40 protein-coding genes, 1 tRNA gene and 1 pseudogene (1 of these 42 cut by a window edge) are annotated in these 47118 nt (G+C 30.7%); 26 read left to right on the top strand and 16 right to left on the bottom strand.

Features of this window, described 5'->3' with window-relative positions:
• The 4 genes from V8G56_RS16005 to V8G56_RS16020 form a co-directional block, all read right to left on the bottom strand.
• Positions 1-485 carry the 5' portion of a family 16 glycosylhydrolase gene (locus V8G56_RS16005; protein WP_395439471.1) on the bottom strand. 592 nt of this gene lie to the left of the window's left edge, so the window shows 485 of its 1077 coding nt (coding positions 1-485); the start codon lies at positions 483-485; its stop codon lies beyond the left edge, outside the window.
• A 128-nt stretch (positions 486-613) separates the two neighbouring features.
• On the bottom strand, positions 614-1810 hold the full coding sequence (locus tag V8G56_RS16010) for a DegT/DnrJ/EryC1/StrS family aminotransferase (protein ID WP_395439472.1): 1197 nt from the start codon (positions 1808-1810) through the stop codon (positions 614-616).
• 5 nt (positions 1811-1815) lie between these two features.
• Entirely contained in the window at positions 1816-2451 is a 636-nt protein-coding gene (locus V8G56_RS16015) for an NAD(P)H-dependent oxidoreductase (RefSeq protein WP_395439473.1), read from the bottom strand.
• An 11-nt stretch (positions 2452-2462) separates the two neighbouring features.
• Entirely contained in the window at positions 2463-3218 is a 756-nt protein-coding gene (locus tag V8G56_RS16020; protein WP_395439474.1) for a sulfite exporter TauE/SafE family protein, read from the bottom strand.
• Between the two features lie 103 nt (positions 3219-3321).
• Here V8G56_RS16020 and V8G56_RS16025 point away from each other — a divergent pair.
• From V8G56_RS16025 to V8G56_RS16055, 7 genes are all read left to right on the top strand, one after another.
• Positions 3322-3406 (top strand) — tRNA-Ser (locus V8G56_RS16025).
• A 260-nt stretch (positions 3407-3666) separates the two neighbouring features.
• Positions 3667-4890 carry a site-specific integrase gene (locus tag V8G56_RS16030; RefSeq protein ID WP_395439475.1) on the top strand — a complete coding sequence of 408 codons (1224 nt, stop codon included), beginning with the start codon at positions 3667-3669 and terminating at the stop codon, positions 4888-4890.
• A 106-nt stretch (positions 4891-4996) separates the two neighbouring features.
• Entirely contained in the window at positions 4997-5938 is a 942-nt protein-coding gene (locus tag V8G56_RS16035) for a hypothetical protein (protein WP_395439476.1), read from the top strand.
• 84 nt (positions 5939-6022) lie between these two features.
• Entirely contained in the window at positions 6023-6322 is a 300-nt protein-coding gene (locus V8G56_RS16040) for a helix-turn-helix domain-containing protein (RefSeq protein WP_395439477.1), read from the top strand.
• Between the two features lie 53 nt (positions 6323-6375).
• Positions 6376-6513 carry a hypothetical protein gene (locus V8G56_RS16045; RefSeq protein WP_395439478.1) on the top strand — a complete coding sequence of 46 codons (138 nt, stop codon included), beginning with the start codon at positions 6376-6378 and terminating at the stop codon, positions 6511-6513.
• A gap of 73 nt (positions 6514-6586) precedes the next feature.
• Positions 6587-6946 (top strand): hypothetical protein, encoded by a 360-nt coding sequence (locus V8G56_RS16050; RefSeq protein ID WP_395439479.1) that lies wholly within the window; start codon positions 6587-6589, stop codon positions 6944-6946.
• Positions 6943-7155, top strand: a complete 213-nt coding sequence (locus V8G56_RS16055; RefSeq protein WP_395439480.1) for a hypothetical protein — start codon at positions 6943-6945, stop codon at positions 7153-7155. Before V8G56_RS16050 ends, V8G56_RS16055 begins: the two co-directional genes overlap by 4 nt.
• 403 nt (positions 7156-7558) lie before the next feature.
• On the opposite strand, the gene V8G56_RS16060 is transcribed toward V8G56_RS16055, so the two are convergent.
• Positions 7559-8827 carry an McrC family protein gene (locus tag V8G56_RS16060; RefSeq protein ID WP_395439481.1) on the bottom strand — a complete coding sequence of 423 codons (1269 nt, stop codon included), beginning with the start codon at positions 8825-8827 and terminating at the stop codon, positions 7559-7561.
• Positions 8828-11866 (bottom strand): McrB family protein, encoded by a 3039-nt coding sequence (locus tag V8G56_RS16065; RefSeq protein ID WP_395439482.1) that lies wholly within the window; start codon positions 11864-11866, stop codon positions 8828-8830.
• A 172-nt stretch (positions 11867-12038) separates the two neighbouring features.
• Between V8G56_RS16065 and V8G56_RS16070 the strand changes: the two genes are divergently transcribed.
• The gene (locus V8G56_RS16070) at positions 12039-12659 is read left to right on the top strand and encodes a hypothetical protein (RefSeq protein WP_395439483.1); all 621 of its coding nucleotides are present in this window, start codon (positions 12039-12041) and stop codon (positions 12657-12659) included.
• A gap of 74 nt (positions 12660-12733) precedes the next feature.
• Here V8G56_RS16070 and V8G56_RS16075 read toward each other — a convergent pair whose 3' ends face one another.
• From V8G56_RS16075 to rnhA, 8 genes are all read right to left on the bottom strand, one after another.
• Positions 12734-13798, bottom strand: coding sequence for an SIR2 family protein (locus V8G56_RS16075; RefSeq protein ID WP_395439484.1), 1065 nt, complete (start codon positions 13796-13798; stop codon positions 12734-12736).
• A gap of 83 nt (positions 13799-13881) precedes the next feature.
• On the bottom strand, positions 13882-14799 hold the full coding sequence (locus V8G56_RS16080; protein WP_395439485.1) for an HNH endonuclease: 918 nt from the start codon (positions 14797-14799) through the stop codon (positions 13882-13884).
• A 36-nt stretch (positions 14800-14835) separates the two neighbouring features.
• On the bottom strand, positions 14836-16707 hold the full coding sequence (locus V8G56_RS16085) for an AAA family ATPase (RefSeq protein ID WP_395439486.1): 1872 nt from the start codon (positions 16705-16707) through the stop codon (positions 14836-14838).
• The gene (locus V8G56_RS16090; protein WP_395439487.1) at positions 16704-17975 is read right to left on the bottom strand and encodes a restriction endonuclease subunit S; all 1272 of its coding nucleotides are present in this window, start codon (positions 17973-17975) and stop codon (positions 16704-16706) included. The genes V8G56_RS16085 and V8G56_RS16090 overlap by 4 nt, the downstream gene beginning before the upstream one ends.
• Complete coding sequence (locus tag V8G56_RS16095; RefSeq protein ID WP_395439488.1) at positions 17968-19584, bottom strand: HsdM family class I SAM-dependent methyltransferase; 1617 nt, start codon at positions 19582-19584, stop codon at positions 17968-17970. Before V8G56_RS16095 ends, V8G56_RS16090 begins: the two co-directional genes overlap by 8 nt.
• 9 nt (positions 19585-19593) lie before the next feature.
• Positions 19594-22665, bottom strand: coding sequence for a type I restriction endonuclease subunit R (locus tag V8G56_RS16100; protein ID WP_395439489.1), 3072 nt, complete (start codon positions 22663-22665; stop codon positions 19594-19596).
• Positions 22666-22746: 81 nt separating this feature from the next.
• On the bottom strand, positions 22747-25119 hold the full coding sequence (locus V8G56_RS16105) for a UvrD-helicase domain-containing protein (RefSeq protein WP_395439490.1): 2373 nt from the start codon (positions 25117-25119) through the stop codon (positions 22747-22749).
• A gap of 315 nt (positions 25120-25434) precedes the next feature.
• The gene (rnhA, locus tag V8G56_RS16110; RefSeq protein ID WP_395439491.1) at positions 25435-26124 is read right to left on the bottom strand and encodes a ribonuclease HI; all 690 of its coding nucleotides are present in this window, start codon (positions 26122-26124) and stop codon (positions 25435-25437) included.
• 691 nt (positions 26125-26815) lie between these two features.
• On the opposite strand from rnhA, the gene V8G56_RS16115 reads away from it, so the two are divergent.
• The 4 genes from V8G56_RS16115 to V8G56_RS16130 all read left to right on the top strand — a co-directional run bounded on the left by V8G56_RS16115 (position 26816) and on the right by V8G56_RS16130 (position 32825).
• Positions 26816-30541 carry an nSTAND3 domain-containing NTPase gene (locus V8G56_RS16115; RefSeq protein ID WP_395439492.1) on the top strand — a complete coding sequence of 1242 codons (3726 nt, stop codon included), beginning with the start codon at positions 26816-26818 and terminating at the stop codon, positions 30539-30541.
• Between the two features lie 279 nt (positions 30542-30820).
• Entirely contained in the window at positions 30821-31732 is a 912-nt protein-coding gene (locus tag V8G56_RS16120) for a metallophosphoesterase (protein WP_395439493.1), read from the top strand.
• 75 nt (positions 31733-31807) lie between these two features.
• Positions 31808-32386 (top strand): hypothetical protein, encoded by a 579-nt coding sequence (locus V8G56_RS16125; protein WP_395439494.1) that lies wholly within the window; start codon positions 31808-31810, stop codon positions 32384-32386.
• Between the two features lie 97 nt (positions 32387-32483).
• A complete protein-coding gene (locus tag V8G56_RS16130; protein WP_395439495.1) occupies positions 32484-32825 on the top strand; it encodes a hypothetical protein in 342 nt (113 codons plus the stop codon).
• A gap of 481 nt (positions 32826-33306) precedes the next feature.
• Here V8G56_RS16130 and V8G56_RS16135 read toward each other — a convergent pair whose 3' ends face one another.
• Positions 33307-34392, bottom strand: a complete 1086-nt coding sequence (locus V8G56_RS16135) for a Fic family protein (RefSeq protein WP_395439496.1) — start codon at positions 34390-34392, stop codon at positions 33307-33309.
• Positions 34393-34662: 270 nt separating this feature from the next.
• Here V8G56_RS16135 and V8G56_RS16140 point away from each other — a divergent pair, with 270 nt between their 5' ends.
• From V8G56_RS16140 to V8G56_RS16195, 12 genes are all read left to right on the top strand, one after another.
• Positions 34663-34932 carry a hypothetical protein gene (locus V8G56_RS16140; RefSeq protein WP_395439497.1) on the top strand — a complete coding sequence of 90 codons (270 nt, stop codon included), beginning with the start codon at positions 34663-34665 and terminating at the stop codon, positions 34930-34932.
• 294 nt (positions 34933-35226) lie between these two features.
• Entirely contained in the window at positions 35227-35649 is a 423-nt protein-coding gene (locus V8G56_RS16145) for a hypothetical protein (RefSeq protein WP_395439498.1), read from the top strand.
• 195 nt (positions 35650-35844) lie between these two features.
• Positions 35845-37281 carry an amidohydrolase family protein gene (locus tag V8G56_RS16150; protein WP_395439499.1) on the top strand — a complete coding sequence of 479 codons (1437 nt, stop codon included), beginning with the start codon at positions 35845-35847 and terminating at the stop codon, positions 37279-37281.
• A 161-nt stretch (positions 37282-37442) separates the two neighbouring features.
• Positions 37443-38030, top strand: coding sequence for a hypothetical protein (locus V8G56_RS16155; RefSeq protein WP_395439500.1), 588 nt, complete (start codon positions 37443-37445; stop codon positions 38028-38030).
• 174 nt (positions 38031-38204) lie between these two features.
• Positions 38205-38711 carry a Crp/Fnr family transcriptional regulator gene (locus V8G56_RS16160; protein ID WP_395439501.1) on the top strand — a complete coding sequence of 169 codons (507 nt, stop codon included), beginning with the start codon at positions 38205-38207 and terminating at the stop codon, positions 38709-38711.
• Positions 38712-38763: 52 nt separating this feature from the next.
• Positions 38764-39318, top strand: coding sequence for a DinB family protein (locus V8G56_RS16165; protein ID WP_395439502.1), 555 nt, complete (start codon positions 38764-38766; stop codon positions 39316-39318).
• A 197-nt stretch (positions 39319-39515) separates the two neighbouring features.
• Complete coding sequence (locus V8G56_RS16170; RefSeq protein WP_395439503.1) at positions 39516-41204, top strand: serine hydrolase domain-containing protein; 1689 nt, start codon at positions 39516-39518, stop codon at positions 41202-41204.
• Between the two features lie 170 nt (positions 41205-41374).
• On the top strand, positions 41375-41890 hold the full coding sequence (locus tag V8G56_RS16175; RefSeq protein ID WP_395439504.1) for a GNAT family N-acetyltransferase: 516 nt from the start codon (positions 41375-41377) through the stop codon (positions 41888-41890).
• A 222-nt stretch (positions 41891-42112) separates the two neighbouring features.
• Positions 42113-42553 carry a DUF6326 family protein gene (locus V8G56_RS16180; protein WP_395439505.1) on the top strand — a complete coding sequence of 147 codons (441 nt, stop codon included), beginning with the start codon at positions 42113-42115 and terminating at the stop codon, positions 42551-42553.
• Positions 42554-42631: 78 nt separating this feature from the next.
• Positions 42632-43285, top strand: a complete 654-nt coding sequence (locus tag V8G56_RS16185) for a DUF4386 domain-containing protein (protein WP_395439506.1) — start codon at positions 42632-42634, stop codon at positions 43283-43285.
• 129 nt (positions 43286-43414) lie between these two features.
• The gene (locus tag V8G56_RS16190) at positions 43415-44233 is read left to right on the top strand and encodes a TolB-like translocation protein (protein ID WP_395439507.1); all 819 of its coding nucleotides are present in this window, start codon (positions 43415-43417) and stop codon (positions 44231-44233) included.
• A gap of 148 nt (positions 44234-44381) precedes the next feature.
• A complete protein-coding gene (locus V8G56_RS16195) occupies positions 44382-44900 on the top strand; it encodes a nuclear transport factor 2 family protein (protein WP_395439508.1) in 519 nt (172 codons plus the stop codon).
• Positions 44901-44953: 53 nt separating this feature from the next.
• Here the strand turns inward: V8G56_RS16195 and V8G56_RS16200 are convergent.
• A pseudogene (locus V8G56_RS16200) lies at positions 44954-45184 on the bottom strand (hypothetical protein); the annotation flags it as partial.
• 186 nt (positions 45185-45370) lie between these two features.
• Here V8G56_RS16200 and V8G56_RS16205 point away from each other — a divergent pair.
• Both V8G56_RS16205 and V8G56_RS16210 read left to right on the top strand, forming a co-directional pair.
• The gene (locus V8G56_RS16205; RefSeq protein ID WP_395439509.1) at positions 45371-45880 is read left to right on the top strand and encodes a flavodoxin family protein; all 510 of its coding nucleotides are present in this window, start codon (positions 45371-45373) and stop codon (positions 45878-45880) included.
• A gap of 153 nt (positions 45881-46033) precedes the next feature.
• Entirely contained in the window at positions 46034-47050 is a 1017-nt protein-coding gene (locus V8G56_RS16210; RefSeq protein WP_395439510.1) for a hypothetical protein, read from the top strand.
• The last annotated feature ends 68 nt before the right edge of the window (positions 47051-47118 follow it).

The following is a 47118-nucleotide window of genomic DNA, read 5'->3' on the forward strand; positions in this document are numbered from 1 at the left end:
ATTTCACCACAAGCAGGCCAAGGTGTAGTGCCAAATCCCTGTGTTTCCCAATAGGCTCCAGTTTCTGTAATGTTTTTTCCCAGTGCCCAGATAGCTGGCCAAGTTCCAACTCCTGAAGGTAATTTTGCTCTAACTACGACCTTACCATAAGTAAACGCAAATTTTGAATTTAATCTCGCCGAAGTATAAGGTAATAAAGGTGCACCTGCCGGTTGGTAATTTTCTTTTAAAGCAACAATATTTAAAAATCCGTTATCTACAAAAGAATTGGCTGTTCTAGCTGTATAATGTTGCTGTTCGCCATTAAACCAAACACCACCATTAGGCCCTATGGTTTGATGAAACCAGTTTGATGTATTGATTGCTCCAGTACCGTCAAAATCGTCTGACCAAACTAAATAATCATAAACAGGGTCCGTTTGCCCAAAAGAAAATTGACAATTTAAAAATAAAATTAAAAATAAATTAAGGTAGACATATTTCATAGTAAAAATTTAGTTTTCGAAAGTATTTATAAAAAAAATAAAATTTCAATTATTTACCACAACAAAAACCATACAAGGTTATTATTGATTTAACCCATGTACATAAAAACCCAATAATTAACTCAAAATCAATGCAATACTGACTTTATTATCTGTACCATTTTTTTAGCTCTATCTTGAACTTCTTTTTCTGTCCATGATAGTTTTATTAAACATGAGAGATTTCTACCAACAAAATGATCCGATTTTTCAAATGATTTTGTTTTAAGATATTCTAAGCCTTCCATAACTTCTTTAGAGATTGGGTATAAGGATTTTACCTCTTTTAAATGGTCCCATTTTCTAATGTAATGCCAATTATTATCAAAATAATGGAAACAACCGTCAACGCCATTACTTTTGAATTCACTGGAAACTTTTCGAGTCAATTCTAAATCTGGTAAATAAAAACTTAAAAATGAATAATTTTCTTCGCCGCCTTTTGGCACTGTTCTAAAAGTAATTTCAGGAATTACTGATAAGGCTTCTCTAATAATGGTGTAATTGTTTTTTTGAATGGCAATAAAATCATTTAATCGCTTTATTTGCGCCAATCCTACTGCAGCATTTAGCTCTGAAATCCTAAAGTTATAACCTAAAAAAGGATGGGTTTCCGCACCTCTGTCATTACCTATATGATCATGTCCGTGATCAGAATAATGATCAGCAAATTGCGCATATTTAGGATTATTCGTAATAATAGCGCCTCCTTCCCCACACGTAATTGTTTTTACATAATCAAACGAAAAACTACCTACATCTCCATAACTACCTAAAGGTTTACCATGATAGGTCCCTCCAATAGCCTGACAGGCATCTTCAATAAGGGCCAAATTATGTTTATCGCAAATAGACTTTAGCGCTTCCAAATTAGCCATACTACCGCACATATGTACGGGCATAATAGCCTTAGTTTTTGGTGTTATAGCCTTTTTGACAGCCTCAATATCCAAAGTTAGCGTGTCATCGATATCAACCAATACCGGAATAGCACCTAACATCATAATAGCCTCAAAACTAGCCACAAAAGTAAAACATGGCATAATGACCTCATCCCCTGCTCCAACACCAGCAACCGCTAAAGACATAGAAACTGCAGCCGTACCACTACTAAGTAATTGTGCATGATCAACCTGGAAATACTTTTGAAGTTCTATTTCTAATTCCTTTGCTTTCCAATGTCCTTTGCGCATACCATCAAAGCCATAGCGCATCAAAACACCATTATCCAATACATCTGTGACTTCCTTACGTTCTAATTCACCAAATAATTCAAATCCTGGCATAAGTTTTAATTTAATTCTATGATAGTTTTATTTATAGCTTTTCTAACTTTTTTAAAAGAGGCAAACATGTCGTCTTCTGCTCTATAACCCACTGGTAAAAGTAATAAAGATTTGAGTCCTCTGTCTTTCAAATTTAAAATTTCATCATATTTTAAAGAATTAAATCCTTCCATTGGACAGGAATCGATACCTTCAATCGCGCAAACCGTCATTAAGTTACCTAAAGCAATATAAGCTTGATTCATAGACCACTGCTGACGTTCTTCAACAGACTTTTCTCTCATACTTTTTAAAAGGTTATTTTTAAATGGGTCAAGAATAGTATCAGGTGTCTTACGAATTTCCTTAATGTTATTGAAATAGTCAGTTACATCTTTATCCTTAATATCATTCTGAATACAAATAACCAGTAAGTGAGAAGCTTCAAAAACCTGCCGTTGGTTATAAGCCGGTTCAATGAGTGATTTTTTTAATTCTTCATTAGAAATTACAAGCATACTTATTGTTTGTAATCCAAAGGAAGTTGCTGTTAAATTAAAAGCCTCTTTTAATATTTTAATCTTATCTTCTGACAATTTTTTGTTAGTATCAAATTTTTTGGTGGCATAGCGCCATTTTAAACTTTCTATTATTTTACTCATATATCATCCTTTTAAAAAAACCATAATTTAATTGCCATTCCTGAGACCATTATAATCAAAAATATTTTTACTATCTGATCTCCCTTATTCACAGACCATCTGCTGGTAAACCATCCACCGGCTGCCTGACCTGATGCCAAAGTTAACCCAGCCACCCAATCAAGTTTTAAATTGAATCCAAACATCAACAAAGCCGCACTTGTGTACACAAACATGACCAGTATTTTGATCACATTTGACTTAATCAATGTGAGATGATTTATAGACGATAAGGCTAACAAAATAAATATTCCTGTACCGGCCTGAATAAAACCACCATAAATCCCTATAAAGAAAAAAGCAATGATACTATATTTTAAATATTTACCTGTTATTCTATCTGCTAAATCATTAAAATTTTGTTTCGGTCTAAAGACCATAAATACAACAATAGTCATCATAACTACTGCTAAAATTTTATTAAACAGTTCCCCTTTGATGTCAATAGCAAGTTTAGCACCGATAACCGCTCCAATAGTAGCCGAAATAGATAAATAAATGGGGAAGACTGACTTATCAATAGCCTTTTTACTGTGGTAGCCAGCAATGTTAAAAATTGATTGAATAAAAATGGCTATCCTGTTGGTACCGTTAGCAACATTTGAGGGTAATCCTACAAAAATCAAAACAGGTAAGGTAAGTAGTGAACCACCACCACTCATAGTATTTATAATTCCGACTATAATGCCAACAACCACTAAAAGTACATAGTAATACCAATGTTCCATGTAGCAAAAGTACAGTCAAAAAATGAATAAAAAATAAGAAAATAAAAAAAAGAAAAAAGGTTTTTTAGATACAAAAAAGGTTTCTATATTTGCAACCGCAATCGGAGAAATGGCAGAGTGGTCGAATGCGGCAGTCTTGAAAACTGTTGAGGGTCACACCTCCGGGGGTTCGAATCCCTCTTTCTCCGCGAAAACGATGTTTCAAAAGAAACATAAAACTTCAAAAACCCTTTAAACATCAGTGTTTAAGGGGTTTTTTAGTTTTTGACCATTTTCAAAAAGCACTTAAAAGCGCATAGAACAGTTACCCTATAGGTTACCCTATTGCAATTTTAGGTTCGATTCCAAACTAGGGTAACTACTTTTTAATAATTCGCTGCGAATTCGCCGCTATCATTAGGCTATCGATATGTTTTTTAATTCATTAGTACTAATTAAAAAGGTAACTATGCTTAAAATTATTTACTTTATCAAAACGGAAAAATCAAACACGAATGGTGAGTGCCCTATTTATGCTAAAATTACATATCAAGGAAAAAGTATTACCATCAGTACTGGAAAATGTATTTCTAAAGAAAGGTGGGACTTCACAAATCACCTTAGAGGGTCATTAAAAATTCAAAAGGAAAAAGCAATCAAAGCCTCATTAGACTCTTTAGCCATGTTATTTGAAACTAAATTCAATTTATTACTTAAAAACGATTCTACTATTAATCTTAACGACATAAAAAGCGACATTCTTGGCAAAAAGAAGGTTAAGGCTAAAAGCAAAATTGGTATTATAGAAGTTTTTGAGATACATAATTTGGATTTTGAAAGGAAAGTGAAATATGGAGAACGCGCTGCTGCTTCTTTACAGAAATACAATCGCGCCAAAGACCTAATTAAACTATTTTTACGAAAAAAATATAAAATTGATAACATCAATGTAGACAACATTACAGGTGCCTTTGTACATAATCTTGAATCTTTTTTAAAATATGAAAGTGAGCATAAAGGAAAGATTGGTATTAAGAATAACTCAGTTGTAAAATATTTTAAAACCTTTAAAACCGTATGTAACTTTGGAATTAAACTAGATTTAATTGTAAAAAATCCGTTTTCAAAATATGAAGGAAAATTAAAGACAAAAGACGCAACATTTTTAACACAAGTGGAGTTGAATAAAATTGAAGAACGTGTATTTAAAATTGAAAGATTAGATAAGGTAAAAGATATATTTCTTTTTAGCTGTTATACTGGTTACGCTCCTATCGATGCAGAAAATTTAACCACTGACAATTTAATCAAAAATAATGACGGCGATTTATGGATTATTGCAGATAGAATAAAAACCGGTATCAGAGCCAATGTTCCTGTTTTGCCACCTGCACAAAGAATTATCGAAAAGTATAAGGATAAACAAGAAACATTAATTCCTAAAATGTCTAATCAAAAAATGAATGCTTATTTAAAAGAAATAGCAGATGTATGTGGCATTCCAAAAAACTTAACCTGGTATGTAGCAAGACACACCTTCGCTACTACAGTAACCTTAGGAAATGGTATTAGAATAGAAAATGTATCGGCTATGATGGGTCATTCTAATATTAAACAAACGCAACATTATGCAAAAGTTCTCGATACTAGCGTATTGGATGATATGCAAAAATTAAAATTTAAATATAAATAGCCTTTAAAATTTAACTGCAATTTTGTCTAAAAATTGCAGTTAAAATCTTAAAACTCTTGCTTTCTGTCGAAAGGATGTAATATATTTATGTATAAATTTAGAGATTATGAATTACGCATATCAAACACAGGCAGCTATAACTAAATTATTAGAATTTAAAATAGAATATAGTACAGTATATAAAAGTTATATTTTAAATGGCAAATGGACTGATGAATACCACGAATCCTTATATCATGAAGAAATAGAAGAAATTAAAAACCTTTTACACCTTACGTTAAAAAATGCGTTAAATCACGAAGAATATTTACAAGACCTTCTGGATCAAATGTGGAAAAGAGTCCAATGGTTAATGGACAATGAACATAATTCACCTAATTTTATTGATTTCTATTCTGAAAAAATTCTACAAAATGAGTTATCAAATAAAAAGTTGTCTGCCGATAAACTCACCTATGAAAAGTTTAAAAAAGGTGAATCGGAAGTAAGTGAAGAAAATTTAGATTTATTCAATTACCTGAGTTTCAATTCTGGAATACTAAATCAATACAAAAGTAGTGTGGATTTTGAAAAAGGGCTTTTGCTTAATGCTATAGACGTTTACAAACAAGCCATAAATGATTTGTATGATTACATTTATTCGATACATATGAATGCAGAGTATACGGATTTTAAAAACTTCGAATTTGAGGATTTAAAACCTGTAAATACATTAAATGAAAAGATGAAAACTTGTAATTTTAATCTTGAAAAAAAAAGTATAGCATATTTATTTAGAATACTGATAGAAGAAAATATAATCATTTTTAATGAATCTGATATTTTTAAAAACGAATTAGAAATGAAAAAATTTGTGCAATATCATTTTACTTATTTAGATGATCAAAAAAAACATGTTCCAATTAAAAATTTAAACAGAGAATATTCGGAAATGAAATCAAGACATCCAGAACATGTTGAGAAACAAATAAAGATTAATGATAATCTTTTGAATATACTAAATAAGAGGAAAAACGACCTTATTAATATCCAAAACAAAAACAGCTAAAGATTATTCGCTGCGAATTCGCTGATAAACTAAAATTATTTTAAAACAACTCTTTTACTTTGTGACATATTAAAACAGAAAAATATGTCTGATTATTCACATGAAATAGTAATCCCTTCACTAAAGGCAATAGAGAATTTATTGGAACCTATCATTTTAAAGTTAGACCATTTAACCTCTATGAAATCTGAAAATGCCTCAAATGCTAATTCAAACAAATATTACAGAAACTCCGATTTAAAAAATCTCTTTGGTCTTTCATCAAACACTATCATTAAATATAGAGAAACTGGAGTACTTCCTTACACAAAATTAGGAGAATTGTATTTATATGATGTGAAAGCAATTGATGAAATTCTTAAAGAAAACACAGTAAAATTTTAAGTTATGATAGACTCATACAAAAAAAAGAATATTAATACTAAAACACAAAAATCATGAAAGCATTATTATTAGAATTTATAAAAGACCATAACCAAGTTGAACAGTTTAAAACGTGGCTGATTGAACAAGGCATAGATACTGAAGGAGGTGTAGAAGCTTGGGTAGATAGTGAATTTAAGGACCTTTATTAAAAAAACCTAAATATGGGAAATGAAGCGAAGGTTATTATAAATATTTTAGAGACCATAAAATAAGTATGTAGTTATGGAAGATCAATATAAAATAGACCCTCTCACTAATGAGCGGTTTATACCTAAGAAAATTAATCAAAAATTTGCAACCGCAGCAAATAGAATAAAATACAATAACACAAAAGCGACCAAATTGAACCAGGAAAGGGCGTTTTTTGATAGACCTTGCAAAATAAGTCATAGAGAAATGAAATCTCTACATAAGCTTGACCCAGACAAAACTTACCACCACTATTTCCTCGAGGGCAGAGGAGTTGATTTTAGCGCATCTAATCATATTACTGACACCAAATATGGTAAACTCCCTGCATACTATAATTATGCTCTAAGAAAGATAGGTAATACAGATTTCTACCAAATTATAAAACTATGATTGATTTAAGAGACATTCAGGTAGTTGATAATACGTTTCATTTAAATAATACCATAAATGAAAACAATGCCCTTAAAAACAAGAATAAAAGGCTCTTTTGGCTAGTTGTAGTTACTTCTTCATTCATAATTGGATTGAGTTTATATCTCAGTAAACAACAAAAGGAGGACTCTAAAACAAGTACTTTAAATTCTTCACCTGACGAATAAAATTTAAAATAATTCAATTATTCTAAGCACTCCTATTACTTTACTAAATACCCTCTACCTATATTTTTATTTTTTAAAATAATTATATTTATTTTATTTTAGAAAATAATTTTTCTATTAAGAAGGCAGTAAAAAACTCAAAAAACTTCCCAAATTAAACCATTGTAAAGCGTATTAATGCGAATGTAATGCTGTAAAACGTCGGCAAAAAGTGGACTGATTTAAGTAATTTTATAGAGAGTGTTAACGTCTTATTCCAAGTCGTTCTTTTAATTGATGCATCATAAGGTTCAAACCTATAACAGACTTTGTAGGCCAGCGTTAAGTTATAGTGTTTCGGAAATATTTTGGTGAAATAATAGCGAAATGTAAATTTTTTATTTTTAGTTTTTTTAATATGTTCCTAACGAGAATCCATTTCAAGAAGCTCCAAAACCTTTCTGCCAATAGTTGAATCCAAAAGACCATTATCATCCAAAACTGTAATAAAACCCATTTTACACAGATGATTGATTTTATTATGATTGTGCAGCCCTAAATCTCCATCCCAATATTCAACATAATCGTCCGTTTGATACTCTTTAAATTTATTATTAATCATTTCTCCAGGATAAAGTAACAAAGCCTTTTTAGCGTCCCAAAAACGACAATACGTATACATCTGACGTAAGTCTCCAACAGATGCTAAACTTGTTGAGGGTTTTTTCCATTTGGTATCAATTATAAAGGTTTCATTACCTTTTCTCAACACAACGTCTGGTCTTAAACTATTGTGACTCCAAAATGATTTTGATTCTTGACCTGATACTTCAATGTTTAAATTTAGACAAGCTTTTTGCAATTGTTTTAGAATGTACTCTTCCCATAATTGGTTCATGTCAAATAATAAAGAGATCATTTTTTCTTTGCCACTTGAAATATCAGGTGAATAATTAAGTATTATTAAACGGGCCAATTCTAACCCGTATTTATAGCCATTAGATTTTCGGTCTAACTTTATACTGTCAATTTTTTGGACAGTGATATTGTCTTTTTCAACCACAGGAAAGTTTAGCATAATCCTTCTACTTAAATCGTATAGTCTTGTACCACGGGTAAATTGCTCTACTATGTCTAATGCTTTAAATAAAATTTGATGAATTAAATGATTGCTATCGTAAATTTGATGGGATGTATAAAATCGTTCTTTATGAACTAAATTATGTCTAATATTCCCTGCAAATTCCAACTTTCCTTTTAATGCTTTGGTGTTTTTAGTTTGCTTTCGATATTGCTTTATGAGACCTTTTCTTATTAATCCATCAATCTCTCTTAAATATAATTCAAAATAAACTTCAAGAAGATTTAAATTTTGTCTGCGAACATGGGCAGCTCCCATAGACTCGGCTTTTAACTTCCCACAAGCCTGAAGCATTTGTAATAACACGCCTTTCCACTTTTTGTCATCATCTTCTTTATCAGCTTTTGGGTTAATTTCTATGGTTAGACCATCTACTTGAATAATTCCAACATATTGATTGAATTTTATACCCTTTGCAATCGCTTCAAAATAAACCCCATCATGATATTCATTTAATTTTAATAACGCATCTAAATGAGTACGAGAAAATCCTTTTTCACCAATACATAATCGCTCATGCTCAAAAACCTCTATTTTATTATGGCTTATCAATTATTGTTCGTCAGTATTATATTTTTTAGCAAGTAGGAGTTCTAAAGCCTCCAAAATTGTATTTTCATCTACCCTCTTTAATTGAAAAGTTGGTGTTTTAAAGTCTCCTTGCCCTTCATAATCAAAAGATGCAAACTCCTTTTTATTATTATTTATTTTTTCAATAAAACCTTTACCTAAAACCAATCCAATTTTACCATAATCACCATAAAAATACTCTTGAAGTAGTGGGATTATTTTGTCATTAAAAGCGTCAGCCAAATCCTTTTCAGTATTTACATCTATAAAATAAGAATGCCCAATAGTATGGTCTCGATCTACCAATAATTCAATGCGGTCATTAATCGTTTTGAGTATCTCAGATAATTGAATGCCTCCTACATTTTCCTTTTCTATAACACTATAATCAGGCATCATTTCCACAAAGGTAAATCGGCGTCTTAATGCAGTGTCTAAAGCTTCCACACTTCTATCAGCAGTATTCATAGTGCCATAAATGTCTAGATTGGAAGGGACAGAGAATAATTCTTTTGAATATGGTAGTGTATTACTCATCCCGTTTTTAGCACCTTTTCTTTTATCTTTTTCAATAAGCGTTATTAACTCACCAAAAATTGCCGAAACATTGCCACGGTTTATCTCATCAATAAATATGGCATATTGATTCTCTGGGTCATTTAAGGCATCCTTGCAAATATCTTTAAAAACACCGTCTTCAATTTTGTATCCTAAATCTTCTGCAACTTCACCATTTTCTGGCATAATAGGTTTAATCCCTTCAATAAAATCCTCGTAACTGAATGATTGATGAAATGTAATAAAACGATAATGTTTGATTTCCTTATTCGCTTTAGGAACAAAATTTTCTACTGAATCTATTATATCGTGAATAGCAACATCCTGGTTCTTAACCTCATCCTCTAAAATTTCCCAATAAGAATCCTCCGTTTTTGAGAAAATCAAAGGAACTTGCTTGCTTTTCACATTAACAAACGCGCAGTCTTCAACGGTATGACTTTGCAATTGACCCCAAATGGTTGGCCTAACCGTTTTAGAATTTGATAATTTCTCCTTTTGTTTAACCCATGGATGTTCATATATATCGGCAACTTTAGCCTTACCTAATTGAATTAACGCTACGGCAATAACCTGCCACCATGAACATTCTTTAACAACATTCTCAAAATTTTTCTCTTTAGAAAGAGAGGTTTCCATAACCGTATATTTAGGAAAGTATTCTTTTTTTAATCTATAGGTTTTACCTGTTCCAGGAGGCCCATATAAAATTTGGTTTAAAACTGTTTTGTTATTGTTCATTGTTTCAGTTTTAAGGTATTGTTCTCTAAAATTTTTATCAAATACAGCTTGCTCAAATTCATAATTATTATGTTTTCTATAGCCCGTTTTATTAGTTCTTTTCAGTTCTTGATCGAATCCTCTAAAAATAGAATCCTTATCAGATTCTGAAAAATTTACATCATTAAGATATGTATAAAATGGGTATGGTGCATTTCCAGTAAATTCTTCACTATTTTCTCTTATTTTATTTATTGAAAGTACCCCAAATTTTCCTTTCTTATTAGACTTGAAAAGGTTCCAAGAATATCGTTGTCCAATAGTAAAACTTAAATTGTTATTAGTAGTACTAAATAATAACCTATCATCCCCTGCTTCTAAATTAAATTTATCTAAGGCTTCAAACAAGAATGAAAAGTAAGTTGTTAAATCTTCTTTTGAAAATTGTTTTAAGTAATCCTCAAAATCATTACTCTTATCTTTTTGAGAATCATTCCATATCCAAGCTTCATGGGACAATTGGTAGAACGGTTTGTCTGTTTTACTTCTTAGTTGGCTTAGAATATTTTCATATTCCGAAAATGTTTTGAATTTAGGATTAATCTCAAATACTTTCTTTAAATACGGTTTTGTAGGCCCATTAATTGGGAAGTATTTTTCTGGATTTATATAAAACAATATTTCACTTATTTTTGCATGAGCAACGCCTTTTATTTTTAAAATATCGTTAAATTGATCATAAGTCACTTCATTAGAAATAACATTATTAAAAAATGACCATAATCTTTTAATTTCATTATTTTTCCTCAAATATTTATACGGAAAAACCCATACTTTTTGAGGGTTAGTAGAAGGTATACCATAGTCATCCAAAGGGATTGTTAAGTTTAAGTTTTTTGCTAAACTTTGTAGAATTCCAAGACGTTGTACAAAATATTTATTGATGTAACAAAAAAATGTGAACGGGTCAATTTCCTCTAACGGTATTATATTTTCTTCAGGATCTTGATCATTGAACAAATCGCATCCAGCTTTTTTTAATACATTAATCAAACCTATTTGATCGTTTTCTTTATCTTTTAAATATTCAACGAGCTCTTTATAGGTTTTAACCCAAGAGTATAAAGATTTGTTAGTGCTATCATAGTCTATATATGTTTCTTCTAAAAATTTTATGAAATTATTCTTACCCATAACGGCTTTTGGAATACCGTTGCTGTGTTGGTTATCATATTCTACAAATTCAACGTTTTTTCTCCTTTCTTTCGTGCTAAAAACAAATAATATTTCTCGTATTTTTTGATCCACTTTAGATAGGTCCATTTCAAAGAAATTTTGCTCTGGAAAGAAAGAATTTATTTCATTGAGACGTTCTATGACAGAATTTGTAGAATTCCCTAAATAGTAGTTATAAGATTCTGGTGCATTTTTTAATAACCAACTTGCAAACTCTTGTTTTACATTTTCCATATTACTTGATTGAGTTGTTATTTTTTTATCTATATCAAATCCCAAACTTTCTAATAACTGAAAGGCACGAGTCCCTTCACCTCCATCAAACGTATTAGGGTCAAGTTCTGTGCCATTAGCATATCTGTTGGCTATAGAAATAACAAGCTTGGGAGGATAAGTTTTACCCTCATACAAAATATCATAAGTTGAAGAATGCCTCCCTTTTCTTATACCATTTTCATCTATTTCGTTAAGCGCTTTGAGAATGTGTTCTTTTTTTATTTGGTCCATAACATTAATTAGGATAATTTTAAAGGTCTATCAGTAGCCTGATTAAACAGATAAAACTTATAATAGTTATTAAATTTAACTCGTTATAGCACAATATTTTATGACTTTAGTCATTGAAACAAAATTTCAATATAATTAAATCAATATTTATAATTTTTATAACTAAATAGTGATGCCTTACCAAAATAAAGTGGACCCTTGGGGACAAATAAATGCAGTAAAATCTAGAGGAATGTTTCTTGGTAATAGAGGTATGCTTCATAATACAAGTAAAGAGATAGTATCTGTTCACAAAATAAAAGGTTGGGTTACTTGCCTATTAGAATTTAAAGGGAGAAAGAGAGAAATTATGGCGCCTAATACATATACAGAATTATTCTTTCTTGATGAGGCCACAGCCTTCTCTGCTGGCCACAGACCTTGTGCCGAATGTAGAAGAGAAAGATATAATGAGTTTAAAGAAAAATGGTTAAGCGCTAACAGTCACCTTTTGGAAGGTAATAAACCAACCATTGCTAATATAGATAAGGTTATACACCAAGAAAGACTTCATAAAAAGGAGAAGATAACCTATAGCACCAATTTTGGAGCACTACCAGACGGGACCATGATAAGACGAGATTCTAATGCTTATTTAATCTGGAAAAACAAATTATATCTTTGGACATTTTCAGGCTATTCCCTGGCAGACATAAAAATAGAAAAGAACGATGTGGTTAAGGTTTTAACACCTAAATCTTATGTTAAAATGTTCTCTAATAATTTTGTGCCTATTATTCATGATAGTATTTGATATATTATCAATTTATTGAATGGCTTGAAGGATGTGCTGTTTATTGATCTTTTTATATATCATAAAAATTATTATTACTTTGTATCGGGTGTTTTAAAACTGATAAACTCATCATAAAACTCATTATAAGTATTGCAAGGTATCGGTTTCGGATTCACTTTAAATGACTTTAAAACATCTCCAATAGCCTTTGTGCGTTTAGCCATATTCATTTTTTGAATGAGCTTTTTAAAAGCATCTTGATCATTTATATTTATATTATAATTATCAGGCATATCTGGGTAATAATAATTAATAGTATTATTTATTTGAACAGCATCACTATTTCCATTATGTTCTTCATTAGACCTGATAAGCATAGCACGCCTATTTAATAACCACCACAAATGATTTTCACTAAAATCAAAACCAAAACCAATAATATCTAAATTGTGAGTAAAAAATGCATCGGTCCAAAAAGTGCCTGTTGTCTTATTTTTAATTCTAGAGATAACACTTTGATTATCGGCTATTCGTTTTCCTTTTTTGCCATTTATGTTTTCTTGAATTTGTTCTAAATACTCTGAATAATGTTCATAGCCAATCATGATAGATTCTTCAGGGTATTGTTTTGAATTTGGACTGATATTTCTTGAACTTTCTAGCTCACCATGTATATGCCAAATATTACTTTTTGTTTTCTCAAAATCGCCATAATTCCTTTTTAGACTAAATTTTCTTTCTTGCTTATTTTGGGCATAAGTTTTAGATTTCTTTAGTTTAAAATCATCTGCAATACTTAATTCTAAAGCATAATCATAGTTAGTGGTGAGAATGTCATCATAATTAAGATTACAAATTTTTGTATGATACTCATTAAACCCATTCTTACCGAATAGTTGATTATCAATAATGCGTCTAATGGTTTGCTTAAGATTTTTCAGTTTAGACTCTAAAGAACTACTTCCATCTTTTTGATGTAACATTTCTTCAAAACCAATAGGAAAGGGTTTAAATTCATTATCAATATCAACTTCAATATCATATTGGTCCTTAATATCATTTAATAATGCTCCCCAAGAGACCGCCTGTGAATGGTCTAACAGATTAATACCATTACCAACTAAAAGTCCATTTTTTTTTTGAAAACTATTTATCATATTATTAAATGTAATGTCTTTCTTTTATTTCGGCTCTTGTCATATGTAAATCTTATTCTAAATGTATTCATTTGCGGTTATCATTATAATATCATTCCTAGTTCTTCCAAAATATCACGTTTCATTTTGCTTAAGGGTCTTCTATCAAACTTATCTTCTCGGCTATATGTACCAAAGGCAAGCCTATAAATTTCTTCATCTGAAATATTAACCAATAAAATTTTATTCCTTAACATTTCTAAGTAGTCAGCAGAATAAACATCCCTAATCCTTCTCAATTCAATAATTTCATCTTCATGCATTTTGTATATATCCTCTAATTTAAATGCTTTCGTAGAAACATCGGAAAAGTTGTTTTCAGTTATAAGCTTAAAATTGAAACTGGAATAATCAGAGTTGTCATAGCTAAATTTATACAACAATGTTTCATCACGCTTGTTTGACTTATGATAAGGGTGAAAATGCGTGTTTAATTCAAAAGGGGTTGAACTTTTTCCTCCATTGCATACATTACAACTTGGAACTAAATTATAAAACGATAAACTGAGTAATGGAAATTTACTTTTAGGAAACCAATGATCAAAAGTTGGTCTAGTAATTTTAGTAGGTTGAGTAACAGTTTTGGTGCACATTCTATTACAATATGGGCAAGTAGGTATGTCTAAATTTGCAGACAAATTATACGCGTTGTAAAAAAAATATGTGCTTTTTTTATTGAAATCACAAAACATATCGTAATCGAATAGCTTTTTTATAGAAGCAATTTCTTTTTTAGTTTTGAATTTATCTTTAATAGAATCAAGCGCTTCTGGTGTTCCTATAAGTACTTTTTTTAAATTCTCTTCAACATTTAAAAATCTTTTTACTTGACTATTAATACCACAAACAAATTGAACAACTTTTACAGAGGCATGAGGTTTAGGCTCCTTAAAACTTTTACCATTAAGCTTCTTCTTAATGACATATCTTAAATATTTATAATGCAATTCTTTTGCATCCATAATTTTTTTCTGAGAGATATCGATGTAGTGCATCCCTTATTTATCTAAATTCATTCTTTTTTTTCTCAAATATTCAATTTCATCATCAATAAGCTTTTTGTTAAAATCATTATTATCATCCAGTTCTGATATCATTTCCGAGAGTTTAAGCTTGATGATTCTTTCATCTATAATATTAATCATGTTTTTATAATATTCAAGTTTAGAGGAAAATCCATCATTTCTTTTAATATTCTGATTCTTATTCGAATTAATCCAATTAATAATTTCATTAATTTTTGTTTTAGCAAAGTCTCCAATAAGTCCATCTTTCACAAAAAAAGAATCAGCTAATAAATTTGTAATATTTGCACCAAAAGTCCTTTTTAATTCTTTTTGATCTTCGTTTAAAACATAAGTTAACTTTGTTTCTGGGTGTTTATCTAAAAAGACAACATTGTTTTTTGGTATATCTGATAATGATAAAGGGTCATGACTTGTAAACAATATTTGAATTTTTTTCTTAGTAAAAAGAAATGAAAAAAGTTCTAAAATAGATTTAACAAACTTTTTTCTCCATTGTGGATGAAAACCTAAATCTGCCTCGTCTAATAATATTAAATAATTATCATTATGTCCTTCCCTTCTAGAATACCTATTGTAGTCTTCTAATATATTTTGATCTACTTTAAATTGATAATCATAAAGTGAAGAAAATAAGTCATACATGTTTTTTTCACCTGAACTAATATTTTTGTCTGGGCGGAATGTTAATAATATTTTTCTATCTAAATTGAAATCATCTTTAAAGGAAATAATAAATTCTTCGTATGCATTAAGAATTTCTAAGGCTACATCAAGAGACACGTTAAGCTCAGTCCAATTTTCAATTTCAAAAGAGCTGTCTGGTATATTTACCAAGAGTACTTCAATTAGTTTTTTTATTTTATCAGCTGGAAATAATATTTTTTCACTATCCTTAGAAAATTGTATAAAAGCATTATCCAAAAACCAATAAAATGCATCTTTAAACCCTAATATTTCACTAAACTCTTGGCTTTCTACCGTTAAACTATTATTGATATAGCCTTCATTTAAGTATTTGTTACCAGACACTTCGAGAATATTTTGAACTTTATCAATTACTCGTTCAATTATTTCTAATTCCAACTTTATTTTACTACCAAAATATTTAGGTCTATCTTTACCCCTGACTTCAGGGTTAATTTCTCTTAATTGGTCAAATTTCCTTATTTCTTCTTCATCTTTTATTGCCTTAAAACGATCAAAAAATGGCCTAAATCTATAAGATGTATCATGTACTCTAGGACCTACAAAATTAATTTTGATATTGATTTTGTTAAATACAGGTAAAGAAATTTCACTTAAAAAAGGTTCTACACCATTTAATTGTCTAAACTTAATCCATCTTTTTAAATTTTCTGAATTATGAAGTTCCAATTGAGAAGACAATGCAACAGTTTCATATTCAGTATCTTCTAACATTAACTCATATTTTGAAATATCTTTAAAATTGCCATTTACATAATCTTGATTTTGAATATTCAAAAAAGGTGTATAATAAATTATATCATTGATTTTCTCCGTATTCTTAACAATTTTAAACTCGTCACCGTCAGGATATTCATAAATAAAATAACAAAACGAATTATTTCTAAAAACATTAAGAATTGAAGACTTACCTGTTCCATTTGCTCCGACTAATGCAGAAACTAAATATAAATTATCACCCCAAAACCCTTCTAAAAAAGCAGAATTAGAAATTTTTTCTTTTAGACTTATATCATCTCCATATTCTTCAAAAACGTATCTATATTTGCCTCCTAAATTTAGAGTGTAACCACTATGGTCTGAACCAAAAACATAAGGTAAAACCCCAGAAGTTATATATATTGCCGCTAACCTCATCCCTTCCCATATTTGTCCCCATCCTCCGCAACCATACCCAACTCTTTTTCTGCTTCACCAACCGTAACCTGCCCATTCATTAACATGGGTAACAACCAATCTCTTAACTCCATGAGCTTTTGGTTTTCCTTTTGTTTTAAGACTACTTGTTCTAAAATTGTTTTTAATTTTAAGTCTAATTGCTTAATCAATTCTAAAGGAGGAATAACAATTCTACTTTGTTTAAGATGTTCTTGTGTAATGTGTCCCATTGTAGTTTTACGCAACTCTGCCATCATTTTAAAATGTTGTAAATAATTGAGTAATTCAAAATAATAATAGCTTTTTGGATACTTTTTAGACGTAACTTTAAAAATATGTTGATTTAATCCGCCGGTACCTCCAGACCATATTTTGACATCTAATGTTGCTGACCAAGAAAAAAGTATATCTCCATCATAAACAATCACTTTTTCAGGAATATTAACGCTAACAAATTCTGAGTTTTCATTAAAACCAGTTCCCATTTCACGGATCTTAATGACTCTAAATGAATCTTCATTTTCATTTGGTCTAAATTTTTGGCAAGCTATCCCATTAACAAAGGTTGCAATATCTAATAATGTTTTTACTACCCAACCCTCAGGAATCTTTCTTTTTAGCTCCTTATTATAATCCATTTTACCACCCGACAATTTATAGGGTTTTCCTTTTCTATCAGGGAAATCAAACTGAACAAACCAATAATCGTAAAGCGTTTTTGCCATCGCTTCTAACTCTTGGTTGATTTTGTTATTGACTTCTATTTTAGTGTCTAAATCGGAAAGGACTTTGGCTATTTGTTTTTGAATTGAAAGTTCTGGCAGTTGGATTGGAAACTTTTTCAACATGACAACATCTACTCCAGTTTGTCCTCCAGTCCTTGGTGATAAAGCATTTATATAGTCAAATAAATGTTCTTGACATAAAAAATAATATAGATAATCATTGACTATATCTTTTTTAGGCACAGCTTTCATTAATGCAACATTATAAGCTCCTTCAATACCTCTTAAAATTTGAAAAATAGGAGGCCCATATCTTCCAATCATTATGTCTTTTTTGCTGCAAAATTTACGCGTGCTATCTTTCGGTATATAAGTAATAAAATTATCGGTTTTATAATCTCTTATTTGAATTAATCGAATAAAGCCTTTGTGTTTAATAGGTGAAAAATATTTCTTTGCAGGCTGACTACCCCCAATAAAATCACAAACTTGACCCAATGTTGTTTTTAAGGTTTTATTCATATTTCAAACCTTTTAAATTCTCTATAATATCTTCTTCTAAACTTTTTGAATCAATAAATAAAGATTTTAATTCAGCTTCAAAATTGTTCATTTTAGCAGTAAACTCTTCCGCTGAAATATCTATATATTCAATTTTAACTTCAAAATATTGTCCTGCACTGAAACTGTAATTTTTAGCTTTAATTTCATCATAGCTTACAACAACAGACAAATCTTCTTTAGCTTCTTTTTTGGTAAAGGTATTTATGATTTTGATTTCTTCTTCTTCAGTTAATACCGTCTTTTGATTTTTCCCTTCTTTGACTATGGTTCCTAAATTAGAGGCGTCAAGTAGCACTACATTTTCTTTGTTAGCCGCGTCTAAAAATACAATAGATACATTGGTACCGGTGGTGGCAAAAATATTAGAAGGCATGCTTACCACGCCAGCCAGCATTTTACTGTCCACTATTTTTTGGCGTATTTTCTTTTCAATACCAGACTGCGCGGTAATAAATCCTGTAGGGACTACAATGGCTGCTTTACCAACTCCTTCTTTAAGCGAATAGATTATATGTTGTAAAAACAAGGTATAAATAGCCATGCTTTCCTTTTTCTTTTTTGGTACATTGGGTATGCCTGCAAAAAACCGGGCTTTATTTTCTTTTTTATTAAGCGTATCAACATCGTCTTCAAAATTTAATTTAAAGGGAGGATTACTCACTATATAATCAAAATGTCTTAGTTTATTATCTTGTTTGTGGTAAGGGTCCGTCATGGTGTTTCCTTGTATCACATTCTCAATACTATGTACCAAATTATTCAACACCAAATTTAAACGCAAAAGGTTAGACGACTTTTGAGAAATGTCTTGTGAATACACGGTACACTTATCTGGACCAATAGCGTGTGCTAAATTCATCAACAAGGTTCCAGAGCCTGCGCTTGGGTCGTAAATAGTTACGTTGCTTGTTGGTTCTGGCACTAAAATATTAGCAATAATTTTAGATACTGCATGAGGGGTGTAATACTCAGCATATTTACCGCCTGCATCACTATTATAATCTTTAATTAAGTATTCAAAAATTGTTGAGAAAAAGTCAAATCCTTCTCCCATAATGTTTTCAAAATTAAAGAGCGTAAGTTTGTTAAACAGGGCTTTGGCGAAGGCATCACGTTTACTACTTACATATTCAGTAAGACGCTCAAAGAGTTGTATTTTTTGCCCATCTTCAGTCTTTACAGCAAATAAATCGTTATTGCTTACTGCTATATCAATAAGCGTATCATCTACACGTTTTGCAAAATCAGGTTCTTCCTGTCTGTTAAACAAATACCCAATCAATTGATGTGGTTTTAAAAAGGCTGTAGACTCACCCAACTGAAATTTTAAGAGTTGGTATTCGCTCTCCTTCATTTTGGCGATGTCGGCTTCCCAATTGTTGCTTGTTGTTAATTCTGGTTTTAGTTTTTTAACTTCATAAGCGAACTTATCGTTCAAAAACTTATATAAAAATACTTGGCTTATAATTTTAAATTCGTTGCCATCATTCCCTAAACCATAACTGGCACAAACAGCTTTAAGCTCGTCTATTAAGGTTTTGGTTTGTATTACAAAATTGTCATTCATAGTTTTTTATTATGCGGTTTTTCCGTGGTATTCATTTAGGTATTCTTCTACTATCATGTTGCGAATAAACTCGATGGTATCTACATCCATGGGCGTATCGAGTGTTTTATTAAACTCGATAAACACCAGTTTAGCAACGATACGCGCAAAATAACTTTCGTTATTTAGACTGTCATTTCTATCTAGTACAGCAATATCAGTTTGTGATTTAATGTTTTGTAAGGCCTCTATAATAGCTGTTTTTAATTTTGAAGGTTTGCCTGCTTCTATCAAACGTTTTTGCACACGTGCATATTTGGCATCGCCTTCGTATTTATCTTTCAATAACGCATTGCGTCTGTTCAATTCTTTGATTTTTTCGTGAATACTTTTTAAGGAGGTGATATTGGTTTGCATTTCATCTTGCGTTACCTCATTTAAATTTTTATCGTCAAACAAACGACGCAATTCTTCATATAAACTAATCCATTCAGGGTCTTTGGTGTCAAAATTATTACCCAAAGCTTCTCTGGTTTTTTTAAGGATGTCTTTAAGTTCGCCAGCAAGCACCAATTCATTCTCACCGATTTTTCGGAATCCAAATACAATATCTTCCAATGCCATATTGAGCAGATTCCCAACGTCTTCATTTTGCTGTAAAGCATCCTTAGCATTAATTAAAGCTAAATGATTTACGGCTTCAATTCGTAACTCCCCTAATTTTCTGAAATCCATCTTTTCCAAAAGCTCATACTCACCAAGCAAACGAATGATATTATATAAAGCGCGAGCATCTTCTAAGGCCTTTTTAATTTTCAGCATCTCGCCATGGTCGCTTATTTGGGAGATTTGAGAGGAGAAGTTTTCTGCATTTTTTAAATCATAATCCGCAAGGGTTTCCTTAATTTCACGAATGGAAGCTTCCATTTCTTCACGTGTCATGAATAAGTTAGAATAGCTTTCCATTTCATCTCCTAAAAGTTCTTGCAACTCGTCAAAATAGGCTTTGTTAGTTTTATCAAACTCTTTAGAGATGTCTGCAAAATCTACAACATGTCCATATTTATAACTCTTATATTTACGATTAACACGTGTTAGGGCTTGCAATAAATTATGTGCTTTAATAACTCGCCCTAGATAGATTTTCTTTAAACGTTTCGCATCAAAACCGGTAAGTAGCATATTATAAACAAACAAAAAGTCAATCTTTCCTGCTTTGAAATCATCACGCCATTGTGTTAAGTCATCTTTACTTCCTGAATCGTACAAAATAAGTGCTGCTTTTTTAACGCGATAGTCTTCTTTACGTAATTCACTATATTTTGTATTGGGTTCAGCAGCCATCAAGATTGACCCATCTGATTCAGGGTCGGCATAAACACGATTAAAAATGGCGTACATTTCTTCGGCTTGTTCACTACTGTCGCAAATAACCATACCACCAACACTTGGGTCATTATTTCGTTGTCTAAACTGCTGAAAGTCGTTAACAATATACTTTAGCATAGGTGCTACAAAGGATGGATGAGCATAAACATACTTTTTATCTGCTTCACCTTTCATAATATCTATACTATCCAATGCTTTTTTAAGCAGAATTTTATATTCGGTCTCTATTTCCTCACGAATCAGTTTTAAGGTATAGCCATCAGCAATAGATTTGTTATAATAGTACTTATGAATATAATTGCCAAATAAGTCTTTAGACTTCAAGCTTTCGCCTATTAATGGTGTACCCGTTAATCCAATTTTAATGGCATTCCTATCAGACTGTTCCAAATTAGCTAAAAAACTACCTTCTGGATTATAACTACGATGAACTTCATCTAAAAAATAAACGCGTTGAATATTGATATTGTAATCGGTTGTAGTAATAACATCTGAGTCATTTTCAAACTTTTGAATGTTTACTACCGTAATTTCTCTTTGACCTCTGTCATTATTAACTGCTGTGGTTTTCTTCAAATCTGCTACAAACGCTTCCCTAGTTTTTACGGTGTGTACTTTTAAGCCACGAGCCGTAAACTCATCGCGTGCTTGGCTTAACAAATCCAAACGGTCTACAATGAAATAAAACTTTGGTATGATATGTTGCTTTTGGAAATAATCCGTCAAAAAATGCGTATTGTAATAAGCTAAGGCTGTTTTACCACTTCCTTGCGTATGCCAAATAATCCCTTTACGAATCCCTTCATCCAATTTAGTCTCAATAGCTTTAGTAGCAAACAATTGTGGATAACGCATTATATGCTTTTCTAAACCATTAATTTCTTTTACATATGCCAAAGCATATTGCAACATAAACTTTAAGCGCTCTTTACTTAATAAAGAGGTTAAAATACGATTGGTAGCTGAATTAGGATTTTTGTTAGTAGCATATTCAACACTATTTTTTATAGATTGATAATTGGTGTCTTTGAGTAAAAAATCCTCGACTTTAAAGTCTAATGGTTTCAGCTCTTTGGATAGATTAAAGCCAATTTCTTCTCTAAAATAATTGAATACGGGTTTTTGATAAGATGGAGACGCATAAAAGGCACCTTGCCAAGGCTCAATCTCATTGTCATCATACTCCATATTATTAGAAAAAATCATGAACTGAGTAATATTCACAAACTTTCTAAATTTTTTATTTTGAAAACGAGATTCTATACGGTTTCGTTCGGCAATAACCCCATCACGATTATTTGGTTTTTTAACTTCAATAAACACCAATGGCATACCATTAATTAGACAAATAACATCTGGTCTGAAATTATCTTCTCCATTTTGATAAGGTAATTCAGTAACCATATGAAAATCGTTATTATCAAAGTTTTCAAAATCAATAAGCCTAATGCCTGAACGATTGGTGAGCATTTCAAAAAAGACTTTACCTAAATCTTCATTTTCAAGTGCCAGATCAATTTCCTGATAGAGTCGATTAATGTCCGCTTCTGAAATACCTTTATTAATTTTTGCTATGGATTTTTTAAAAATATCTTTAAAAATATTGGTTTCTAAATCCCAATCGGCTTCTTTTAAAGATAAGTACGTATAGCCCAACTGGGTTAGGTGAAGTATTGCTGGTAATTTTACTCTGGAGTCTTCGTTAAAGGCCATATTATATTATTTCAATGTACTCTATGATGTTAAATTCTTACTACCATTCTGCCTTTTACAAATTTTAAGCTAAGCAAAAATTTATAACAATTCAGCTAATGATTCAGGGTAAACAATCCATTTATCACCGTTTTTACCCTCATTATATTTAATCCCAATTTTTTCTCCTTCCGCAGTAATAGTATACTTATCGAGAATGTATTTCTTTGAAGTCATTTTGGCAATAACTTCATTATAGGATTTACCTTTAATTTTTCCTAAGTTAGATGCAGAAAGTAATTTTTGATCTAAAGTTACTTTTTCTTTACTTAATTTAGAACCACATTTAGAACAATAGTTATCTGTTTCATTTACTGTATTACCACAATCACATTGATATATTTTAAAAACTTCTGAATCAACACTTTTTGGTTCACGTTTGTACTTTCTTGGAATCTCATTTATAAATCTTGAAGGATTATCTTTTTGAGTCATTAAAAATAGGTGATCCTTTGCTCTTGTTAAAGCTACATAAAACAAACGTCTTTCCTCCTCTAGTAATAAATCATGCTTTGTCTCCTTAATAGTTTGGAAAATAATATCAGACAGCCAAACATCTGGAAAACCTCCTTTACCATCAGTTAAACCAATGATAAAAACCGCTTTTGACTCTAATCCTTTTGAGGAATGAATTGTTTTAGAACTCACAAATAATCCTGATTTTTTAAAGGCCTCAAAATATGCCTTATACATATTACTTCTTCTATATAAAAAGAGGATATCTTCTTTATTAAATCCTTGATCTATTAACTTTTTGACTTGAACAATAGCATAATCAATATTTTGTTCTTCTGTTTCCCCTTCAAATACATGAATAGCACTATTTCCCTCTTTAAAAGCTTCAATATGCTTGTCTACCCTAAATTTATTATGTTTTATTAATTCATTACTTGCTCCAACAATGTTAGGCGTGCTGCGATAGTTAACATCAAGTTTTATAATATTGGAATTTGGATAATGCTGTTCGAAATTAACTATATAATCAACGTTTGAACCTCTAAAACCATAAATACTTTGCCAATCGTCTCCTACACAAAATAACTGTGTATCTTCTTTTAAAAGAAGGGTTAATAGATCGACTTGCAAACTGTTTACATCTTGAAATTCATCCACTAGAACGTATTTAAATCGCTTTCTAATAGTATCAAGCAACGTATTATTTTTCTTTAACAAGTCAATTGTTCCTAATATTAAATCATTGAAGTCTTGATAGGATTTATTGACACAATATTCATTGTATTTTTCAATTAGTATTTCAGCAAATTCATAAAATTTTCTTACTCTTTCATGAGCGCTTTTCTTACCCTTATTTGCAACACTGCTAAGATCAAAATTCTCTACTTTGATCATATCCATTGTGGTTAACACTTGCTTTCTGAAGTCATTTACTTCCTTATGGTAGTACTTGAACTCTTCTTCATAATTTAAGCTAGAATCATATTTATAATCCAAAGGGAGACGGCCTTTTATAGATTTTTCCAGAATTAGATTAAAGAATGCCGTATCTTTTGTTTGTGATTCATAAGTTTTAACAAGCACTTTGCCACCTTCCAATAATTCCTTTTCCTTCGCCGCCATTGGAGCACTTAAATTACTGATATGCTCTAAATAAACATTGGCTTCAGGAATAAAGAAATCTGGCTTAAAATCAAATTTCTTAATATTTACAATAGGCTCATAAATAAATTTGATGTTGTGACGATATAACCAATCTGCAATATATTGTTCCGATTTTGAACGAACTTTTGTTCCGTTTAAACTTGTGTAATTCGTTGGATAATCCTTACCTTTTTTACTTGGAGTAAAATCAATTCTATCTACCAGATAATCCAATAAATATTTTTTAAAATCAATTAAAAAATTCTTGTCTTCACAACATTCAATAAGAATCCTCCCCAAAACGTCCCCTCTCGTTTCCTTAGCCGTTAAAGAATTTAAATCTTCATCTGCGGACTTTGAATCTAGAATTAATCTGAAACTGTTGTCATTGAAATTATTCAAAGTTCCTTTCGTTCCCCAGTCTTTCATTATTTTATAACAAAGACTATGAAATGTGCTTATCGACACATTTTTAACCCATTTATACTTTTTTAAATAAGTATATCGATCTTGTGTAATTTGATCAACTTTTCTCTTGGTTTTAAATAACGCCTCATAATCACCAGAAAAATCTGCTGCCATAATGAGCCGATCTATCATTTCATTAGTTGCATTTTTTGTAAAAGTGATGGCTAAAATTTCAGAAGTTTTGACTTTTTTGTCCTTAATTAGATATTCTAATTTTTGAATAAGGGTTTTTGTTTTTCCAGAACCAGCACCAGCGAGTACTAAAAGCCTTTTTTCTTCAGACATCACCGCTTCAAGTTGTTTTTGATTAAGACTTGTTAAATCGGTGTTTGTTGTAATTTGTTTCATTAATTTATTTTCTCAGTAAAGAAGGGTTTCCTCATAATTGATGCTAAAAATACTTGTTATTAGGAAAACATTTTATGACTTAAGTCACCTATCTCATTACTTTCAAATATATAATTTTTCATACAAAAGCATTTACGGTTTTACCTTAATTAGAGTAAAAGTTTGTTAAAAAGTGGAGTTTTATAATACTCAAGAAGTTAAAGGTGTATTTTAAATAGTTATTTTTTTAGTTATTAATTTATTATCGTTTGCTCTATTATCGTTTCCTCTAAAAAATCACTACCCAATGTAAACAAAACTATAATATTAATGACATTACTTCGTCACTTCTCTTTTTGCTTCTTCAACCATATACATGGTTTTGCATGTGGGACAAAGTAGATAATACTCATAATAATAGGTTTGATTTTGTTTTATTTTTTTGTTTTTTGGAGTTTTCTTAATTACTGAAGTATTACATTTTCTACATAAATCACCTTCCTTCACAATTTTCTGTTCTTGGTAGTACTCAATATTTTCTAAATACTCTAAGTAGCCTTCATCCTCGATTTTATGTTCTGAGTTAATGCCTTGATTAGCTAAAACATCACATTGTTCATTTTCAATATGTCCGTCATGTCCTTTTACCCATTTAAATGTAACTTCATGTTTGTCAATAAAATCCAATAATCTTTCCCATAAATCCCTATTAAGCACTAAATTACCTTTTTTGCGAATCCAATTGTTCCTTTCCCAATTTACTGCCCAACCTTTTACTATGCCATCAACAACATATTTGGAATCTGAGTACACTGTAACCTTTGCTTTGGTTTTTATTTTTTCTAGACCAAAAATCACCGCCATCAACTCCATTCGGTTATTTGTAGTTAATTCATAGCCTTGAGAAAACTCTTTTGTTCTTCCTTTATAAGAAAGTATAACACCAAAACCCCCTTTCCCTGGGTTCGGTTCAGCTCCCCCATCAGAAAACAATTCAATATTTGGTATTTCTTCCCATTTCTGCATATTAATTCAGACTAATAATTTATATAATTTAAAAAGTTAAATTTATTTAATTATGATGCTTAAATGAAACTATTGTTTAAAAAAATCTTGAACTACCTTCCCCCTCAGATTCGAACCTTATTCAAAAATACGTTCATTTACTGAATTTCCGAATCTTCAAAATAATTACCCGAAATAATAGAGAAACAAAATAAGAAATTGTATTACTAAAACATGAACACTCTTTTCTCCTATTGTTTTGACCAGAGATTTTTTTAGTATTTTAAGATTAATTTTGACAGTATCATATGATAAATATTGCGTTTTGAAAGAAAAAAACTTATTTAAATAAACTAAAGAAGAACCGTAAGGAATACCGCACAAATCTTTCCTAAATAGAAGTTACATTTATTGAACTATTCGAAAATACATACAAATGTGACTGTTGTCATAAAATACGTTCAAACAGAAAACTATATTTGAGTATCTTTATTGATGAAATAGATACGCTTGGTGAATATACCCACCCATATTTGAAGGATATATTCACCTTTTAGTGTATATATAGTGTGGGTATATATACTAGTAAATATATCTACTTGTTGTACACAAGCTATGGAAACCAGCCGCACAAACAGCACATTTGGTTTTCCCACTACTAAAGCCAACGTTTAAAAACCAAAAGAGCTGTTTTTAGCCAACACGCAATGAGATGAGCAGACTACAAGAAATCGAAAAGGAATTAACTTCAATAAACGATGCCGTTTTCCAAGAATTATGTGACAGCTTTTTAAGTATTAGAAATAAAAACTACTCTGCCTTTTCAAGGACTGGAAGTCAAAGTGGAAAACAAAAAACTACAGTAGGAACACCAGATTCTTTTTTACTTCTACCAAATGGACAATATATTTTTGTTGAGCACTCAACAAATATAACTTCTGGACTTTCAAAACTAAAAGACGATATAAATAAATGTATTGATGTAACTAAGACTGGTATTGAGTTAAATAAAATTTCTGAAATAATTTTATGTATTAACTTTAGTCTAAAGGCAGATGAAGTTGAGGAATTAAAAAATCTTCTATCTGGTACTTATATCCAACTTACTGTTTATACTCTAGATTCATTAGCTGTAGAACTTCATCTTCACCATCGAGATTTAACTCATCAATATCTAGGCTTACCTTTAGACACAGGACAGATTGTATCCATTAAACAATTCATAAAAGAATACAATAGTGCCTCTAAAGGTATTTCAACACCATTAGACAATACGTTTTTACATAGAGAAAAAGAACTTACTGAACTATGTAATTCCTTGAATGAATCAGATATTATAATTCTTACTGGTGCACCTGGAGTAGGAAAAACAAAATTAGCATTAGAATCTATTTATAATTTTCTTAAAGAGAACCTAGATTATAATGCTTACTGCATTTCTTATAAAAATCACACATTACTAAATGACCTTTATCAATACTTCAAAGAAGACGAAAACTATATTTTATTTGTTGATGACGCAAACAGGATAGATGCATTCAATCAAATAATCGGTTTTTACAAAACACCAAGAAAAGGTAAACTAAAAATCATAATAACTGTTCGTGATTATGCATTCCAAGAGATTGGATTATTATGTCAAGAATTTTCACCTCAAAGGGTTGATGTATACAAATTAAATGATGAGCAAATAAAAGATATTATTGAAGCTAAACCTTTTGAGATATTAAACCCTGAATATCAAAGAGTAATTATTCAAATTTCAGATGGTAATCCAAGGTTGGCTATTATGACTTCCTTATTAGCTAAAGCCGAACAAAATATTTACGTGCTTTCTGATGTTTCCGATTTATTTGAAAAGTATTTTTCCACATTTATAAAAGATGAAGGAGAATTTGCTACCGATTTAAACATTAAGATTCTCGGTATTATTGCATTTTTCTATACTATACCTTACAAGGACAGGGCTGTAACTGAATCTATTTTAGCAAATTTCAATATAGAATACGATGAATTCATTGATGCTATTGATATACTTGATAAACTAGAACTTGTTGAAATTCAGTTTGAACACATTAAAATACCTGAACAGAATATTTCAACTTACTTTTTCTACAAAGCATTCATAAAAGATGATTTACTTTCTTTCGAGGTTCTACTAAGTAATTATTTTGAGTCCAATAATTATCGTTTTAATGATTGTGTAATTCCTGCCAATAACACATTTGGCCCTGAGAATGTAATGGAAAAATTAAAGCCAAAACTTCAGGATTATTGGAAAACGATTAAAGGAGAGCATAAAAAAGCTTTAAAACTACTAGCAACTTTCTGGTACTATCTTCAGGACGAATCTCTAGCATATGTCTATGAATTTATTGAAGGCCTCGAGAAAGAAGAGACTGAAGATTACACTGTAACTTATAAGAATAATCAATTTGCATACGACAAGAACGATATAATTGAACTTTTAGGTGAGTTTTTTAGATTTCCATCAAATTTAAAAGATGCGATACAACTCTCTTTCGAATATGTCAGAAAACAACCAAAACATCTACCTGAATTAATTCATAAAGTTAGAGAGAAATTAAGTTTTGATGTTGAAGACGAAAAATATCGATTTGAAAGACAGAATGTACTATTTGACTGTCTAATTGAAGGTCTAAACTCAAACGATAAATTGTATTCAATTGCTTTTTTCGAGCTTTCAAAAAGCTTTATAGCTTTTAAATATCATCAAATTAAGGGAGGAAGAAATAATTCTATTACTTGGTATGATTATCCAATTCCAGCATCTCATTCCGTTAAAAATTTTAGAGAAAAAATATGGAATTCTTTGTTTAGCAATTTTGATGATTATCCAAAAGAATCATTTAATGTTTTATTAAGTCACCCAAGTGGCAGAAGAGACATAACCAAGGATTTATTAGAGTTTGATGTTAATTTTATTGTTGAAATAATTCAAAAAAAATTAAATAATGAATCGTTTGAGCATTGTAGATATGTACAAAGACAAATCAAAGATTTACAAAGTAATTCAATTGACTTACCAATATTCTCATCTCTAAAAGAGCAGTTTATAAATGATATGTATAAAACATTTCTCTTAATAGATTGGAACAGAATTAGAGATAAAGAGATGTTTGAGTTTGATGATTTCAGAGAATACGATAGGTTGAAAGAAAATGAAATTAGGAAATCTTTCATATTCAGCTCTATTGACGAGTTTAAAGGATTCTATAAAAGCTTCATTTATCTAAGTAATGTCAGCGATAATAATTGGAACTATAATAAATCATATGACTGTATTATTGACGAAAACCTTAATAAAAATTTTGAATTAGGTTTAGAAATGCTAATTGAAACTGTAAAAAAAGATAATGAGATTGGTTATTTACCGTGGGCTGTTTTTCGCAATCAATTAAATGATTCTGAGAAGGCATCAAAAATATGGAAATTAATTTCGGACTATAGTTTCAAATCAAAATTTCAATGGCAAATGTCATATTTCAATTATTTATCAACTTCTTTAATTGATGATGAAAAAGTGAAGAACTTATTAGAGACGGTTGAAAACATTGATGAGCGCTATACAATTCATTTTGATATGCTTCAAAAATATTTGGAAAAAGAGCCAAACTTATTCCAATCAATATTAAAGTTAGTACTTAAAAAAAATGAGGACGAGGAGTTCGATATATTGTTATGGATGGATTTGTTTGATACTCATTTCGATAATCTGGGTGACGATTTAGATTTAGTTAAGAAAAGCTATATACAACAAGATAAACTTCAAACATCATTTGATTATGAACAAAAAGGTCTCTTAAAAATTCTCAAACTAGATTCAAACTTCCTTGTCGAATATATTGATAGCCTCTTTACTGAATCTAGTAATAGAATTTCTTCAGATAGAAAAAATCTACAGGTTATTTGGGAATTAAAAGATGCTGAAGAGCTATTAGTTAAGATATTTGATTTAATAATTGAAAAAGATACTTACTATGGTATACTAGAACATTTTTGTAATGCATTCTTCTGGAATTTAGTAGAGCCTCATAAATCAAGAGCAAACAATTTTATTGAAAAGTATGTAATTGACAATAACAAAGACACTAAGAAAATAGAAATTATTGTTGATATTATTAGGCACTCTTGTCAAGATATGTTTGAAAAAGTTCTTTTACTTTATATATCTCTAAATCAAAATGTAGAAGACTTTAGACATCTTGCGTGGAGAGGAAATGGAACGAGTGGCTCAGGTGATGTAATACTTTCCGATATTGAGGCTGCTGATTGGAGACGAATACTTTCGATTGTCGAAAAATCAGACTTAGGCATTAAACTAATTCCAATAAAAAAATATTTAAATGACCGAATTGAATGGTGTTTAAAAAGTGGTGATAGAGAAAGACAAAGAAGATTTTTATCGAGATACTAATAGCCACCGCTTAAAGCCATACACATTTGCAATTCGCTACAGCCAAAACACAAGCCAAAAATTGCAAAAGAGTATGTCTTTACCAACGCTGGATGACAATCGGAAAGGAAAAAAGCCAGTGTACAACAACGTATATAAAAAATAGCGGTTTAATCGCTTAATCGAAAGAAAATGAATAAATTAAAGATCTATTAAAATCCGAAAAGTTAGTGCTACAAATCCGCTACTTTTCATATACAAGACCGTTATGTGATATAATAAAAAGGCGACTTATAATTTATGATAGACCTCATTGGAGACATTCACGGGCACGCTGACAAACTTGAAGAATTACTTGTTAAGTTAGGCTATAAAAAAAGTAATGGAGCTTATTCGCATCCTAACAGGAAAGTATTATTTGTTGGCGACTACATTGACAGAGGACCGAAAATTAGGGAAACACTTTACATTGTTAAGTCGATGGTTGAGAGTGAAAATGCAATTGCGTTAATGGGAAATCATGAATACAATGCACTATGTTTCCATTTCCAAGAAACCGAAGGCGGACACCTTAGAAAACATTTGATTAAAAATATCATTCAACATTACGAAACACTCAAACAATTTCAGAATAGACAAAGGGAATATGAAGAGTATTTGGATTGGTTCAAAACATTGCCTCTTTATTTCGAAACGGACACATTTAAAGCTGTTCACGCCTGTTGGGACAACGATAACATCGAATTTCTAAAAAAGACCTTAGTCAACGACAGATTGACTGATGACCTCATTTATGAATCAGTAAAGAAAGGAACAGAACTGAATGAGGCAATTGAACAAACGCTTAAAGGCAAAGAAATGCAAATGCCTGAGGGACTTTTTTTTATAGATAAAGACGGAACCAGAAGAACTGAAATACGAATAAAATGGTGGGAAGACCCTTCAAAAATGACATACAAGTCAATAAGCGTTGAACCCATTGAAAAATTACCTGAAGAACCGATTAAATTATCCGAATTAAAATCCCCTGACTTTTATCGTGGTGATGACAAGATAGTATTTTTCGGGCATTATTGGCTAAAAGGTGAGCCATCACTATACAAAGACAATATCTGCTGCCTAGACTATAGCATTGCAAAAGGCGGAAAACTTGTTGCATACCGATTTAACGGGGAAAAGATTTTAGATAGAAGAAACTTAAAATATGTTTAAAAAAATTACATCACATAACAATGTTAATAGCGCATTAAAACGAGCCATATACTAACCGTTATATAGCATATAAAAATGGATCTAGGACCAATTGAAATTACTAGAAAAACAGGAGAAGAGAAATTTAAGTCAAAAAGTGATTTAAATAAAATTAGTTTATTGGAATTCTGGCAATGGTCAACATCTGATTTACTAGCAAATACAACAAGAGGATATCTTGCTGAATTCATAGTTGCTAACGATCTAGGAGTTAACAAAACTCTTCGAACTGATTGGAAGTCTTATGATTTAACCTCAAAAAAAGGGTTAAAAATAGAGATCAAAACTTCAGCTTATATTCAAACATGGGAACAATCTAAAATTTCGAAAATAATATATAGTATTAATCCCAGTAAAAATTATGACCCTATAAAAAACAGATTTGACGGAAAACCTTTTAGGGATAGTGATTATTATATTTTCTGCTTACTTCATCATACAGACCAGAAAACAATTAATCCTTTAGACCTTGACCAATGGGCATTTTATGTACTAGAAACTAGAATTCTTGAAGAAAAACTTCCAAAACAGAAAACAATAACTTTGAGTAGTCTTCTGAAACTTAATCCTGTTAAATGTAAATATGGTCAGATAAATAAAATAATTGAACCCTGAAAAAAAACGCTATATAACATACTATCAGAAATAAGATAATCTTTTTGCTTTTTTTTAAATTAACAGTTAACTTTAATAGTAATTAAATCAGGTATACTTGAGGTATACTCCAAGTATACCCATAATAAATTTAAATATAATGGAAAATAGGCATAACAATCGTACGATAACTATATGTGCAAAAGTAACCCCAAATGAAAAAATACGATATTCTAAAATTGCCGAATCACATGGCATAAGCTTTTCCGAATGGATAGCAAGTATTTTAAATATATATCAGGATGGATATGGTGAATTAAAAATTAATCCTGTTCGTGAAAATGAACTATTAAATGAAATAAGCAATCTGAAACAAAAAATAATACAATTGCAGGCTATATTAGATTTTAAAAATTCAATAATTGAAAATGGTAAAAAAGGATTTAACAGGTCCTTTTAGTAAACTGACGTATTAATGAGGCAAAATTGTTTTAAAAAAAGAAAATAGCACTCAAAAAAATTATTTTATAAAATAATTTTTATTTTTTATTACATACGTCAAAACCGTCCCCGGAAACGTCCCCGGTTAAACAAAAAAGCATCCCAATTTTCGGTAAAGAAAAAAGGAAAGCTTTCCATCGGCTTAACTACTTAAACCCCTGATATACTACTACATATATCAGACAACACAACGTCTTAAGTTTAAAAAAAAAGCCCTAATTTCTTAGAGCATTTTTGCAACTTTGCGGTCTGGACGGGACATGAGAATCTAATCAATAAAATGAAATATAAAAACATAAATAAAAAAGTAGTTACCCTTTTAGTTACCCTAAGCTGACTTAAAAACGTAAACCCTTGATTTTACTAGAGGAAACGGACTAGGTTCCGGAGTGTGGGGGGGCCTCAAATCTTTGTTTGTTTCATTTCATTAACCAAGACAATTAAAATGCTTCTAAAACAGACATTAATCTATGATTGAGATATAGTTTTTCTTTACCCACTTTTTCAGAAATTAAAAAGCCAGCTTTCTCTAAATCATTTAAATAGTTACCAACCGTTTTTGGTGTGCCTAATTTAGCATCAATTAAAAACTGTCTTTTTGTGTAAGGCAATCTAAACAGTATTTCAACTAATTCTTTAGTATATACTTTTGGTAACGTTTCTTTAATTTCTGCAGCCACTTGCTCCATTAAGTTATTTACATCCTTTAAACGTTGTAATCCTTTGTTGGCAGTATACTCTACCATTTCAAGCATATAGATTATCCACGCTTCCCAATCTTCATTTTCGGTAACCTCACGTAGTTTGGTATAATAGTCTGCTTTGTTTTTTATTATATATTCACTTAAATAAATAGCTGGTGTATCTAATAGTTTTTCAAGTTTTAAGTATAATAACAGCAAAATACGTCCTGTTCTACCATTACCATCACTAAAAGGATGTATCGCTTCAAATTGGTAGTGCATTAACGCCATTTTAATCAAAGGGTCTATAGCATCTTTACCATTTATAAAAGTTTCGAGATTAGCCAACTTTTCTCTTATAACAGCTTCACCAGTCGGTGGTGTATAAATAGTTTCGTCTTTTGCGTTTTTTAAAGCAGTTCCAGGAGTAGTTCTAATGCCTGCTGTATTCTTTTTAATGCTTTGTACTATTTCAACACAAAGATTGATTGTTATAAAAGGACGTTTTTCAATAAGTTGTAAACCATTCCAAAGTGCTTCTTTATAACTTATAACTTCTTTTGTTGCTGGGTTATCAAACTTTTTATCGGCAACAATAGACTTGTACAAATCGTCATTAGTTGTTATTATATTCTCTATTTCAGAACTTGCTTTTGCTTCCTGTAAATGAATTGTATCTAAAAATAAGGTAGGGTTAGGTAAATTAGTGAGCATACCATTAAGTTGTGCTAATGCTCTACTAGCATCAATAGTCTTTCGTAATACTTTAGTGGTTTCTAATGTTACCTTTGGTGGTAATAGTGGTAAGCTATTATAGGGTATATTTCTATTAAAATCTGTCATTTTGAACAAGGGTAATAATTACTTGCGTTATACAAACGAGGGTAAATATACTAAATATTTACCTTTGTTTATACTATAAGGATAAAACTTACGCTCGTTAATTTTAACCTTTTAACCCAAATAACCTCCGTTTTAGATAAATGTAAACTCTTTTATAAAGCAAGTGTTACGGTAACCCATAGTATATTTCAATTAATTAGCCATTTCTCTAATTCATAATTACTACAATCATAGGCAAGGACTAAAGGACATATTCAATAATTTTGACATATGGTTTTCTCAAATTATTATAAAGGTGTTTTAAGTTCTCAAGGCGTTCCTCATTTAAATGTTGAACAACATAGGCGTTTATTAAATATTCTGGCTTTAGAACAGGAGTTAAAAACAATTACTGGCTTAAAAGAAAAGATTAAAAGTTCAGACGACTTATACAAACTCTATGTAAAAGGTAATAGATTAGAAAAGCAATTAAAAGACCTTTACCAAACCTCATCCCCAAAAGAAATATTATTTGATATGATTGAAAAGTCAAAGAATTAGTATATTTAATTTTTTAATTAGAATAAAAAAAACGGTACAATACATTTCCGAATTTTCTTAATAATTGAAAAGGTGTATATACCCCGCCAATATGGGTGGGTATAGCTACTAGTAAACATATCCACTCGTTGTGGGCAATATAAGAGTGACATTCGGCTGACAACAAATTAAGAGTAATCAAAAAATAATGAGAAAGTTGCGCTTATCACTTGAATTTAACTAACGAAAAAATTATTTTATCAAAATATTCGGTAGTTACTTATTTTTACAATACAATAAATTAATCTTTTTATTATGGGACTAGATATTAAACCACCAACTTCCTTTTGGCTAGTAGCCATTTTTGCCCTTTTGTGGAATATAATTGAAATTTACTTTAGTTCTTATGAAATTGATTTTCTACAAAAATATTTAACTACCGAGGAATTCGAGAAAATTCAGTCAATTCCTTTTTGGTATATGGTTGTATTTATAGTTGCTTTATTTTCTGAGATGCTAGGTAGTTTCATGCTTTTTATGAGAAAAAAAATTGCTACTAAATTTTTTGGAATATCATTAATTACTTTGCTTTTTATAGAATTTTATTGGCTATTTGTATTTGACATTAAAAAAACCTCAATTGTATTTTACGCTATTATTCCTATTTTAGTTATTGCGATAGCAACATTTCTATATTTCTATAGTAAAAGAGCCACTAAAAAGGGTTGGATTAAATAGACAAGGTCATTCGAATTTATATTAAAAGAAATAAAGCGAGAATAAACTGCCCACAACACAATATATAAAAAATTGCTTGTAAGCGCTTAATGCATTGGCTTTTTCATATATTTAAGGTCAGTGCTAAACGGAAAAATTTGCGCTTATTTACACGCAACTTTCCATATCCATGAACGTTAGCGGTAATTAGATAAAATGAAAATACTAAAACGACTTTTAAAAATTGTATTCGCTCTTATTGGAGTGCTTGTCCTAATTGGAATCATTACACTTTGGGTTGATACAATTGGGACAAATTACTTAAAGGTTAATAAGAACGAACCAACATCCATTAATTCTTATCTGATTACTCATGTCAATGTAATTCCAATGAACCGAGACACTGTTTTAGTAGATAAAATGGTGTATATAAAAGAGGGTATAATTGAAAAGATTGCAGACACTATTGAGGTCAGAGGAATTCAAATTTTTGACGCTGAGAACAAGTATCTAACACCAGGCCTTATTGATATGCATGTTCATGTTTGGGATAGGTATGAACTTGGGCTATATCTTTCAAATGGTGTTACAGCAGTTCGAAATTTATGGGGTATGCCTATGCATTTAAGAATTAAAGAAGATGTAAACAATGACGAAATTATTTCACCAATATTTTTTACAACAGGACCTAAACTCACAGGTCCAGAATTTATCGGAGATGATAATTTACAACTAACAAGTCCTAACGAAGCCAAAGAAAAAGTAATTTCATACAAAAAAAGAGGGTATGATTTTATTAAAACCTACTATGGTTTAACTGAAGATATTTTCGATGCTGTCATTGAACAAGCAATTATTTCTGATATGGATATTGTTGCACATCCTTCACAAAAAGTACCATATTCATATCATTTTAATCCTCAGATAAAATCAATAGAACATGCAGAGGACATTATTCAACAACCTTTAAATTACAACTTATCAGATACGCTAAAGCTAAAAGAGGTAATTAACGATTTCTCTATATCAAAACATAGTTCTTTTAGTCCAACTTTAACCGTTTACAACAACATCTATCAAATGCTTATTGATGATAATATTTTAGAATCAGAGCAGCTACAATTCATGAGTCCTCTTATTAAAAAGGTTGATAGTAAAGCGCAGTTTGACAGATGGCACAACACTAAATTAAGAGATTCTTCCATTGTTAAGGCTATAAAGGATCAGCATGATTTGCATATAAAAATCATTAAAAAATCACATAAAGAAGGTATTACTTTTATTTGCGGAACAGATGCTGGAATAGGCGTAACTCTTCCTGGTTTTTCAATTCATCAAGAACTTGCATTCTATAAAGAAGCTGGACTTTCCAATTATGAAGTGCTTAAAACAGCTACAATAAATGCTTCAAAAACTCATTCGATTATGAACAATATGGGAACGATTGAAGTTGGCAAAATTGCAAATCTCTTATTAGTGGATGAAAATCCGCTAGTTGAATTGTCGTCACTTGAGAATCCGATTTACGTTTTTGTAAAGGGGCGAAAATTGAACAGAGAGACTTTGAATTCATATAATGAAAAAGCAAAGAACCGTAAGAATCTAATAGCTTCTGCTCTTAGGTATTTGGAAAACTTAATAATTGAAAAATAAACTACCGCTAACACCACCTATACGCAATGCCCTTCGGGACACTGCGCATAGCCAAACCGTTGTGTATCAGAAAAATGACCGAAAGAGAAGTAAATATCTATCGAATTAATTCATTTTACTCGAATTATCCAAGCAATCATTTTGACTCAATTGTAAGGAAAATGACAGAGCAAATTGAAATGGAAAAAACTGAATTGAGTAAAAGACGAAATGAGGATATTAAAAAGCGCTTTTTGACTGAAATGCAAATCTATCTTTTACAAAAGGAATTATTTGCTTTATCTCAAATGAGGATTATTTATAAGTATATGCAATTTGAAATCCACCTTAAAAAGTTGATTTCTGTAGCTTATGGTGTTCCAGAAAATGGATTATATAATTGGGATAAATTGATTTCGTTTTTTAAATCAAAAAATATTGACTTAAAGAAATTAAATAACTATTCGGACGTACATAACATTCTTGAACTGAACAATTCCATAAAACACTCTGAAGAATTACTTAATGACCGAACAAAAAATATTCCTGAATTTCAAAACAGAAAATCAGTCAATGTTAGGTTAATTAACGAATTTTACGAAAGAACAACGGATTCACCCAAGGAATTTATTTGGGAAATAACCAAAAAAATCCAAAAGGATTTATATGATTTTAGTAACGAGAGAATTGAGTCTATGGCTAAAGAATTGGATAAAAGAATGGATAAAGTGACCAAGGAAAAATTTATCGAAAAATTAAAGAATAACTAAACACAACACCGTGTAAAAAACATTGCTTATTTTAGTTTAACCGTTTGGTCGTTGCTTTGTTTGCTAGCTTCTGATTTTCCTTCGGAAAATCCTCGCACACAAAACCGCACTATTCTTATACGTAACCGTTAGCTGCAAGTTAATATGAATCCTATTTCAAATTTAATTGATAGAATGAATAACGAAAATCTTTGGGATAAAGAGATAGAATTAGAGCGCAATGAATATTTAAAAGTAAAAGGTAGCATTGATACTAATATATATTTAGTGATAAATGGAAGCTTGAGAATATTTGTAATTGATGAGTATGAAGAACACACAATTAGGTTTGGATATAAAGACAATATTATAGCTTCATTAGATTCATTCTTAAATGAACAACCTTCCGACTTCTATATTCAAGCTTTAAAGAAAACAACGGTAAAATCTATCGATAAAAAAAAGTATATCTCTTTTATCGAGTCATCATTAGAGAATAAGAAAATATGGCTTACTATTTTAGAAAATTTTGTCTTACAACAAATGGAGAGAGAAAGAGATATTCTAACATCTTCGCCTATTGAGCGGTACAAGAGAGTTTTAAAGAGAAGCCCTCAACTATTTCAAGAAATACCAAATAAATATATTGCATCATATTTAAGAATGACACCTGAAACTCTTTCAAGAATTAAGAAATCTTAATTTCAATCAAGATTTTAATTGAAAGATATCTTGAAATTTGTAAAAAAAAATTATGGTATCAACATCAGAAAAATTACTACAGAACTTATTAGAACTTACTCGAGAGAATTTAAATACCGTAGAGAATTTTAAAAACCAATCTACCGACTATTTAAATTGGAAACAAACCCCCGAAAGCTGGAACGTATTGGAATGTATTGAACATTTGAATAGATATGGCGATTTTTATATTCCAGAAATAACTAATAAGATAAAGACCTCTAAACATAAAAGTTCAGAAGTATTTAAAAGTAATTGGCTGGGAAATTATTTTAGCAAATCGGTTTCATACAATGAGGATTTAAATAAAATGAAAACGTTTAAAACTATGAATCCATTAAATTCAAAACTAAATATTAAAACACTCGAAAAATTTATAAATCAACAACATCAAATAATTGAACTGTTAGATAAGTCAAAAAATGTTAATCTTGATAAAACCAAAACGGCTATTTCAATTTCAAAATTAATTAAATTAAGATTAGGGGACACATTTAGAGTATTAATATATCATAACGAAAGGCATATCAGACAAGCAGAAAAAACATTTAAAAAAGCCAGCAGGTAACACCACCTATAAAAGCATTGCGACTGACCTTTTGCTTCCGCCAAGGTCGTAGCTGCTGCACATAGTTCAGCCAAATTTGTTATCTTAGCTAACGCAACGCTTTATAGCTGAAACGTTGTGTGTAATTTTGAATAAAAACTTGTAACATAATGGAAACCAATTAGACGTATTCATCAATCAATCAATCAATCAATCAAATGAATTATTCTATTAAAACCCTTATTTGGGTATTCTTAATTATTTCTACATTAAACTCTTATTCTCAAAAAGCTAATAAAGGGTTCTTTAACAAATCTCAAATAGAAAATAAAATTGACTCTTTATTCAGTAAATATGAAAAAGAACCAGGTATTTCTATTGGAATTTTAGTTGGTGACTCTTTGGTTGTTCAAAAACAATATGGACTTGCAAATTTGGAATATCATATTCCCATAACCAACAAAACTTCTTTCCACGTGGCTTCCGTTTCAAAGCAATTTACAGCTCTAGCTGTTTTAATGTTGGAAAGCGAAGGGAAATTATCATTAGACGATGATATAAAAAAATATATCTCGGAAATGAAAATAGAAAACACAAAAATATCTATTCGAAATCTTCTTCATCACACAAGTGGTATAAGAGATCAGTGGAATTTATTAAGACTTGCTGGTTGGCGCTTAGATGATGTTATAACGAATGAACAAGTGTTAAATCTGATTTATAATCAGAAAAATTTAAATTTTTTACCAAATGAAGAATTTATGTATAGCAACTCTGGATATACCTTGTTGGCTGAAATTGTTTCAAGAGTTTCCAATATGTCTTTTGCTGAATTTACCCAAAAAAGAATATTTGATCCATTGGGTATGAACCATACTTTTTTTGTTGACAAAGTAGGTATGGTAATACCCCATAAAGCCCTTTCATATTGCAAACTCGACAATGAATACGTTGAAGACATATTCAATAACGTAAGTGTAGGCGCAACAAACCTATCTACCACTATAGAGGATTTAAGTAAATGGGCGCTTAATTTTAACCAACCTAAAGTAGGAACACAAGCTGTTTTTGAAAAAATGAATACCTCAGGCGTCCTAAATAATGGAGATAAAACAGGTTATGGTTATGGACAATTCATTGATACATATAAGGGTGTTCCCAGAATATCCCATAGCGGTTTAGACGCTAGTTATCAGGCGTATATAGGAAGGCTTCCGGAAAATAATATGAGTCTTTTAATCGCTTGTAATAACTCTTCTATAAACGGAGGCAGAATGGTTAAGCAACTAACCGAAATCTGTTTAAAAAATATTTTAAAGAAAATCGCAAAAGTCGCTTCTCAAAAAAGCGTTGAACGCAAAACGTCCATTACATTAAGTAGCTCAATTCTTAAAACTTTTGAAGGCCATTACTGGAATAAAAAAGACAGGTACTCAAGAGAAATAATACTTCAAAACGACACTCTTTATTACGCAAGAGAAGATGGCAGTAAAACTGCTTTAATACCAGTTGGACATTCTGATTTTGAAATGCTTGGCGATGAATATATTGCCGTCTCATTTCAACAAAATAAAATACTATTAATATTTGATGATGGTTATACCATTGAATTTCAAAAGTATGTACCTGAAGGCTCTAATTTATCGACTTTAAAAGATTATTGTGGAACATTTTATTCTCAAGAACTGAAAACGTATTATACATTTAGCATTGACAAGGACATATTGCTGGCTAACCATCAAAGACTTGGGAATATAAACTTAAAAGCAATAATGAAAGATTTTTTTATTGGGAAAGGTTCATTTAGAGATGTTTATTTTAAGAGAGATGCATTTGGAAAGGTTATAGGATTTAATGTTTCGGCTAGTAGGGCAAAAAATATTTCATTCAAAAAAATAATGGACTAAAAACCACACACAATATTGTATAAAAATAATGCTTAATTTAGTCCTTAATCAAAGGTTAGTGCTGTTTTGTTACATCTGATTTTCTACGGAAAATCCTCGCACACAAAACCGCACTATTCTTATACATAAACGTTAGCGGTCAGCTTGAAAAACGACTGACATTAAAATAAGTGAAAGAAATTGAATTTCTAGAAACGGAAAGAACTATAATGCGTAAACTGACAAAAGAAGACGCAAACGATTTCTATACATTAAATCTTGACGCAGAAATATTGAAATTTACGGGAGATAAACCATTTGAAGATTTACAATCCGCAAAAGACTTTTTGACTAATTATGATCAATACGAAAAGTATGGAGTTGGACGACTTGCAGTAATTGACAAAAAAAATTCAAAATTCTTGGGTTGGTGTGGGCTTAAATTTAATAAAGACAAAAATGAATACGATATAGGTTTTCGATTTCATAAAATGTACTGGAATAAAGGACTTGCGACCGAAACTTCAAAAAAATGTATTGATTTTGGTTTTAATGAACTTAAAATTGAAAAAATAGTTGGTCGAGCAATGAAAGAAAATATTGGCTCAATCAAAGTTCTTGAGAAAATAGGTATGGTATTTAAAGAAAAATTTGATTTTGAAGGACAAGAAGGAGCTATTTACGAACTGACAAAAAAGATTGAATAAAAATAAGCCGAACCGTTAACAACTGCTATAATTCAGCGTGGCCTATGCCCTATTTTGAAAAATATGTAAAATTAACCAAGCTGATTTCTCTGCGGACAAATCCTGTAGATTTATTCACGCCGAAATCATAGCCAAACCGTTGGCATTAATTATCAGTCAGCCGGTAACAATGTGCTCTATTAATCGTCATAGCTCAAAACCAATTAATCAATTCAAACAAAAATGAATATAAAAAGGACCAGCTCTAAATCATTGACCAATTACAGTATTAATATAAAAATTAAACTAGCTGCCCTTTGGACATCATTGATGTTTCTATACATATACGCTGACTTTTTTCAGCTTATGACACCTAAAAAATTAGAGAGGATGATGAATCTTGAAACTCCTATGGGGCCGACATCTCCTCAAATTTTGGTCATTTTTTCTGTTATTTTAATTATTCCTGCCTTGATGATATTTCTTTCTATTTTTCTAAAACCACAAATAAATAAATGGTTGAACATAATTATTGCATTGATTTATACGAGTATGTCAATTCTAATCATAGTTTCAACTATCGGGGATAATTGGCATACATTTTATGTTCTTTTCAACTTCGTAGAAACCATTTTATTTGCAATAATAATATTACAAGCATGGAAATGGCCGAGAGTGGAATAACGCTGTAGGCAACTCCAATTATTAAAGAACACATATATAAAATCTATGACTTTAAATGACAAACAAAGTAAGTTGGTAATGACAGCAAGAATTGCAGGAATTTGGTACTTAATTATGGCTATTTCAGGAATATTAGGATTCATGGTTTTTCATCCCCAGATATTTATTTCTGGAAATCCAGAAAGAACACTTGCGAATTTAATAGAACTTGAATCTACTGGAAGGATTCGGATTATGTTGGAGTTTGCCATTGTTATTTCCCAAGCTCTAACAGCAGTATGGTTTTATAAATTGTTTAAAGACGTTAATGAATGGGTGGCTTGGACACTAGGCATTTGGGGAATGATTAATTCAGTTGCAATCATGATTAGTGCAATTTCTATGGCTTCTGCTATTGATATTGCAAACTCTTCTATCCAGACTATGGATGACAAGGTTTTATTAATACAGGTTTTTCAAAGTATAATTACAAACGCCTGGGGAATTGGTGGTCTTTTCTTTGGACTTTGGCTTTTCCCTATGGGATACATTATAATCAAAAGTAAAAGGATGCCCGTTTGGTTAGGCAGAGTCATACTCCTTGGTGGTATTGGATACCTTATTAGTACTTTTATTAGTTATGCAGGAATTGATTTTTCCTTCGGCAGAATTTTAATTCTTCCTGCAACAATTGGGGAGTTTTGGATGATAGGATATTTATTAATTTTTGGAATACGCCCGGTAAATGAATAAACTTTAAACAGCACTCGTACTTACTATGCACAAAACTTTGGAACTAATCAAATGATGAAAAAATATTGTTCGGTTCTATATATTTTACTTCTACTGGTAAGCTGTATCAATGATTCAAACAATTCTAATATGGACTTTTTAACTGTCAAAATTCCAGATAATATTCCTATTGAATTTAGGCCCTGCGACATACCAAATGACAGGCTCATTCATAAGGGAACATTTAGTCCTAGTTTAGATGAATACTACTTCACCATCTCTGACAAGCAATTTGAACGGTTTGACGTATACGTGCAAAAAAAAGAAAGTGGAAGTTGGTCAGAACCAGAACGAGCTTATTTTAACAGCATTTACAGTGACCATGGAATGAGTTTTTCTCCAGATGGCAATACACTTTACTTTAGTTCAACCCGACCAACTGGCATTGATGGGATACCAGAGACATGGCACATCTGGAAATCCATGAAAGTTGACGGAAAATGGAGTGAACCAGAATTTGTGAATATTCCGAACCTTATAAATAAACTCACTTCTCACCCATCTGTTTCGAATTCAGGAACAATGTACTTTCACGCTAGTAATTTGGATTATAGTGAAATGGACATTTACTTCTCTAAACAGGTGAACGGGATATTCGAATCGGCACAAAAAGCCTCTATTAAAATTGACACACCAATTGAAAAATGTACTCCTTATATTTCTCCAACCGAAGATTACCTAATATTTGCTTCTGTAGGGGAAGAACTTGACCTAATAGTAACTTATAAAGACGATTTCGGTCAATGGACAAATACAAAAAAACTAAACGAAAAAATAAACGACAAAGGCCAGGGTAATCCTTATGTGACAACTGATGATAAATATCTTTTTTTTACAGCTATTGACAGCACAAGTGGGACATGGAAAATTAAATGGGTTAATATAGAAAATGAATTAAAAGTAAACTAATGCCAACGATGGATATAAAAATTAGGTGAAATATTAATAAAATCAGAGTATTGGGCTATTATCAAACTTTGTGCTTAACCGAAAGTTTAATGCTTCGAGATCGCCTACTTTTCATAAACTAAACGTTACCAACTATAAATCACACTAAATGAGAAGATTTACTCTAATATTACTTTCCACTATATGTCTTTTGAATTTTTCTTGCCATAAGCAGGAAACTGAATTGACAGAAGTACAGGCACAACAAATTGCTAAATCTGCGATAGATATAGTCAAAAAGGTTTTTGAATATTCCAATAACATGGACTTTGAATCAGGATTAAACCATTATTCAGAGTCTTCTAATTCATACTTTATCACAGATGGAATAATGCATTCATTGTCTGACCTTAAGAAAGCATATAAGGACATAGGACCTGCAGTTGAAGATTTACACAATACTATTGAACGCTGGAATGTGCATGTTCTATCACAAGATATAGTCACTTTCACTCTTCCAGTAAAACTAAAACTGAAACTTAAAGGGATTCCAGAATATACTGGACAACTTATTTGGACAGCAACACTTCAAAAACAAGAAGATCGTTGGATGATTGTTCAAAGCCATGAATCGTGGCTAAACTGTGCAGCAGTTGCAGCGGCACTTATTCCAACAAATGGCATTTAAAACAGTTGGTAACATCAATTAAACGTCATGGCTCGGTATGACGGATTAACAAGTCAATCCTTTTTGCTACTTTTAGGCGGACGTCTTGGTCTGCACTTCGTTTGACCGCAACGACCTTTTAGTAAGAGCGTTGGCTGCAATTTTAAGAAATCAAGGACCTTAATTTTATATAACTTTCCTATGGGGATTTGATGTTCTTTAATTTGAATTCTATTGCCTCCAACAGCTGCAATATTTGCTTTTGCTACAATATAAGATTTATGAACTTGAATAAATTTTTCTGGAGAAAAGCGATTAAAGAAAAATTACAAATAAAAACATAGCGCCTAAAACCGTGTAAAAAACATTGCTTATTTTAGTTTAACTGTTTGGTCGTTGCTTTGTTTGCTAGCTTCTGATTTTCCTTTGGAAAATCCTCGCACTCAAACACGCAACTAACCATACACAAACACGTTGTACATCACTAAAAAATGAGAAGAATAATAGTTCAAGGTAGTTCGAGGAATAATGGCAATACAAATAAAATTGTTCAAATTTTACAAAAATATTTAGAATGCGATTTAATCGATTTAAGTGAATGTGATATTCGTCAGTATGACTATGAAAACAGAAATAAAAATGACGATTTTTTGACAACAATTAAAAAGATTGTAGAGTATGATTTAATAATATTTGCTACGCCTGTTTATTGGTATTCGATGAGTGGCACTTTGAAAACATTTTTTGATAGAATAACTGATTGTTTAAAAATAGATAAGGAAACAGGTCGTAAACTTCGTGGGAAAAATATGGCAGCAATAAGCTGTGGCTCCGACAGTCATGAAAATGAAGGTTTCTTTATTCCTTTTGAAAAAAGTGCTGAATACCTTGGAATGAATTATTTTGGACATATTCATACGTGGATTGAGGAAAAGGAACCATCAGATTCAACATTAGATTTGATTAAAGATTTTTCAAAAAACTTAAGTAAATGCAAATGACTACACACAACAACGTTTATAATTCATTGCTAGTTATAGCTTACATACGAAAGTCCTCGCGGACTTTCTATCTTTGATTTATTTGCTAACTTTCGTACTTAAACACGCAACGAAATCATACACAAACACGTTGTAAGGCATTAAAAAAAACCTATGAACAGAGCATTAAACATTCATAAAAACCTAATAATATTTGGAATACCAATATTGATTATTGGAATGATGATAACCCTTGCGAAATCATCGATTTTCTCATCAAATCCAAATAAACTCTCGATTGGAATTACGTTCGACTTATTATTGACAGTTCCTATCATCTACTTTTTGCTTATCAGAAAAACGAGTATTCCAAAGACAACAGTATTGCCATTCCTAATTATTGGTATTATTATTTGTTCATTAATACTTCCTGCTGAAAATCAATATTATCTAAATCTTTTTAAGACTTGGGTACTTCCAATCTTGGAATTATCAATTTTATCATTTGTTATTTTTAACGTTAGGAAAGCACTAAAAAGGTATAAAGAAAAGAAAACAGAATCAATTGACTTTTTCACAACTTTAAAAAGCACTTGCTATGAAATACTTCCAAAAGGGGTTGTTATTCCTGTTGTAACTGAAATTGCGGTTTTCTATTACGGATTTATTCATTGGAAGAAAAGAAAATTGAAAGACAATGAGTTTACTTATCACAAAGATAGCGGGACAGTTACTTTATTGATTGCGATTATATTTATCGTTGCTATAGAAACTATTACTTTTCATATTTTATTGGCAAAATGGAATATTACTGCTGCTTGGATTTTGAGCTTTTTAAGTATCTATTCTGGAATCCAGCTTTTTGGTTTTCTAAAATCAATGTACAAAAGACCAATTTCAATTGAAAATGACAAACTTTTCCTTCGATATGGAATAATGAACGAAACGACTATTGATTTAGTAGACATTGAAAGCATTGAAATTTCATCAAAAGACATCGAATTGAACAACGAAACTCGGAAACTATCATTTTTGGGAGAATTGGAAAGCCATAATGTTATTATCAGGTTAAAGAAAGAAAATACATTGATTGGACTGTATGGAATTAAACGTAAGTACAAGAATTTAGTATTATACGTTGACAAGAAAAATGAATTCAAAAATCAAATAAGTAACGCCTTACAACAATGAACTAAGCTAAAATCCAAATGTTTTATTAGATTATTTTATTACATAATTATAATCATATGGCAAGCCTG

The organism is Gaetbulibacter aquiaggeris (genome assembly GCF_044003965.1).
Lineage (GTDB): Bacteria > Bacteroidota > Bacteroidia > Flavobacteriales > Flavobacteriaceae > Yeosuana > Yeosuana aquiaggeris.

What these genes read in the sequence shown, in the direction of transcription:
- V8G56_RS16075 (WP_395439484.1), bottom strand. Translation starts at nt 13,798, where the DNA reads ATGATAAATAGTTTTCAAAAAAAAAATGGACTTTTAGTTGGTAATGGT.
- V8G56_RS16180 (WP_395439505.1), top strand. Translation starts at nt 42,113, where the DNA reads ATGAATATAAAAAGGACCAGCTCTAAATCATTGACCAATTACAGTATT.
- V8G56_RS16195 (WP_395439508.1), top strand. Translation starts at nt 44,382, where the DNA reads ATGAGAAGATTTACTCTAATATTACTTTCCACTATATGTCTTTTGAAT.
- V8G56_RS16010 (WP_395439472.1), bottom strand. Translation starts at nt 1,810, where the DNA reads ATGCCAGGATTTGAATTATTTGGTGAATTAGAACGTAAGGAAGTCACA.
- V8G56_RS16155 (WP_395439500.1), top strand. Translation starts at nt 37,443, where the DNA reads ATGACAGAGCAAATTGAAATGGAAAAAACTGAATTGAGTAAAAGACGA.
- V8G56_RS16185 (WP_395439506.1), top strand. Translation starts at nt 42,632, where the DNA reads ATGACAGCAAGAATTGCAGGAATTTGGTACTTAATTATGGCTATTTCA.
- V8G56_RS16100 (WP_395439489.1), bottom strand. Translation starts at nt 22,665, where the DNA reads ATGGCCTTTAACGAAGACTCCAGAGTAAAATTACCAGCAATACTTCAC.
- V8G56_RS16045 (WP_395439478.1), top strand. Translation starts at nt 6,376, where the DNA reads ATGAAAGCATTATTATTAGAATTTATAAAAGACCATAACCAAGTTGAA.
- V8G56_RS16120 (WP_395439493.1), top strand. Translation starts at nt 30,821, where the DNA reads ATGATAGACCTCATTGGAGACATTCACGGGCACGCTGACAAACTTGAA.
- V8G56_RS16085 (WP_395439486.1), bottom strand. Translation starts at nt 16,707, where the DNA reads ATGAGGTTAGCGGCAATATATATAACTTCTGGGGTTTTACCTTATGTT.
- V8G56_RS16055 (WP_395439480.1), top strand. Translation starts at nt 6,943, where the DNA reads ATGATTGATTTAAGAGACATTCAGGTAGTTGATAATACGTTTCATTTA.
- V8G56_RS16210 (WP_395439510.1), top strand. Translation starts at nt 46,034, where the DNA reads ATGAACAGAGCATTAAACATTCATAAAAACCTAATAATATTTGGAATA.
- V8G56_RS16105 (WP_395439490.1), bottom strand. Translation starts at nt 25,119, where the DNA reads ATGAAACAAATTACAACAAACACCGATTTAACAAGTCTTAATCAAAAA.
- V8G56_RS16150 (WP_395439499.1), top strand. Translation starts at nt 35,845, where the DNA reads ATGAAAATACTAAAACGACTTTTAAAAATTGTATTCGCTCTTATTGGA.
- V8G56_RS16160 (WP_395439501.1), top strand. Translation starts at nt 38,205, where the DNA reads ATGAATAACGAAAATCTTTGGGATAAAGAGATAGAATTAGAGCGCAAT.
- V8G56_RS16170 (WP_395439503.1), top strand. Translation starts at nt 39,516, where the DNA reads ATGAATTATTCTATTAAAACCCTTATTTGGGTATTCTTAATTATTTCT.
- V8G56_RS16035 (WP_395439476.1), top strand. Translation starts at nt 4,997, where the DNA reads ATGAATTACGCATATCAAACACAGGCAGCTATAACTAAATTATTAGAA.
- V8G56_RS16115 (WP_395439492.1), top strand. Translation starts at nt 26,816, where the DNA reads ATGAGCAGACTACAAGAAATCGAAAAGGAATTAACTTCAATAAACGAT.
- V8G56_RS16065 (WP_395439482.1), bottom strand. Translation starts at nt 11,866, where the DNA reads ATGGACCAAATAAAAAAAGAACACATTCTCAAAGCGCTTAACGAAATA.
- rnhA (WP_395439491.1), bottom strand. Translation starts at nt 26,124, where the DNA reads ATGCAGAAATGGGAAGAAATACCAAATATTGAATTGTTTTCTGATGGG.
- V8G56_RS16095 (WP_395439488.1), bottom strand. Translation starts at nt 19,584, where the DNA reads ATGAATGACAATTTTGTAATACAAACCAAAACCTTAATAGACGAGCTT.
- V8G56_RS16090 (WP_395439487.1), bottom strand. Translation starts at nt 17,975, where the DNA reads ATGAATAAAACCTTAAAAACAACATTGGGTCAAGTTTGTGATTTTATT.
- V8G56_RS16030 (WP_395439475.1), top strand. Translation starts at nt 3,667, where the DNA reads ATGCTTAAAATTATTTACTTTATCAAAACGGAAAAATCAAACACGAAT.
- V8G56_RS16125 (WP_395439494.1), top strand. Translation starts at nt 31,808, where the DNA reads ATGGATCTAGGACCAATTGAAATTACTAGAAAAACAGGAGAAGAGAAA.
- V8G56_RS16080 (WP_395439485.1), bottom strand. Translation starts at nt 14,799, where the DNA reads ATGGATGCAAAAGAATTGCATTATAAATATTTAAGATATGTCATTAAG.
- V8G56_RS16040 (WP_395439477.1), top strand. Translation starts at nt 6,023, where the DNA reads ATGTCTGATTATTCACATGAAATAGTAATCCCTTCACTAAAGGCAATA.
- V8G56_RS16145 (WP_395439498.1), top strand. Translation starts at nt 35,227, where the DNA reads ATGGGACTAGATATTAAACCACCAACTTCCTTTTGGCTAGTAGCCATT.
- V8G56_RS16205 (WP_395439509.1), top strand. Translation starts at nt 45,371, where the DNA reads ATGAGAAGAATAATAGTTCAAGGTAGTTCGAGGAATAATGGCAATACA.
- V8G56_RS16140 (WP_395439497.1), top strand. Translation starts at nt 34,663, where the DNA reads ATGGTTTTCTCAAATTATTATAAAGGTGTTTTAAGTTCTCAAGGCGTT.
- V8G56_RS16165 (WP_395439502.1), top strand. Translation starts at nt 38,764, where the DNA reads ATGGTATCAACATCAGAAAAATTACTACAGAACTTATTAGAACTTACT.
- V8G56_RS16070 (WP_395439483.1), top strand. Translation starts at nt 12,039, where the DNA reads ATGCCTTACCAAAATAAAGTGGACCCTTGGGGACAAATAAATGCAGTA.
- V8G56_RS16190 (WP_395439507.1), top strand. Translation starts at nt 43,415, where the DNA reads ATGGACTTTTTAACTGTCAAAATTCCAGATAATATTCCTATTGAATTT.
- V8G56_RS16015 (WP_395439473.1), bottom strand. Translation starts at nt 2,451, where the DNA reads ATGAGTAAAATAATAGAAAGTTTAAAATGGCGCTATGCCACCAAAAAA.
- V8G56_RS16020 (WP_395439474.1), bottom strand. Translation starts at nt 3,218, where the DNA reads ATGGAACATTGGTATTACTATGTACTTTTAGTGGTTGTTGGCATTATA.
- V8G56_RS16050 (WP_395439479.1), top strand. Translation starts at nt 6,587, where the DNA reads ATGGAAGATCAATATAAAATAGACCCTCTCACTAATGAGCGGTTTATA.
- V8G56_RS16135 (WP_395439496.1), bottom strand. Translation starts at nt 34,392, where the DNA reads ATGACAGATTTTAATAGAAATATACCCTATAATAGCTTACCACTATTA.